53 protein-coding genes and 1 pseudogene (1 of these 54 running past the window's edge) are annotated in these 57,671 nt (G+C 35.6%); 7 read left to right on the top strand and 47 right to left on the bottom strand.

Going from position 1 to position 57,671, the window contains the following annotated elements:
• Nucleotides 1-489: 489 nt before the first annotated feature.
• From RRY75_RS02560 to RRY75_RS02590, 7 genes are all read right to left on the bottom strand, one after another.
• Nucleotides 490-1,503 (bottom strand): ABC transporter substrate-binding protein, encoded by a 1,014-nt coding sequence (locus RRY75_RS02560; protein WP_332491359.1) that lies wholly within the window; start codon nucleotides 1,501-1,503, stop codon nucleotides 490-492.
• Between the two features lie 74 nt (nucleotides 1,504-1,577).
• Nucleotides 1,578-2,393, bottom strand: a complete 816-nt coding sequence (locus RRY75_RS02565; RefSeq protein ID WP_332491361.1) for an ABC transporter permease — start codon at nucleotides 2,391-2,393, stop codon at nucleotides 1,578-1,580.
• On the bottom strand, nucleotides 2,380-3,132 hold the full coding sequence (locus tag RRY75_RS02570) for an ABC transporter ATP-binding protein (protein WP_332491362.1): 753 nt from the start codon (nucleotides 3,130-3,132) through the stop codon (nucleotides 2,380-2,382). Before RRY75_RS02570 ends, RRY75_RS02565 begins: the two co-directional genes overlap by 14 nt.
• 148 nt (nucleotides 3,133-3,280) lie before the next feature.
• Nucleotides 3,281-3,961 carry a CvpA family protein gene (locus RRY75_RS02575; protein WP_332491363.1) on the bottom strand — a complete coding sequence of 227 codons (681 nt, stop codon included), beginning with the start codon at nucleotides 3,959-3,961 and terminating at the stop codon, nucleotides 3,281-3,283.
• Nucleotides 3,961-5,133: a DUF5711 family protein gene (locus RRY75_RS02580; RefSeq protein WP_332491365.1), complete on the bottom strand. Its 1,173-nt coding sequence runs from the start codon at nucleotides 5,131-5,133 to the stop codon at nucleotides 3,961-3,963. The genes RRY75_RS02575 and RRY75_RS02580 overlap by 1 nt, the downstream gene beginning before the upstream one ends.
• A gap of 105 nt (nucleotides 5,134-5,238) precedes the next feature.
• The gene (glgA, locus tag RRY75_RS02585) at nucleotides 5,239-6,705 is read right to left on the bottom strand and encodes a glycogen synthase GlgA (protein ID WP_332491366.1); all 1,467 of its coding nucleotides are present in this window, start codon (nucleotides 6,703-6,705) and stop codon (nucleotides 5,239-5,241) included.
• A gap of 66 nt (nucleotides 6,706-6,771) precedes the next feature.
• On the bottom strand, nucleotides 6,772-8,199 hold the full coding sequence (locus RRY75_RS02590; protein WP_332527382.1) for a LysM peptidoglycan-binding domain-containing protein: 1,428 nt from the start codon (nucleotides 8,197-8,199) through the stop codon (nucleotides 6,772-6,774).
• A gap of 228 nt (nucleotides 8,200-8,427) precedes the next feature.
• Here RRY75_RS02590 and yyaC point away from each other — a divergent pair, with 228 nt between their 5' ends.
• Nucleotides 8,428-9,006 (top strand): spore protease YyaC, encoded by a 579-nt coding sequence (gene yyaC / locus RRY75_RS02595; protein WP_332527381.1) that lies wholly within the window; start codon nucleotides 8,428-8,430, stop codon nucleotides 9,004-9,006.
• A gap of 44 nt (nucleotides 9,007-9,050) precedes the next feature.
• Here the strand turns inward: yyaC and RRY75_RS02600 are convergent, their stop codons facing one another.
• The 21 genes and pseudogenes from RRY75_RS02600 to RRY75_RS02705 all read right to left on the bottom strand — a co-directional run bounded on the left by RRY75_RS02600 (nucleotide 9,051) and on the right by RRY75_RS02705 (nucleotide 30,090).
• Complete coding sequence (locus RRY75_RS02600; RefSeq protein WP_332491372.1) at nucleotides 9,051-9,689, bottom strand: hypothetical protein; 639 nt, start codon at nucleotides 9,687-9,689, stop codon at nucleotides 9,051-9,053.
• Nucleotides 9,690-9,818: 129 nt separating this feature from the next.
• A complete protein-coding gene (locus tag RRY75_RS02605) occupies nucleotides 9,819-10,877 on the bottom strand; it encodes a PTS transporter subunit IIC (RefSeq protein ID WP_332491374.1) in 1,059 nt (352 codons plus the stop codon).
• Nucleotides 10,878-10,937: 60 nt separating this feature from the next.
• Nucleotides 10,938-11,450 (bottom strand): transcription repressor NadR, encoded by a 513-nt coding sequence (locus tag RRY75_RS02610; protein WP_332491376.1) that lies wholly within the window; start codon nucleotides 11,448-11,450, stop codon nucleotides 10,938-10,940.
• A gap of 772 nt (nucleotides 11,451-12,222) precedes the next feature.
• Nucleotides 12,223-13,569, bottom strand: a complete 1,347-nt coding sequence (locus tag RRY75_RS02615) for a glucose-6-phosphate isomerase (RefSeq protein ID WP_332491378.1) — start codon at nucleotides 13,567-13,569, stop codon at nucleotides 12,223-12,225.
• A 187-nt stretch (nucleotides 13,570-13,756) separates the two neighbouring features.
• Nucleotides 13,757-16,003, bottom strand: a complete 2,247-nt coding sequence (locus tag RRY75_RS02620; protein WP_332527380.1) for a thiamine pyrophosphate-dependent enzyme — start codon at nucleotides 16,001-16,003, stop codon at nucleotides 13,757-13,759.
• Between the two features lies 1 nt (nucleotide 16,004).
• Nucleotides 16,005-17,102, bottom strand: a complete 1,098-nt coding sequence (locus RRY75_RS02625; protein ID WP_332491382.1) for a 2-oxoacid:acceptor oxidoreductase family protein — start codon at nucleotides 17,100-17,102, stop codon at nucleotides 16,005-16,007.
• Between the two features lie 113 nt (nucleotides 17,103-17,215).
• Entirely contained in the window at nucleotides 17,216-17,899 is a 684-nt protein-coding gene (locus RRY75_RS02630; protein WP_332491384.1) for a hypothetical protein, read from the bottom strand.
• A 77-nt stretch (nucleotides 17,900-17,976) separates the two neighbouring features.
• Entirely contained in the window at nucleotides 17,977-18,678 is a 702-nt protein-coding gene (locus RRY75_RS02635; RefSeq protein ID WP_332491386.1) for a 5'-methylthioadenosine/adenosylhomocysteine nucleosidase, read from the bottom strand.
• A 157-nt stretch (nucleotides 18,679-18,835) separates the two neighbouring features.
• The gene (locus RRY75_RS02640; protein ID WP_332491388.1) at nucleotides 18,836-19,207 is read right to left on the bottom strand and encodes a hypothetical protein; all 372 of its coding nucleotides are present in this window, start codon (nucleotides 19,205-19,207) and stop codon (nucleotides 18,836-18,838) included.
• Nucleotides 19,208-19,240: 33 nt separating this feature from the next.
• A complete protein-coding gene (locus RRY75_RS02645; RefSeq protein WP_332491390.1) occupies nucleotides 19,241-20,182 on the bottom strand; it encodes a tocopherol cyclase family protein in 942 nt (313 codons plus the stop codon).
• Nucleotides 20,183-20,321: 139 nt separating this feature from the next.
• Nucleotides 20,322-22,110 (bottom strand): annotated as a pseudogene (locus RRY75_RS14190) (acetyl-CoA carboxylase carboxyltransferase subunit alpha).
• Nucleotides 22,111-22,114: 4 nt separating this feature from the next.
• Complete coding sequence (locus RRY75_RS02660; protein ID WP_332491396.1) at nucleotides 22,115-23,473, bottom strand: acetyl-CoA carboxylase biotin carboxylase subunit; 1,359 nt, start codon at nucleotides 23,471-23,473, stop codon at nucleotides 22,115-22,117.
• Between the two features lie 12 nt (nucleotides 23,474-23,485).
• Nucleotides 23,486-23,908 carry a 3-hydroxyacyl-ACP dehydratase FabZ gene (gene fabZ, locus RRY75_RS02665; RefSeq protein ID WP_332491398.1) on the bottom strand — a complete coding sequence of 141 codons (423 nt, stop codon included), beginning with the start codon at nucleotides 23,906-23,908 and terminating at the stop codon, nucleotides 23,486-23,488.
• Between the two features lie 11 nt (nucleotides 23,909-23,919).
• The gene (accB, locus tag RRY75_RS02670; protein ID WP_332491400.1) at nucleotides 23,920-24,360 is read right to left on the bottom strand and encodes an acetyl-CoA carboxylase biotin carboxyl carrier protein; all 441 of its coding nucleotides are present in this window, start codon (nucleotides 24,358-24,360) and stop codon (nucleotides 23,920-23,922) included.
• Nucleotides 24,360-25,604 (bottom strand): beta-ketoacyl-ACP synthase II, encoded by a 1,245-nt coding sequence (gene fabF, locus RRY75_RS02675; protein WP_332491402.1) that lies wholly within the window; start codon nucleotides 25,602-25,604, stop codon nucleotides 24,360-24,362. Before fabF ends, accB begins: the two co-directional genes overlap by 1 nt.
• A gap of 20 nt (nucleotides 25,605-25,624) precedes the next feature.
• Nucleotides 25,625-26,368, bottom strand: coding sequence for a 3-oxoacyl-[acyl-carrier-protein] reductase (fabG, locus tag RRY75_RS02680; protein WP_332491404.1), 744 nt, complete (start codon nucleotides 26,366-26,368; stop codon nucleotides 25,625-25,627).
• Nucleotides 26,362-27,303 (bottom strand): ACP S-malonyltransferase, encoded by a 942-nt coding sequence (gene fabD / locus RRY75_RS02685; protein ID WP_332491406.1) that lies wholly within the window; start codon nucleotides 27,301-27,303, stop codon nucleotides 26,362-26,364. Before fabD ends, fabG begins: the two co-directional genes overlap by 7 nt.
• Before the next feature lie 79 nt (nucleotides 27,304-27,382).
• Nucleotides 27,383-28,312: an enoyl-[acyl-carrier-protein] reductase FabK gene (gene fabK, locus RRY75_RS02690; protein ID WP_332491408.1), complete on the bottom strand. Its 930-nt coding sequence runs from the start codon at nucleotides 28,310-28,312 to the stop codon at nucleotides 27,383-27,385.
• A 45-nt stretch (nucleotides 28,313-28,357) separates the two neighbouring features.
• The gene (gene acpP / locus RRY75_RS02695; RefSeq protein WP_334309699.1) at nucleotides 28,358-28,582 is read right to left on the bottom strand and encodes an acyl carrier protein; all 225 of its coding nucleotides are present in this window, start codon (nucleotides 28,580-28,582) and stop codon (nucleotides 28,358-28,360) included.
• A gap of 74 nt (nucleotides 28,583-28,656) precedes the next feature.
• On the bottom strand, nucleotides 28,657-29,622 hold the full coding sequence (locus RRY75_RS02700; protein ID WP_332491410.1) for a beta-ketoacyl-ACP synthase III: 966 nt from the start codon (nucleotides 29,620-29,622) through the stop codon (nucleotides 28,657-28,659).
• 15 nt (nucleotides 29,623-29,637) lie between these two features.
• Entirely contained in the window at nucleotides 29,638-30,090 is a 453-nt protein-coding gene (locus RRY75_RS02705) for a MarR family winged helix-turn-helix transcriptional regulator (protein ID WP_332491411.1), read from the bottom strand.
• A 150-nt stretch (nucleotides 30,091-30,240) separates the two neighbouring features.
• On the opposite strand from RRY75_RS02705, the gene RRY75_RS02710 reads away from it, so the two are divergent.
• Nucleotides 30,241-30,591, top strand: a complete 351-nt coding sequence (locus RRY75_RS02710) for a DUF5658 family protein (protein WP_332491413.1) — start codon at nucleotides 30,241-30,243, stop codon at nucleotides 30,589-30,591.
• 80 nt (nucleotides 30,592-30,671) lie between these two features.
• Nucleotides 30,672-32,228: an ABC-F family ATP-binding cassette domain-containing protein gene (locus RRY75_RS02715; protein ID WP_332491415.1), complete on the top strand. Its 1,557-nt coding sequence runs from the start codon at nucleotides 30,672-30,674 to the stop codon at nucleotides 32,226-32,228.
• A 63-nt stretch (nucleotides 32,229-32,291) separates the two neighbouring features.
• Here RRY75_RS02715 and RRY75_RS02720 read toward each other — a convergent pair whose 3' ends face one another.
• The 3 genes from RRY75_RS02720 to RRY75_RS02730 all read right to left on the bottom strand — a co-directional run bounded on the left by RRY75_RS02720 (nucleotide 32,292) and on the right by RRY75_RS02730 (nucleotide 37,655).
• Nucleotides 32,292-34,997 carry an EAL domain-containing protein gene (locus RRY75_RS02720; RefSeq protein ID WP_332491417.1) on the bottom strand — a complete coding sequence of 902 codons (2,706 nt, stop codon included), beginning with the start codon at nucleotides 34,995-34,997 and terminating at the stop codon, nucleotides 32,292-32,294.
• A gap of 431 nt (nucleotides 34,998-35,428) precedes the next feature.
• Nucleotides 35,429-36,487 carry an undecaprenyldiphospho-muramoylpentapeptide beta-N-acetylglucosaminyltransferase gene (locus RRY75_RS02725; RefSeq protein ID WP_332491419.1) on the bottom strand — a complete coding sequence of 353 codons (1,059 nt, stop codon included), beginning with the start codon at nucleotides 36,485-36,487 and terminating at the stop codon, nucleotides 35,429-35,431.
• Between the two features lie 4 nt (nucleotides 36,488-36,491).
• Nucleotides 36,492-37,655: an NAD(P)-dependent malic enzyme gene (locus tag RRY75_RS02730; protein WP_332491421.1), complete on the bottom strand. Its 1,164-nt coding sequence runs from the start codon at nucleotides 37,653-37,655 to the stop codon at nucleotides 36,492-36,494.
• A gap of 238 nt (nucleotides 37,656-37,893) precedes the next feature.
• On the opposite strand from RRY75_RS02730, the gene asnB reads away from it, so the two are divergent.
• Entirely contained in the window at nucleotides 37,894-39,729 is a 1,836-nt protein-coding gene (gene asnB / locus RRY75_RS02735; protein WP_332715596.1) for an asparagine synthase (glutamine-hydrolyzing), read from the top strand.
• A gap of 77 nt (nucleotides 39,730-39,806) precedes the next feature.
• Here the strand turns inward: asnB and RRY75_RS02740 are convergent, their stop codons facing one another.
• From RRY75_RS02740 to RRY75_RS02775, 8 genes are all read right to left on the bottom strand, one after another.
• Complete coding sequence (locus RRY75_RS02740; RefSeq protein ID WP_334309700.1) at nucleotides 39,807-40,223, bottom strand: HIT family protein; 417 nt, start codon at nucleotides 40,221-40,223, stop codon at nucleotides 39,807-39,809.
• Between the two features lie 34 nt (nucleotides 40,224-40,257).
• Nucleotides 40,258-40,683, bottom strand: a complete 426-nt coding sequence (locus RRY75_RS02745; protein ID WP_332491427.1) for a hypothetical protein — start codon at nucleotides 40,681-40,683, stop codon at nucleotides 40,258-40,260.
• A gap of 52 nt (nucleotides 40,684-40,735) precedes the next feature.
• Nucleotides 40,736-40,978, bottom strand: coding sequence for a hypothetical protein (locus tag RRY75_RS02750; RefSeq protein ID WP_332491428.1), 243 nt, complete (start codon nucleotides 40,976-40,978; stop codon nucleotides 40,736-40,738).
• A 153-nt stretch (nucleotides 40,979-41,131) separates the two neighbouring features.
• Nucleotides 41,132-41,821 carry a hypothetical protein gene (locus RRY75_RS02755; RefSeq protein WP_332491430.1) on the bottom strand — a complete coding sequence of 230 codons (690 nt, stop codon included), beginning with the start codon at nucleotides 41,819-41,821 and terminating at the stop codon, nucleotides 41,132-41,134.
• Between the two features lie 429 nt (nucleotides 41,822-42,250).
• On the bottom strand, nucleotides 42,251-43,180 hold the full coding sequence (locus tag RRY75_RS02760; protein ID WP_332491432.1) for a thiamine pyrophosphate-dependent enzyme: 930 nt from the start codon (nucleotides 43,178-43,180) through the stop codon (nucleotides 42,251-42,253).
• Between the two features lie 13 nt (nucleotides 43,181-43,193).
• Nucleotides 43,194-44,384 carry a hypothetical protein gene (gene porA / locus RRY75_RS02765; RefSeq protein WP_332527376.1) on the bottom strand — a complete coding sequence of 397 codons (1,191 nt, stop codon included), beginning with the start codon at nucleotides 44,382-44,384 and terminating at the stop codon, nucleotides 43,194-43,196.
• Nucleotides 44,385-44,400: 16 nt separating this feature from the next.
• Nucleotides 44,401-44,703 (bottom strand): 4Fe-4S binding protein, encoded by a 303-nt coding sequence (locus RRY75_RS02770; protein ID WP_332491436.1) that lies wholly within the window; start codon nucleotides 44,701-44,703, stop codon nucleotides 44,401-44,403.
• The gene (locus tag RRY75_RS02775) at nucleotides 44,703-45,278 is read right to left on the bottom strand and encodes a 2-oxoacid:acceptor oxidoreductase family protein (RefSeq protein WP_332491437.1); all 576 of its coding nucleotides are present in this window, start codon (nucleotides 45,276-45,278) and stop codon (nucleotides 44,703-44,705) included. The genes RRY75_RS02770 and RRY75_RS02775 overlap by 1 nt, the downstream gene beginning before the upstream one ends.
• Nucleotides 45,279-45,605: 327 nt before the next feature.
• On the opposite strand from RRY75_RS02775, the gene RRY75_RS02780 reads away from it, so the two are divergent.
• Nucleotides 45,606-46,220, top strand: a complete 615-nt coding sequence (locus tag RRY75_RS02780; RefSeq protein WP_332527375.1) for a hypothetical protein — start codon at nucleotides 45,606-45,608, stop codon at nucleotides 46,218-46,220.
• Nucleotides 46,221-46,266: 46 nt separating this feature from the next.
• Here RRY75_RS02780 and RRY75_RS02785 read toward each other — a convergent pair whose 3' ends face one another.
• Together RRY75_RS02785 and RRY75_RS02790 are read right to left on the bottom strand one after the other, a co-directional pair.
• Nucleotides 46,267-46,527: a pro-sigmaK processing inhibitor BofA family protein gene (locus tag RRY75_RS02785; protein WP_332491441.1), complete on the bottom strand. Its 261-nt coding sequence runs from the start codon at nucleotides 46,525-46,527 to the stop codon at nucleotides 46,267-46,269.
• 48 nt (nucleotides 46,528-46,575) lie between these two features.
• A complete protein-coding gene (locus RRY75_RS02790; RefSeq protein WP_332491443.1) occupies nucleotides 46,576-46,836 on the bottom strand; it encodes a DUF2508 family protein in 261 nt (86 codons plus the stop codon).
• Nucleotides 46,837-47,315: 479 nt separating this feature from the next.
• On the opposite strand from RRY75_RS02790, the gene RRY75_RS02795 reads away from it, so the two are divergent.
• Nucleotides 47,316-48,605: an HlyC/CorC family transporter gene (locus RRY75_RS02795; protein WP_332491445.1), complete on the top strand. Its 1,290-nt coding sequence runs from the start codon at nucleotides 47,316-47,318 to the stop codon at nucleotides 48,603-48,605.
• Nucleotides 48,606-48,673: 68 nt separating this feature from the next.
• Here RRY75_RS02795 and RRY75_RS02800 read toward each other — a convergent pair whose 3' ends face one another.
• The 3 genes from RRY75_RS02800 to RRY75_RS02810 all read right to left on the bottom strand — a co-directional run bounded on the left by RRY75_RS02800 (nucleotide 48,674) and on the right by RRY75_RS02810 (nucleotide 52,735).
• Nucleotides 48,674-49,066 (bottom strand): DUF3892 domain-containing protein, encoded by a 393-nt coding sequence (locus RRY75_RS02800; protein ID WP_332491446.1) that lies wholly within the window; start codon nucleotides 49,064-49,066, stop codon nucleotides 48,674-48,676.
• Nucleotides 49,067-49,111: 45 nt separating this feature from the next.
• Nucleotides 49,112-50,407: a Na+/H+ antiporter NhaC family protein gene (locus tag RRY75_RS02805; RefSeq protein WP_332491448.1), complete on the bottom strand. Its 1,296-nt coding sequence runs from the start codon at nucleotides 50,405-50,407 to the stop codon at nucleotides 49,112-49,114.
• 228 nt (nucleotides 50,408-50,635) lie between these two features.
• Nucleotides 50,636-52,735, bottom strand: coding sequence for a sodium-translocating pyrophosphatase (locus RRY75_RS02810; RefSeq protein WP_332491450.1), 2,100 nt, complete (start codon nucleotides 52,733-52,735; stop codon nucleotides 50,636-50,638).
• A gap of 193 nt (nucleotides 52,736-52,928) precedes the next feature.
• Between RRY75_RS02810 and mprF the strand changes: the two genes are divergently transcribed.
• Entirely contained in the window at nucleotides 52,929-55,292 is a 2,364-nt protein-coding gene (mprF, locus tag RRY75_RS02815; protein WP_332491452.1) for a bifunctional lysylphosphatidylglycerol flippase/synthetase MprF, read from the top strand.
• A 105-nt stretch (nucleotides 55,293-55,397) separates the two neighbouring features.
• Here the strand turns inward: mprF and RRY75_RS02820 are convergent, their stop codons facing one another.
• The 3 genes in view from RRY75_RS02820 to RRY75_RS02830 are tightly spaced (at most 59 nt apart) and all read right to left on the bottom strand, a layout consistent with a single transcriptional unit that may run on beyond the window.
• Nucleotides 55,398-55,919 (bottom strand): gamma carbonic anhydrase family protein, encoded by a 522-nt coding sequence (locus RRY75_RS02820; RefSeq protein ID WP_332491454.1) that lies wholly within the window; start codon nucleotides 55,917-55,919, stop codon nucleotides 55,398-55,400.
• Between the two features lie 59 nt (nucleotides 55,920-55,978).
• Nucleotides 55,979-56,677, bottom strand: coding sequence for a response regulator transcription factor (locus tag RRY75_RS02825; RefSeq protein WP_332491456.1), 699 nt, complete (start codon nucleotides 56,675-56,677; stop codon nucleotides 55,979-55,981).
• Between the two features lie 10 nt (nucleotides 56,678-56,687).
• Nucleotides 56,688-57,671, bottom strand: partial view of a HAMP domain-containing sensor histidine kinase gene (locus RRY75_RS02830; protein WP_332491458.1) — the 3' portion only. 894 nt of this gene lie beyond the right edge of the window; the window shows 984 of its 1,878 coding nt (coding positions 895-1,878); the start codon falls outside the window, past its right edge; the stop codon is at nucleotides 56,688-56,690.

Raw genomic sequence — 57,671 nt, forward strand, 5'->3', positions numbered from 1 at the left:
CATCTGACAATTTGTACTGTTAAGTAGTACTGACTTTGTCACTTAAAGTGACTTTCCCCTAAAGGGGTTAACTCATCTAAAATTTAACTTTGAAACAAGTTCTTGTTAAATTAAGATTCGTTCTATGAATCGACTGGTTTAATGGTTACTATTTTATTTTCAATGTTCAAGCTTTATTTTATTTCTTATCTGCTGTGGTGTTTCCCCCTCAGCGACATTGACTATGTTATCATACCACTTAACCATTGTCAACCAGTTTTATTCTTTTTTCCTCATTTTTTCTTATTTTATTGTAAACCTCTATTTTATATGCTCTACTTCTACCTATTATCCCTTATTTTATTTAGATTATACGCCTCTCCCTACTCAAATGATTAGCACTATGTTTTTCGATTTAAAGAAGTTCTGCTTTCTTCTTAACTCAGAAGAAAGCTACCCTATCCTCCATGAGAATAAGATAGCTTTTATTCATTAGATTTTTTCTTTTAACTATTTCATAACATTCTCTGCATATTGTGTTGTCACAATCTTTTCGTATGGTGCCCTTGTCTCAAGTTCTCCTGCAAGTTCCATAACATCCATCAATCTACTTAAACTTTCTTCTTTAAGTATTGGATTTTCACACCATGCGTCTATTTCTTGGTATCTATTAACAACTGTTGTTAAATCTTCAAGTGAGAGTTCTGTAAAATGTGGGGATATAATTTTCGCAATTTCTTCAGCCTCATGTGTCTGTACAAACTGTTGTCCTTTGTAGATAGCTCTTGTAAACCTTTCAATAATATCTTGGTTTTTTTCCATATATGATGAAAGTGCACTGTAGGCTGTATAAGGAATTTCTCCTGTTTCTTCTCCTACAGATGCCATAATATAACCTTGATTTTCTTTTTCCAATGCTGTTGCTAGTGGCTCAAACAAAGTTACATAATCGCCTTCACCACCAGTGAATGCTCCTGCCATAACTGCAAATTGAATATCTGTCCTTACATTAACTTCTCCACCTGCTGTATCTTCACCTATGGTCAGTCCACTATTTTTAATGCCGTATTCCAAAGTCATTTCTGGCACTCCACCTTTTCTTCCACCAAGAATTTCTTTTCCTGCTAAATCATTAAAGGCAAAGTTTTCGTTAGCTTCTCTTCCTACTATAAAGCTACCATCTCTTTTGGTAAGTTGTGCAAAGCAAACTGAATAATCTTTGCTCCCTTGGTTATACACATATATAGAAGCTTCTGGCCCCATAAGCCCTACTTGAACTTCTCCTGATAGCAATGCTGCCATTGTCTTATCTGCACCTTGTGCACCTAAGAGTTCTACTTCAATGCCTTCTTCTTCAAAGAACCCATGCTCCATTGCTACATATTGGGGTGCATAGAATACAGAATGCGTTACCTCTGCTACTTTAATTTTTTCCAATCCACCTTGCTGTTTGTTACATCCTACACCAATCATAGCTAGTGCTAAAACAAGTACTATGCCTACTAACGATTTCATACGTTTCATGCTTTATTCACCTCATACTAATTGGGATATTTTTACATTGCATACTATAGCATAAGCACAATACTTGGCCAGTGTTACCTTTTTGACCAATATAATTTTTCAATTAGGCTAATTCCTTCATACATAATCCATGCACATAAAGCTAGTACAACTACACCCATCATAACCAAGTCTAATCTAAACACCTGCCCTCCATATACAATAAGATAACCTATACCATTACGTGAAACTAAGAATTCACCTACAATAACACCTACCCAAGATAGACCTATGTTAATCTTAATGATATTAATAATGTTTCCTACATTAGCTGGCAAAATAAGCTTTGTAAGTATCTGCCACTTATTTGCTCCAAAGCTTTTTAACATTTGTATTTTTTCTTCCTCTACATTAATAAAGTAGTTATACCCTGCCAAAATTGTACTTACAATAGAAATCGTAATAGCAATGACGACTATGCCTCTAATGCCTGCACCTGCCCATACAATAATAATAGGTGCCAGTGCCGTTTTAGGCAGCGCATTTAATACGACTAGAAATGGATCAGATATTTTGGACAAAGTGGGTGACCACCATAAAATGATTGCAACAAGTAGACCCAATACTGTGCCTATAACAAATCCCAGTATGGTTTCCCAGACAGACACAGCGATATGGGTAAAAATCGTTCCATTAGAAAGGTAATCCATAAATAGCTTTACAATTGCAGATGGACTACTTAATAAAAATGTATTAATAACACCTATTCGAGCTAAGATTTCCCATAATGCAACAAAGACTATAATCGTCAGGATTTGTACGCCTATAATCGTTCTTTTTTTCTTCTTTTTTTCTCTAATATAATTATTGTAACCCGGACTTAGTTGTTGCTCTTCTTTATTTACTTTCATAGACGTCTAGCTCCTTCCACAACACATCGAAATAATCTTTAAACTCTGGTGCCTTTCTAGACACTAAAGGGGTTCTTTCTTTATCTACAGTTAATTCAATGTCATAAATATGTTTAATCGTTGCTGGTCTTTTTGAAAGCACGGCAATCTGGTCGCACATAGCGATAGCTTCTGATATATCATGGGTTACCAAAATAGCATCTTTATGCTCTTTTCTTATAATCTTGTAGATATCATCACTTACCATAAGCCTTGTTTGATAGTCCAGTGCTGAAAATGGCTCATCTAGCACTAAAACATCCGGGTCTGTTGCTAAGGTTCTAATTAATGCAACCCTTTGCCTCATTCCGCCTGATAGTTCTTTTGGATATCTATTTCTAAACTCCCATAATCCATAAATTTCAAGTAAATATTCTATTCTTTTTATTGCTTCTTCATTAACTTTTTTTTGTATCTCTAATCCTATCGTAATATTATCCATAATGGTACGCCATTCCAATAGATGATCTTTTTGAAACATATACCCTACTTTGCCTTCTATTTGAACTTCTCCACTTGTAGGTGTGAGCAAATGCGTTAATATATTAAGAAGTGTAGACTTTCCACTTCCTGATGGCCCTAAAATACCTAAAATTTTCCCTCTTTCAAGTACAAAATTAACATCTTGTAAAACAACTATTTCGCCTTCATCTGTATAGAAATTCTTATAAATATTTTTCATTTCGATAATATTTGTCACTTTATTCCCTCCCCTGGTATAAATTGTATCTAATTCATAATATTAGTCGTCGGATACTAAAGTGCTTGGCTACTAAAAGATAAAAGCGCAGGACAACACATCCTGCGCTTTTATCTTCTTTATTCATTTTATTATATAACTCTGTTTATCAAAGCTTTAAATTGACTAGTGCTTCTAAAAGAATATTGTGGTTATAAAAGAGCGTCATTAAGTAAGACTCTTCTACTAACATTTCAAGTCCTGCAAATTGTGGAATCATAATCAGAAAAGGGATGACAAGACATATAATCCATATAATAAGCATGCCTTTAATAATGCCTACTATAAATCCGCCCCATGTATTAGCTGTTTTTAAAATAGGTAGCTTTGCCACTAAATCCAGTACACCTACTGCTAGAGTAAGCCCCACTTTAATGACTATAAAACATATAACAACTGCTATTGCCATCATACATGTATTCGCAACAAATGTCACAATGTACTCAACCAGTGTAGAAACTCCCAACAAATTATAAATCTCTGGATTATTATTCTCTATGAGCTGATTAGTCATAAATTCTGGCATCCACTTAAAGTTTTCTCTTATAAGTTGGGCCTGAGCTTGTAACCCTACATTCCCCATCTCCGGCAATAAGTTTTTTACCCCTTCTTGAATGGTTGTATACAAAGGGGTTAGCTTAAGTATTGTTTCTATAATCGGATAGACAAAAAAAGCAAGTACAAGTGCAAGTATAGATGAAAAAACTTGATACAGAGTTCTTATCAATCCTACTTTAGCTGCTATTAACGCCGTTATAAGGATAATTACTATAATGACTAAATCTAACATTACTTTGTCCCCCTTTGGTTCATCGGATTAAGTACTTTGACCTCATTCTTAGTTACAGCAATAAGCTTATTACCTACATATAAGACTTTGCTTACATCTTGAGTTGCTTCAAAAGTAAACTTAACCTCACCCTTTTTGTTATAACCTATAAATTGCTGACCTTGTCCTAAAATAACCCCTTTTTCTGTAGCATTAAAATAGGTTATAGATCGGTCAAATTCCAGGCTACTTATCTCTTCCCCTACTGTATTAAATAGACTCAATTTATCTTTTGATGAAGAACTCGTTCCTCCACCTGTACTAACAACTGGAAGATATTGGCTTCCCTTAATATCTCCATCTACATAAGGCGTATATTTTAAATAAAGATTAGGAATCTCCTTTATTTTTTCTCCTTGCATATTATAGAAGGTAATTCTACTATCTCCTATTGCTACCCATGTGTTTTGATTGATAAACTCAATCTCATAAATAATATTGTCTTTTTCATCTATACCATACTTGGCGTTGAAAACCTCTTCTGTCCCAGTCTTATTAATAATAATAGCATTTAATACAGAACTTACTACAGGATTGTATAGATCGACATAGCTTACGAGTAGGAGTTGCCTATCTGGTGATACTTCCGCACTAATAGGAAAACCCGCATCCTTAATATAAGATACGCCTTTTACCCCTAGCAACTCACCACTGCTACTATACGCTGATGTAATATGCCCATCTTCTGTCTTCTCAATTGTTGCTACATCTCCATTAGTATTTACTGAAAAATAAATAATCGGCTCTGTAGTCTGTACTTCTCCGCGTTTTCCTTTTTCATTAAAAATATATACTTTCTTACCATCTTTGTTGGCAATCGCAAAATAATTCCCTTTATGTTTGACTATTGGTTTGTCTAAAGTAAGGGCATTATTCCACATTTCATTCCCTTTTAAATCGTATGCCGTTATTCCATCTTGGGTTAATCGAATAACTTGATTTGCATTTACATCTATGTATTCATTTTTTTGTTCTGAATGAGAAAACAAAGTATTCCCCATCTCGTACTGTACCATTTCTTCATTAACCTTTGCCCATTGCAGTATGCCAATCCCTGTAATACAAATAAATAGTACACCTAAAAGGATCCAGGTTGTTTGTTTACCCGTAAGAAGCTTCTTCTCCTTCTGCACCCTCATTCCTCCTATGCATTAACTTTTTATTTTTATCATACACTATTCATCTTACAATTTCAAAGTCCCTTTACCATATTTGGTAAAGGGACTTTGTATGTAGGACTATGCCATAATGCGTTTATACATTGCTTCATATACTTGTGCTGAATGATTCCATGAAAAACAAGTATTCATTGCATTCAATTGAACTTGTTTAAAATCACTTGGTTTATTTTTATAACATTCATAAGCTTCTTCTATTTTCTTGTACAACCAATAACCACAGTAATCTACAAACTCAAATCCTGTTCCTTCTTTTGTGAGGTCATTGTAATGAATAACAGTATCCTTTAATCCGCCTGTTTGTCTTACAACAGGTACACTACCATATCTCATTGCCATCATTTGACCAAGTCCGCAAGGTTCAAATGCAGATGGCATAAGGAATATATCCGTAGAAGCATAGATTTTCTGTGCAAGTGCTTCATCAAATTTAAGATGAATACTTACACGTTTATTATACTTAGCCTCTAAGTATTTAAACATCTCTTCATATTCATACTCTCCGGTTCCCAGCAGTACAAACTGAATATCCATTTCCATAATTTTATCCATAATCCACTGATTATCTAAACTTTGCTTCATTAGATCAAATCCTTTTTGATCTGTAATACGTGAAATGACCCCAATCATCATTGAGTCAGTTTGCTCTAACCCATATTCATTTTGGAAAGCACGTTTATTCAGTTTGCGTCTTTCTATATGTTCTACATCATAACGTTCATAAATATATGTATCTGTTTCCGGATTGTAGCGCTCATAGTCAATACCATTTAAAATGCCACATACTTTATTGTAGAGTTTTTTCTCTAGAAGTTCATTAAGTCCACACCCATACTCCCATGTTTTGATTTCTTCTGCATAAGTTGGACTTACTGTTGTAATTTGGTCACTATAAAGTAACCCAGCCTTCATAAAACTCATCCCACCGTTAAATTCTAAGGCTTCTGATGAAGCATATCCTTCATCTAATTCAAGTACATCTAGTACTTGTTCTTTCCCAAAAATACCTTGATATTTCATATTATGAATAGTAAATACTGATTTTATCTTTTCATAAAAAGGATCCACGCGATATTTCTGATTTAACATCAAACAAATAGGACCTGTTTGCCAGTCATTGCAATGAATAATGTCTGGTTGGAAATCAATATGCTTCAACAATTCTAATACACTTTTGCAAAAGTATGCAAAACGTTCATAATCATCATGTTGACCATAAAATTCATCCCTTTGGAAGTAATGCTCACTTCTTATGAAGTAAGTAGGTACAATCGTATCATCATAATATACACCTACTCCTTCTTTTCTCCAATTTACCCAAACATCAAAACTTGTTACATAGTGTGTCTCATGCTCAAAAAACTTATTTTCCATTTGCTTATAATATGGCATGACTACACGAATATCTACTCCATTTTCCTTTAACTTTTTAGGCAACGCCCCTGCTACATCTGCTAAACCTCCTGTCTTTGCATATGGTGCAACTTCTGATGCAACAAAAAGACATTTTAACGGTTGTTTTTTCATAATATATTCCCCCTTTAAAGAAATTAATTTAATTATACAAAAATTTCAATAAAATTACCAACAGAATTATTCTGTTGGTATCTTTATTGTTTGTCCTACATAGATATTATCGCCATTTTCCAAGTCATTCATCGCAATAATTTCTTTTGTCCTAAGCTCGGTTTTGTAATGATCATAACTAATTTTTCTTAAAGAGTCCCCTTCTTGCACAACATATTCCATATAGTCTTCACTACTTGCAGTTGTTGATTCTTCATCCTTTGTAGCAGGTACCGTGGCCTCATCCACTTTATTTTCTTCTACTTTATTTTCTTCTACTTTACTTTCTTCTTCATTCGCTATTTGGTCACCCTCAGACGCTTCCTCTTCTACTTCAGTAGGTTCGGTTGTTGCAACTTCATCTACATCTGTTGTTTCATCTTCTTCAGCCGGTGCATCTACTTCCTCTGTTGTATCATCAGATGGTTTTGCACTAGAGTTGTCAATAATAGTAACTTGTGAAGTTGCAGCATCTATAGCTTCTTCGGGACTAATTACAAATTGTGCTTCTTCATCCACATTTATAGTCGCATCCCCTATATTTCCTTGCGTATTTTGTGTAACTTGAGTTAATTCATTTTGTAAAGTTTGAATTTTAGCATTTTGATCATTCATTTTTAAAACAACTGCTGAGAGTGCAAGTAAAGCAATACTTGCAGCAATAACTGTTAAGTTCATTTTTTTCTTTTGTTCATACTCTTTCTTGCGAATCTTTCCTATTTCTCTAAATTGATTCACAACATTATCATCTACCTCTTCTTTTTCTACACTTATAAAAGGTCTATCTAGCATATACTGTTGCATGCAAGGATTCTTATCATAGTACAAATAATAACCACTTTGCTCTTTTAATGTATCATCTTCATAAACGTAAAATGTCTCAATCTTATTAATAGGATCTACTAATAAGAGTAATGTTCCTTCTTTTTCAAAGACCTCTCGATGTGCCTTTACTTCTTTCATTGTAAGCATTGTGCCATATCCAGGTTGCATATGTAGCCACCCAATAAGATTTGCACCTGGGAAGTACTTTTCTTGTTCTTCCCTAAGACTTGCCACCACATCCTCGTTAATCCACTCCTCATCTTGAGAAAGTAGTTCTTTTGCTACGGGCATAATTCCACAAATAATAGTCTCTTTACTATCTGGATAGTACTCACCCACTATAACTGCAGCATGTTCACTGGCCAAATCTGTATTTGCATACTGATAAATATATGTATAAACATAGTCTTCAAGATAAATAACGTGGTCACAATCTGTGTCACCCATTGGTCTTACAGAATCAATATTTTCGATTAATGCATTATATCTTTCTTCTGCTTGTCCACTTGCCTCTTGTAGATTTGCTTGTGCTGTCATTTCCTCTACAGCAATTACTTTAGCTTGATTTTCTTGCGTTTTTTCAGCCTCCTTATTACGCTTTTTATTTGGGTCATAGATAATTGTTCCCATAGTACACCCTCTTCCATTTTTATCCATTTTGTACTTTATAAGCATACTATATGCTTCAAAAATAATTTAACCTTTCGTGTCGAGGGTACCTAAATTTTTATCTTTCTTTTTTTACAGAAGAAGACAGGTTATTTTTTACCAAAAATTGTTATAGGATTTCGTGTAAAAACATAAATAAATAGTCCATTATTTGGTAAACTATAATACTAATGAAAGTGGTGATATGTAGTGGATTCTACCTTACTTAAAAGAAACAAACCTCATTATATTAGTATTGATGACTCAAATCATTTTACAATGTTTTGTGATGCATTGTACAACTTGTTAGCAGCATTGCTTCCTCAATATAATGACGAACTGGTTATTATATGTATAGGCACTGATCGTGCAACGGGTGATAGCTTAGGCCCTTTAATTGGATATAAATTACTTGATTTAGAATTTGAAAAAGTTCATATTTATGGAAATCTAGATACTCCTGTTCATGCAAAAAATTTAGAAGATATAACAGTCACTGTCCAAAACAAACATCCTCATGCACTTGTCATAGCTATTGATGCTTGCCTAGGTACTATGCAAAATGTAGGCTCTATCTCAATTGGAGAAGGCTCTATCAAACCTGGTGCTGGCGTTCAGAAAGAATTAACACCTATTGGTAATCTGCATATTACAGGTATTGTTAATTTCAGTAGCTTTATGAATATGGTTGTTTTACAAAATACTAGGCTTTCCATTGTCATGCGTATGGCCGACATTATTTCAGGTGGCATTAGACACTGTATTTTTAAGTACTATGAACACAAATAAAAAGAGAGACAAGCTTATATAAATACACTCTTGTCCCTCTTTTACTATTTCTCTTCTAAAAACAACTTCATTCGCTTAATGACGTGATAGAATATCCCTAATGCTGCACTAAAGCATACAATACTTAAAATTGTAGATGCTACCATTTCTTGCTTCACAATAGAAGTAATGCCTACGAAAAGTAATGGGGATAAAAAATAGAGTGCTATAAATGCTGTTACAAACCATAATACACCAAGCAAAGTCAATGCTTTTGCTGAAGGAATTGTTTTTCTTGCAATACACACGATAAGAAGCCCCACCATAAGTGCTAAGATTGGCAAACTCATATCAAGTCCCATTCTTCCACCTGCTATTAACATAAGCATTGTAATCGGAAACATATTAATCATGAATAACATAACAAAGAATACAAACTTAATAAGCAGATGTCTTACTATATTTCCTTCAACAATCTTGTCCTTCATAAGAATTTTTGAAAATTCATATACAACATAAGTAGCTGCAACTAAAATATTTATCAATATCCATCCAAACATAATGACATTACCTAATATAGTAGTAGCTAATACAGGTATCTTATCACCTAACATTAAAAATACAATAAATCCTATCATAGATAAGACTTCAAATATATATACTTTTTTGCCATGGCTTAACTCATTTTTTACTTGTTCAAACATTTCTATCTCCTTCTATCCTATTCGTCCTATACTTATTTATTCTATCACTATATTAACATAACAAAAACGCTATGACTACCTCTCTCATATAACAAAAGGGACTGTCTAAAATTAACAGTCCCTCTCACTCTATAGTTCTAATTGTAAATCGCCTAGCTTAATCCACTCTCTTTTTCTCATAAGTTCACAAACTAGCAAACTTATAGTAGCTGGAAGCACAAAATGTACAAGTAAAATGGCTATTGCTACTTGTAATGGTGCAGTATGCTCGATCATTGTCTGCCATGTAAAAATAGGTCCAACCAAACCTGATGTTCCCATTCCTGCGCCTGCCGCTACGTTCTCCATTCTGAATACTACAGTAGCTATAGGTCCTGTAATGGCACTGGCTATAATAGGTGGTAGCCATATTCTCGGATTACGCACGATATTAGGCACTTGAAGCATTGAAGTTCCTAGCCCCTGTGCTAGAAGCCCTCCTACTTTGTTTTCACGGTAACTAATGACTGCAAAACCTATCATTTGTGCTGTACATCCAGCTGTAGCCGCACCTGCTGCAAGCCCAGACAATCCAAGCATCATAGCAATCGCCGCTGAACTAATAGGAAGTGTTAAGAATATACCCATCAATACAGAGATGACCATTCCCATGAGAAAAGGTTGAAGTTCTGTCGCATAGCCTATAATATTTCCAAGTCCAGCCATAAAACTAGAAATAGGTGGTCCTATTAAAAGCGCTGTCAAACTCCCTGTAAGAATAGTGACTGCTGGTGTGACTAAAATATCTATCTTAGTTTTTCCTGCTACAAGTTTGCCTATCTCAAGACCAATTACAGTCGCTAAAAATGCTCCTACAGGGTCTCCAGGTCCAGATAATATAACCTTTCCCTCTACAATTAAACTCTCGTTTAAAAACCCTGTTGCATAGGCACCAATAAGACCATTAATTGCACTTGCATAAAGCACTAGCTTAGAAGCTTCTAATTGATGTGCCGTTCCAATCCCAATACCTACACCTGTAAGTACAGTTGCTAAGCTAGCAATACCTAACAACGTATGACCAATTGTTGTATCTGGCAAAAACAGACCTATTTGCTTAATAATAAGTCCTATAATAAGTGTACAAAATAATCCTGAGGCCATTCCTCCTAGGCCTTTAATCAGATATCTGTCTATAAATTTTTTCATATAAATCCCCCATTACTATTGTAATGAGGTCATCATATCATGTGACAAGACAGTTGTCAATTATTGTACAAGATATCCTTTTTCTTTGAGTTCTTCTTCTATAATATCTAGTTCTTCTTCTGTAGTGGCTTCTATCGTATGCATATGCATGCCTGCTGTGAGAATTGAGAGTAGTGCTGCTTCATTGTGACGAACTTTTTCTACAAAACCTTTCACATCTCTTCTTGTTTTAAGCATTAAGTCTCCTGTTAAGTCTCCATAGACACTATGACTAACAATAACATTACGCACTCTTCCTCCATTATCTACAATGGTATTGAGCTCATCTTCTATTTGATCTGCTGTGTGCTTCACAAGTACCACACGGCTTACCATTTGATCTGCATCTTGATTTAAGATGTAACCTCTAGCAGTAGCAAGTAGGTCATATCCTTCTGCTCTAAGAAGTGCTACATCTTGGACAACAACTTGTCTACTAATACCAAAGGTATTAGCCAATTTTGTACCACTAAGAGGTTTTGTAGCTTCTTGCAACATACGTATCATTTCTTTTCTTCTTGTTTGTCCATCCATGTTACCACCTACTTTTCTTCTTTTTTCAAGTATAGCAAATATTTATGTTATGGGATACTCCCCTTAGCTCTCTTTTCACTTAACTTAAGTAAAGTCTTCGTTTTTTCTTCTTAAAACTTAATCACTTATTTTCAAAGAATAACCCCCTCTACACGCTCCAATTAACTATCAAAATGCACAACTTATGCTTCTTCACTTTATAAATATTATACAAACCTTAATTTTCCCATAAGTTTTTTAAAGAATTTCGCCTACTCATCCGTATATATATAAGTGTAAAGGTTAAGATGAATACAAATCCTAGGTCGTATTCATCTTACTCTTTCCCCTAAGAAACTGTTTGAAACGCTTTAGGTCTCCCCCCTACCTTTAACGAAACAAGCCTTTTCTTAGGCAACTGAACCTACTTTGAGTGGTGGCAACTCAAGTAGAACTTCGGGGCAATATCTGTTCATAGCTTGTCCAAGATATAAGTGCTCACCTATACATCTTCGTCCTATGGCCTTCGTCTGTCGTGACACTATTGTATATCCAACTTACTCAGATTCTTGCGGTGATATCTGCAACGGCAGCTCTTTCACAAAATAGACACTGAAGCAGTTAGGATATAAATAGTTACACACTAGACTTCAGTCGGAAGACGCATGTTCAAGTGAAAAGTAGTATCTTCCGAGCGTGAGCCTTGCCACAAAAACAAAAAGCTAACCTTATTCTGTCCATGCAACACGGGGGGACGACAGATTTAGGTTAGCTTTTTGTTTTATTTTATATACTATCCGTTGATTCTTTGTACAAGTACTTCTCTTAACTCTTCATACCCTTTTTTACCAAGTAGTGCAAACATATTTTTCTTATATTCTTCTACACCTGGTTGGTCAAATGGGTTAACCCCAAGTAGGTATCCACTTATGCCACATGCTTTTTCGAAGAAGTAAATCAATTTACCTACTGTGAAAGCGTCTAACTCTGGCACGTTGATAATAAGGTTAGGTACACCACCATCTACGTGAGCAAGAAGTGTGCCCTCAAAAGCTTTTTTATTCACGAAGTCCATTGTTTGACCTGCTAAGTAGTTAAGACCATCTAAGTCTACAGGCTCTTCTTCTAAAGTTACATCTAATTTAGGACTTTGTACATTTAACACGGTCTCAAATAAGAATCTTTGACCATCTTGTACGTATTGACCCAAAGAATGAAGGTCTGTTGAAAAGTTTAATGAAGATGGGAAAATGCCTTTTTGGTCTTTTCCTTCACTCTCTGCGTAGAGTTGTTTCCACCATTCACCAAAGTATTGAAGACATGGTTCATAATTAACAAGAATTTCTACACCTTTTCCTTTTCTAAGAAGTGCATTTCTTACTGCTGCATATTGGTAGCATGCATTATCTTCAAGATTTTCACTTGAATATTCACTTCTACCTTCTGCTGCACCTTGCATTAAGGCTTCAATATCAATCCCTGCTACTGCAATTGGAAGAAGACCTACTGCTGTGAGGACTGAGAATCTTCCACCTACATCATCAGGAATGACAAACGTTTCATAACCTTCCTCCTGTGCTAATGTCAGGAGTGCGCCACGCGCTGCATCTGTTGTAGCATAAATACGGTTTTTAGCTTCTTCTTTTCCATATCTTTGTTCCATGTATTTTTTGAACACTCTAAAAGCAATCGCAGGCTCTGTTGTTGTCCCTGATTTAGAAATGACATTAACACTTACTTCTTTACCTTCACATACATCTAGTAAATTTTTAAGGTATGTACCAGAAATGTTATTTCCTACAAAGTAAACCGCTGGTGTTTTTCTTTGTTCTTGAGATAAACTATTATAAAATGTATGAGATAGTGCTTCGATACAGGCTCTTGCACCTAAGTATGAACCACCTATACCTATAACAATTAATACCTCTGTATCTGATTTTATCTTTGCAGCAGCTTGTTGAATCTTTGCAAACTCAGCTTTATCGTAATCTACAGGAAGGTCAATCCACCCTAAGAAATCATTACCTGCTCCCGTTTTATTGTGTAGCATCTCATGTGCTAACTTTACTTGGTTACCAAAATACTCCACTTCATGCTGACTCACGCCAGTTTTAGAATAGTCTAAAGTAATTTTACTCATGTTTATCCTCCTTGATTAAGGCTCTATTTATGTACTAACTTTCAAGCTTGTCCTTTTATAAACCTCATTATACTCCATAAATCAAAACTTTCCAATAAATGTAATAAATTTTTATCAAAAAAAGACTACTGTATATGATATACTTTTTCAGTGATTTATAAAATACAATAGCCTTTTTTTATTTATATTAAAGAAGTGGATGCGCAGCTCTTGCTTTAATACGTTCCCATCTACGATCTACTTCTACTTGAGTTGCATCTAAAATCTCTGCATACCCAGCATTTGTAGCAATATGCTTAGTTCTTGCCATTAACTTATAGAACTCACTAATAGGTACCTTTTTATTTGCTTTTTCCGGATTATAGGTGAGTGTAGTGATTCCCTGTTCAATTTCAAAAAGTGGATGATAGCAACTATTTACTGCTGCTTCCATAATTTTGAGTCCCATACGTGGTTGATGTCCCCAGTTGAGTGGACACACTGACACACACTTAAGAAAAGCCATCCCATAGTTATCTGCATAGTATTGTGCTTTAGCTGCCTTTTTCATAAAGTCTGTTGGATTCATCTCTGCTACTGTAGCAACATAAGGAATATTGGTTGCTGCAAAAAGTTGAGGTGTATCTTTGGTAAAGGTATCTTTTCCTTTTTGTGCTGGTCCTACATGAGAAGTAGAAGACTTGGCCCCTTTGGGTGTCTGATAAGAAAGCTGATATCCTGTATTCATATAGCCTGCATTGTCGTACTCAAATAAAATCATACGATGGTTACGAAGCGCTGTACCAATGGCTGGTCCCATACCAATATCTAATCCACCATCTCCTGTTACCATAATAAAGGTAATCTTCTCATCTTGTGGAATCTCTCCACGTCTCTGCTTTTCATGATACATTTCCACTATACCCGATAAGGTAGGCGCTCCATTTTGGAATAAGTTGTGTACATAGGTTGTTCTAAAGGCAGTCTTCGGATAGCAAGTACTCGTTACCATACCACACCCAGTATGGAACAAAAGGACAACATGTCCTTCAATCCCTTTTAATAGTAAATTTAAGTTAGTATAAATCCCACACCCAGGGCAAGCACCATGTCCACCTACAATACGTTTTGGCATTTTTGTAGACTGAATTGGGATACCACCTTTTGCAGTGACTTTACCTGTTGCTTCATCTTCTACCACTTGAGTTATACCGGGAGATTGTTGTTCTTTTGTAAGTGGTTTGAAATAAGGTTGTGGATGATAATCTGCCTTTCCAGGATATTGCCCAAAGTAATCAAACCTCGCAACTTCCTCATTTTGAGTCATTTTAAAGGCTTCTTCTAAGAGATCAACTGCATCTTTAACATAAAAATCCTTGCCAGATAAGCCATAAACTCTACTGGCTGTTTCTATCCCTAACTTATAATCTTGCAAAGTCGCTTTAATTTCAAGAGACATATTTCCGCCACCTGCACCATAGCTATCTTGTCTATCTGCAATCATTAATGCCTTAATGTTTTTTACCACTTCATAGATAGCTTCTCTTGGCCATGGTCTAATGGCATTTAGAGTAAATACCCCTACTTTCTTACCTGCTTGCCTGAGTTGGTCTACTGCCACTTTGGCCGTTCCAAAGGAGGAACCTAGAACAAAAAGAGCAGCTTCTGCATCTTCCATTTCATAGGCTTCTACTGTAGTATAGTATCGCCCTGTTAAATTCCCAAACTCTTTAAAAACTTCTTCTATGATATCTCTAGACTCTTCCATAGCTAAATGTAATTGGTATTTGTTATTAATCAAGTCTGGTTCATTCATATAAGAGCCAAAAGTTGCTGGGTGCTCCATGTCTAAGGCATTATAGAGTGGCTTATATTCCCCTACAAAGTTTTGTACTTCTTGATCATCTGCAATCACATAAGTACGTCTCTTTTGATGGCTTGTAAAGAATCCATCAAAACCAATAATAATAGGTAGCATAGCACGTTCAGCTATTTTGAGCCCTACAATATTCATATCATATACAGCTTGAGGGGTTTGGGCATAGAGAGTGAGCCATCCTGTATTTAAAGTATACATGATGTCACTGTGGTCACCTTTTATAGAAAGTGGCCCTGATACTGTACGACATGCCAAGTTAAGTACCATAGGCAAGCGTGTCCCTGATTGTACAGGAAACTGTTCTAAAGCATAAAGTAATCCATTAGCCGATGTCGCATTAAATACACGTCCACCGCCTACTGTTCCACCATAACAAATTCCCGCTGCGCCATGTTCTCCGTCTCCAGGAATCAATTTTACATCATGCAAGCCTTCTGCCTTTAATAAGTCAAGGTGCTCAGCAATCTGGGTAGATGGGGTAATTGGGAAGTATCCCATCATATGATAGTTAATTTGCTTTGCCGCATAAGCTGCAAGTTCGTTACCACTGTCGTATACTATACTTTGCTCTACCATGTTATTCTTCCCCTTCTATCGTTATTGTAGCATTTGTTACACCCGATTCTGCATCAACTATAGAGTTAGAACCCATATCTTCAAATTCTACGTGCTGCTGTATAAAATCTTTATAAGGTACATGCATTGCCCATACATCTAAATTTCTTTCATTAGCCTCAGTTAAGGCATCTGTTGGACATATCTCAACACATCTTAAGCATCCCTTACAGTAATGATAGTTCACGCCTTCATTGACCATCTGTTGCTTACCTTTATACTCACCTTCTCCAAATACTAGCGCCATTTCTGGGCATGTGATATCACAAAGGCCACAATTAATACATTTGTCCTTATGAAACACAGGCACTTTACCTTCACGACTAGCTGTCATATCATTATTAGCCATACTTGCAAAGAGAGGGTTAACCCCTCCAAGTGGTGCATTTTTCCAACCCCAGTCATACTGTACATCTTTATACTCTACATAAGGGTATTCATCACTATGTTCAAATTGTTTAATAGTAATTTCTTCGTAGCCTCTTTCAATACCTTTTAAATTTCCTTCAAGTGCACTTGGGTATTTTTTTCCCACTGTATCTTTTACGACTTGTTTCACTGCGTCTAAAGGAATGAAACCTGATGCCTTAGCAATAGTTCCTAATATAACCATGTTAATACGTGTCTTTTCTTCCATTGCTATTTTGAGTGCATCCACGCAGTAAATCATACCGCCACAAAGCTGCAAGTGTTCTCTCACTTCATCAGGTGTTTTATCTGTGTTTACAATCACAACTGTATTTTCATCTACTCCTGCTGTCACTGCCATCTTACCTGCCAACGCTTCATGAAAGATGGCTAAAATATGTGGTTTTTCAACGGGTGTAATGACACCAATGGTTTGGTTTTTGTCACACCATCTAATAAAAGATTTAATAGGCGTCCCTTTCTTTTCCGACCCATAACTTGCAAAGCTAGAGCTATTAAGTCCAAGTGCAAGCGCTCCAATTTCTCCAAGTATTTTGCCAGTTAAATTTGCTCCTAGACCTCCTATACTCTCTAACCGCATCTCATAAAATCCATACTCATTGGTCTTAGGTAAATCTATCTTATGTCCCACTGTCTATTTACCTCCTTTTAGACGTCCAAAATAAATGGCCGTGAATTCTTTCTTATTTTATGGAAATAATACTTTTTCATACAAAAAAAGCACATTCCGTAAAGAAACGTGCTTTAAAGATCTATTTGACTAAGTAATATCTTAATATCGTTTTCTTTAATATGAGGGTCCTGTTGTATCTTTTGATCCCCTATATGATACGCTTCTAGTTCTGTCTCTAGCTCCTCTATTCGAGCAAGTAAAGCTTTAATATCCTTTTGCTTGTCCTTCCACTTTAATTCAGTAGGATACGTATTAACAATAAAGTCTTGAACCTTTATAAAAAGTTGTTCACGCTCTTCAATAATATTACGAAAAACCCCCATTAAAGCTACAATCAAACAGAGCACTGTACTTGCTATAATCAATATAAAATTACTAATAGAACGTCCTGGTGCCTTACTTAAAATCTCTATACATACTTGTACAAACAGTATAGTCCACATTATGAGTTTACATCTAAGTGCTATGTTTTGAATCGTTATATAAGAAAATCTTCCTATTCTTGTCTCATAAAATGCAGTTTGTATCATTGTCTCAACTTCTATATTCTCTCCATCTTGAGCTTCATAAATACGTTGGTACTTTTCGATTAATTTTCGTATGAAAGTGATATCACTTTCAGTCTTATAGGCCTTAGGATTTAGATAAACCTGGATACTTTTATTGATTTTTTCAAAATGGTTTTGAAGCATACGTGTTGTAAATGCAACAATTAAAGCTAATACTGTATTTATCCCAAACAATACCCCTATCATATATACCCCCATTTGTGTGTACAACTCTTATTATAACACCTTATTAAAGTAATACAAGTTTAATTGTATACACTATTCTATTTGATATTTGTTACAATACTTTCTATCATTTTACTTGCATTGCGTGCAGCTAAATTCACAAATTCATCAAAATTTATTTCAGCACCATTATCTGCTTTATCTGAAATAGCACGAATTACAACAAAGGGAATTTGATTTAAATAACATGTGTGAGCAATAGCCGCACCTTCCATCTCTGCACAATATGCTGTAAATGTTGTATAAATATCTTGTTTAACTTTGATACTTGCTACAAATTGGTCTCCACTTGCAATGCGTCCAACCCACACGTTATGCTCTGTGAGCACTTCTTGTGCAGCAGCTTTTGCATACTCTACTAATTGATTGTCTGCTTCAAAGAAAGAATTGTCCATTCTAGGAATAACCCCTTTAGGATCACCAAAAGCAGTTGTATCCATATCATGTTCTACTGTATCACTTGAAATGACTACATCTCCAATGTTAACGTCCGGATGTAAACCTCCCGCAACACCTGTGTTGATGATGTAAGTTGGATTAAATCTATCTATTAAAATTTGTGTACATACTGCAGCATTTACTTTGCCAATACCACATCTTACAACGATAACTTGTACATCTTTCATTGTACCTTCATAAAAGTCCATACCCGCTATTTGATGAACTTCTTTAAGTTCCATTTTTCTACGAAGTGAAATAACTTCTTCTTCCATTGCACCAATAATACCTACTATTTTCATTTGTGTTCTCCTTCTACGTATATTGATTTTATTATACTATAAAATGTCTTTGTTCTTAAAGCCTTTATTAAAACTTTCCCTATATAAAGAAAATAAGTTATAACAAAGTCTACACTTATCTCTGTCGTAACCTATTTTCTCTCTTTTTATTCTTGATTTACTGAAATAGTTTGCCTATTAAGATACGCCTTAATATATTGATTACTTCTTCTTGATTAGTCTCCCACTTAGCTGAAATCATGTCCATTTGGTCTATCGCCACATCTATGACCGTATTAATCCACGCAATAATCTCTTGTGGTTGCATCGAGGTACTGTAAGAAATGGTCACTATTCCTGTTTCAAAATCTGGTTGTATATCTTGAATGCCATCTTTCATCTTCATGAATTCATACACATAGGGTGCAAATTCTAGGTACTGAGGTCCTAATTTGGTCAAATTATTTATCTTTATTTTTAATTCGCCAGGCATATTACTTATAAATTGCATCTTAAGATAATTTTTAATGAGTTGTTTCTTGAGACTCATCGAAATCCCTCCTACTACACTAAATATTACTTTTCATCTATTAATATGCTTAGCATAGCCCATTTTATGAGTTGTCTCTTCTACTTTTCCTACGCACTCAAATGCCACCCTATCCCCAACCTGATCCACCTTTAATACTTCATGATGATAGATTTGAATTTTCATTGTACCTTCTAATGTCTCATATACCGTTTCTCTCATTGCACCTTTATTAGGTGCCTTTAACATATGGCCTTTATCATATTTTGTCTTAATTCTAATAATTTCTTGACCCTGCTTAATTTGAACAACTGCTGATTGGTCTTCTATTTTAATCTCTTCAATCTGTGCACCTGTATAAGTTGCAAAAATTCTAGTTTGATTTTCAATACTTATAACACACAAAAAACCTCTAAAGTTACAGCCTAGAAATGGAATATCTGCAACTGCCAGCATGACAGATAGGGAGCCTTGCTTAAAATGATTGCATTGCATCCATAGGTAGCTCTTAGGAAAACTATTTCCCCAATCACTTTCAACATAGCCCTTTCCTCCAGCAAAATTCATAGGCGTACTATTAAGCCTTAACTGCCCCCATAAAGTATGTCCCATAGATAGTACGTCATGATAACACTCCATAAAAGGAAGATAACCAAAAGGTCCCATCAATCCTTTTTGTAAAAATTGTTGTGGTAACTTCGTAAAGGTATCAAAGTAGAGTGCTCCTTTAAGTGTTATAGATGGACTCTCTATATCAAGTTGCATGTACTCTTCTTTAAAAATACTCTTGCCGATTTGGAGTGTAAAAGGCTCTTGCGTATATTTAAAACAATCTAAACTATAAGGAATGTAGTAACTTCTGTTATCTCCAGACCTAATAATTTGAATAAATGCTTCTTCTACTCTTTCTCTTGCTCTGCCTACGATAATAACAATTGTATCTTCCTCCGTACTGCACTTAAAGTACCAACCTTCAAAGTAAAATGCCCTGCTCACATGTATTACCCCTATTCCTCTTTTTTAATAGAGTCTTGTCCATTTTAGCAAGGATTATGCTGATGTCATAAAAAATAGAGATCCCTCCAGTTGGCATGCCTGTCGGTAATCTCTTCGTAAGTGATCTTCTTAACTTCTTTTATTCAAAAAATGCGCCATATTTTCTAAAACGATTATAACGCTGGTCTACAAGTTCATCTTCGCCTATCCCTTTTAACTCATTTAATTGAGTAATAAGATAGCTCTCTAGCAACTGTGCAGCTTCTTCTGGCGCTCTATGAGCCCCACCTAAAGGTTCTACAACAATATCATCTATAATATGATTTGCCAACAAGTCTGTCGCTGTGATTTTCATAATCTCAGCTGCTTCTTGCGCCTTTGTGCTATCTTTCCATAGAATACTTGCAAATCCTTCTGGAGATAAAATAGAGTAAGTTGTATTCTCTTGCATAAAGACTCTATCCGCTACGCCTAATGCAAGGGCACCTCCACTGCCACCTTCTCCAATAACGCCTGCAATGATAGGTGTTTTAAGCCTTGCCATTTCCATTAGGTTTCTAGCGATTGCTTCACCTTGACCTCTTTCTTCTGCACCCAATCCACAGTAAGCACCTGGTGTATCAATTAAACAAACTACTGGTCTGTGGAACTTCTCAGCTTGCTTCATTAAACGTAACGCTTTTCTATATCCTTCTGGATGAGGCATTCCAAAGTTACGTTCTACATTTTCTTTAGCAGTCTTACCTTTATTTTGGGCAATAATTGTAACAACATGCTCACCTATCTTACCAATACCGCCAATAATAGCTTGATCATCTTTAAAGCTTCTATCTCCATGGAGTTCTACAAAACCTGTAACGATTTGGTTGATATAGAACAAGCTTCTTGGCCTATCAATCATTCTCGCAATTTGTACTTTATCCCATGCTGTATAGTTGTCTATAATATCTCTTTCAATCTTTGTAGCAAGTTCTTCTAGACGTGTAATCTCTTGTACAACATCTACATCTTCACCTACTGACTTTAATTCTTCTATCATTTTTTTAAGGTGTTCTAGCTTTTTAATAGCCTCCATCATTTACCTCCTTCGTATGCAGTTTAAGGAGTGTATAGAGTTCTTCTCTCATATTTTTACGCTCTATAATGCAGTCTATCATTCCGTGTTCTAATAAAAACTCTGCACGTTGAAATCCTGAAGGCAGCTTTTGTTTAATGGTTTGTTCTATTACCCTTGGCCCTGCAAATCCAATCAATGCATGAGGCTCTGCAATAATAATATCTCCAAGCATTGCAAAACTAGCTGTGACGCCACCTGTTGTTGGATTCGTGAGCACACTGATAAACAACAATCCTGCATCATCATGTCTTGCAAGGGCTGCACTTGTTTTAGCCATCTGCATGAGAGAATAGATGCCTTCTTGCATCCTTGCGCCTCCAGAAGCTGAAAAAATTATAATCGGTAATCTATTCTCTGTTGCATACTCTATAGCGCGGGTAATTTTCTCCCCTACTACTGAGCCCATGCTTCCCATAATAAACCTTGGATCCATTACTGCAAGAACTGTTTCGATCCCTTTTATCTTACCTTTTCCTGTGATAACTGCCTCATTTTGTTCAACTTTCTTCATAGTAACCTGAATCTTTTCCTCATACCCTTCAAATTCTAAAGGATTAGCACTTAACATATCTTTATCAAACTCTTCAAAGCTCTCTAAATCTACCAATTTACTAATTCTTCCATTAGGAGAAATAGGTAAATGTCCACTACAGCTCGGACATACACCTATGCTTGAGAGAAGGTCAATTACATAGATATTCTTCTTGCAATGAGGGCACTTCGTATACATACCCTTTGGGACCTCTACCTTAGCTTGAGTAGTTTTAGCTTGAGCATACTTTTTTTGTCTACCAATGAGTGCACTTAACATTTAACTACTCCTTCCCTAAAATAGTATCTAGATTCTTTTCTATATATGAGGTGTCAAAACTTCCCTCATCAAATGCTTCTGTATGAATAAGGTCATATTGGAAATCTATATTTGTATCAATTCCCTCTACTACAATTTCTGATAATGCACGTCGCATAATACTTAAAGCTTCTTGTCTGTTATCACCATAGGCAATCACTTTAGCTAACATAGAGTCATAAGTTGGTGGTACATTATAGCCTGGATAAATGGCTGTATCAATACGTATCCCTCTTCCTCCTGGTAAATGTAGCTCTGCAATTTTACCTGCACACGGTCTAAAATTCAATTTTGGATTTTCCGCATTGATACGACACTCTATGGCATGACCTTTGATTTGAATTTCTTCATTAGTAAAGCTTAATTTTTTACCAGAGGCAATACGTATTTGTTCCTTAATCAAATCAATTCCTGTAATCATCTCTGTTACAGGATGCTCTACCTGAATTCTTGTATTCATTTCAATGAAGAAAAACTGTTTATGTTTATCTAAAATAAACTCAATGGTTCCTGCATTTTCGTATTCTGCTGCACGTGCCGCCTTAATAGCAGCTTCACCCATTTGTGTTCTAAGTTCCTCAGATATACAAGGTGACGGTGCTTCTTCTATTACTTTTTGGTGACGCCTTTGCATAGAACAGTCTCTTTCTCCTAGATGAACTACATTACCATAAGCGTCTCCTAGTATTTGAAACTCGATATGTCTTGGTTCTACAATATACTTTTCTAAGTACATACTACCATCACCAAAAGCTGAAAGTGCTTCATTACTTGCTGTATTAAAAGCTTTTTCTAAATCTTCTTCATGCCATACAATACGCATACCACGTCCACCACCACCTGCAACCGCTTTTAGAATAACTGGATATCCAATTTCTAACGCAAGTAGTTTGGCATCAGATGCCGTTTCTATAACTCCATCTGAGCCTGGTACAACAGGTACACCTGCCTCAATCATCATCTGACGTGCACGTGCTTTATCACCCATTGCATCGATCATTTCCGGTGAAGGTCCAATAAATTTGATATTACACTCACGACATATACGTGCAAACTTAGCATTTTCAGATAAGAATCCAAATCCAGGATGAATAGCATCTGCACCTGTCAAAACAGCTGCTGTAATAATACTTTCTATATTTAAGTAGCTCTCTTTAGGTTGTGCTTTGCCAATGCATACTACTTCATCTGCTAATTTAACATGTAGAGCATCTTTATCTGCGACAGAATATACCGCAACAGTATCAATGCCCATTTCACGACAAGCACGCATAATTCGTACAGCAATCTCTCCTCTATTAGCAACCAATACTTTACTAATCATTGTTTCACCTCCTTAGCCAATAGCAAATGTAAGTTCCGCTTTAGCTACCACTTTGCCTTCTACTGTAGCTACTGCTTCCCCAATTCCAATAGGACCTCTTTGTTTTACAAGACGACATTCTAATTTTAGAGTGTCACCTGGTACTACCTTATCTTTAAACCTAGCTTCTTTGATACCACCAAAGAAAGCAACTTTTCCTTTAAATTCTTCTTGTGAAAGAATAGCTATTGCTCCAACTTGAGCTAATGCTTCAATAATAAGGACACCTGGCATCACAGGAAGCCCTGGAAAATGTCCTTGGAAGTAAGGCTCATTCATCGTTACATTTTTGTACCCTACAGCACCTTTTCCATCTTCATCAATCTCAGCTTTATCCACTAATAAGAAAGGATAACGATGAGGAATAATCTCCATAATTTCTTGTGTGTTTAGCATGCTATCTCTCCTTATCTAATACGAAACATTGGTTGATCAAATTCAACCATATCTTCATTTTCCACTAAAATTTCAACAATCTCACCATCTTGATCTGCTTCTACTTCATTCATCAATTTCATTGCTTCAATGATACATATAATCTCACCCTTTTTAACTCTAGAACCTACTTCTACAAAAGAGGGTTGATCTGGAGAACTGGCACGGTAGAAAGTTCCGACCATAGGTGACTTAATTGCATGACCTTCTACTTTTACACGTTCTTGTGGCTGTGGATTAATATTAATCTCAGCAGTAGCTACTTGTGGTGCTGTCATTATTGGGGCTGAAGCTACTTGTATAGGTATAGAACGCTCAAGTTCAAGTTCAAACTCATCACTTTTAAGTTTAATACGAGTCAAGTCACAATCTTTAAATTCGTTCATAAGCTCTTTTACAAGTTCAATATTCATTATACTTCTCCCTTCCATTTTTTAAGTAAAATGGTACCATTATGACCACCAAATCCTAATGAATTACTTAATGCATACTCTATATCCACTTTTCTACCTTCATTTGGCACATAATCAAGGTCACATGCTTCATCAGCTACTTGATACCCAATTGTTGCTGGAATAAAGCCTTCTTGCAACGCTTTAGTTACTGCAATAACTTCAATAGCACCTGCTGCACCAAGTAGATGTCCTGTCATAGATTTAGTTGAGCTAACTGGTACTTTGGTATCTGCACCAAATACTTTTTTAATGGCAAGTGTTTCAAACTTATCGTTATACTCTGTACTTGTTCCATGTGCATTAATATAGTCTACTTGACTAGGTTCAATACCTGCTTCATGAATAGCATCAGCCATAGCACGTGCTGCACCTTCTCCTTCTGGATCTGGAGATGTAATATGATAAGCATCACCTGTTGCACCGTATCCTACTACCTCTGCAAGGATTGTAGCTCCCCTTTTAGTTGCATGTTCTAATGTTTCCATGACAACAATACCAGCACCTTCACCCATAACAAATCCATTTCTTTCTTTATCAAATGGAATAGATGCACGTTTTGGATCTTGTGACTTAGACAACGCAGTAAGTGATTGGAATGAAGCTATGCCAAGAGGGGTAATTGCAGCTTCAGCTCCTCCTGCAAGAATAACATCATTCGCACCTTTTTGAAGTGCTCTATAGGCTTCCCCTATACTATGTGTACCTGATGCACATGCTGTTACTATACTTGTGCAGATTCCCTTTGCCCCTGTATAGATAGCAACATTACCTGCACCCATATTCCCAATAACCATTGGAATAAAGAGTGGTGATACTCTTTTAGGTCCTTTTTCTATAAGTGTTCTCATACCTGTTTCAATAGTTCCTAGTCCACCGATCCCTGAACCTACAATAACACCTACTTTACTTGCATCTTCGTCGTCCATATTAAGTTTTGCATTTATTAAAGCTTCTTTTGCTGCATAGATTGCATATTGTGAGAAAAGATCTAGTCTTCTTACTTCCCTTTTTTCAACGTACTTACTTGCTTCAAAGTCTTTAACCTCTGCCGCTAATGTAACATCATATCCATCTACTAACTCAAACTTAGTGATACGGTCAATGCCACATACACCTTCTTTAAGATTATTCCAAAACGCTTCCTCTGTATTTCCAAGTGGTGATACCACTCCAACACCTGTAATAACAACTCTATTTTGCATGGTTTTCCTCCTTTATTTAATTACATCGCCATGCCGCCATCAACTTTGATGACTTCACCTGTTACATAGCTTGATAAATCACTTGCTAAGAATAATGCTACATTTGCTACTTCTTCTACATTTCCAAAACGATTGATCGGAATACCTTTAAGTGTATTTTCTTTAATTGCCTCTGGAAGCTTATCTGTCATATTAGAAACAATAAATCCCGGTGCAATCGCATTAATACGTAAATTTTTTGACGCAAATTCACGAGCTGCTGACTTAGTCATTCCTATAACACCTGCTTTTGAAGCAGCATAATTACATTGACCAATATTACCATGTAAACCAACTACTGAAGACATATTAATGATGCTTCCACCCTTTTTCATCATGATACGAGAACCATGTTTCATACAGTTAAATACACCTTTTAAGTTGATATTAATAACGCGATCAAACTCTTCTTCTGTCATTCTAAGGAGTAGCATATCTCTTGTAATCCCTGCATTATTTACTAAGATATCTAAGCTACCAAATGTATCTACAGCTACTTTCATAAGCGCTTGCGCTTGCTCAAACTGAGATACATCAGCCATAACCGCTATAGCTTCTCCGCCTGCTTCTTGAATTTGTGCTACAACTTTTTCTGCTTCACTTTTTGAACCTTCAAAAGGATAGTTTATAACTACTTTAGCACCATTTTTTACAAAATTAAGTGCAATCTCTTTGCCAATTCCACTACTACTTCCTGTAATAACTGCAACTTTATTTCTTAACATTGTTTTCCTCCTAAAACACTCATTGTATTTTGTAATGAGGTCTCATCTTCTATATTTAACACTGTAACATCTGATGAAATTTTACTCACAAAATTACAAAGGGTTTTCTTAACGCCAATTTCAATAAAGGTATCAAAGCCTTCATTAATAAGTTTTTCTATACTTTCTCTAAAACGTACACCTGTTACAATTTGAAGCGGAATATTACAAATGGCCTCTTCTGTATTCATATAGTCTGCTGTGACATTACTCACAATAGGTGTCGTTACTTCTTTAAAGTTAAAAGATTTAAGCTCTTCTTTTAAGTTATCTGCCGCTTTGTCCATAAGTGGACTATGAAAAGCACCACTTACATTTAAAGGCATAACACGTCTAGCGCCCTTTTCTTTAAGAAGAGGAGTAGCCTTCTCAATTGCTGCTTTTTCGCCTGATATAACAACTTGCCCTGGGCAGTTATCATTTGCGACTACGAGTTCCAATCCTTCAGCGCATATAAGTTCACATACTTCTTCTATTAATGCTAACTGAAGTCCAATAACAGCAGCCATGCCTCCATCTTTTTCTTTAGCACATTCATCCATATAGTGTGCTCTCTTATCAACAAGCTTGAGTGCTTCTTCAAAACTCAGCACACCACTTGCAACAAGTGCACTATACTCTCCTAAACTAAAACCAAGTACTGCGTCAGGCACAATACCTTGTGCCTTTGCAGCATTAAAGGCAGCAATACTTGTGGTAAAAAGTGCAGCTTGCGTATAACGTGTTTGATTAATAAGTCCGTTTGTATCTTCAAAACATACTTCTTTTACATCCCAGTCGAGTACGTTTGAAGCTTTATCGAAAGTCTCTTGACTCTCAGAATAATTTTCATATAAGTTCTTACCCATTCCTGCAAATTGGGCACCTTGCCCAGAAAATAAAAATGCAATTTTCACTTTTTCCACCCTACCTCTAGTTTGATTTTAAAACTTTGTCTTTCAAAGTTTGATTTACAAAGTATTTGTTTAGTCTTATTTATTCGACAATGTGAGAAAGTCTTTTGTTTTGTTCTGTCATAATATCATCGATAATTTCTTTAGCTGTTTGTTCTTCTTTAACCATACCAGCGATTTGTCCTGACATCACAGTACCATTTACAACATCTCCATCAACAACTGCTGCTCTTAAACCACCTGCACCAAGTACTTCGAGTTCTTCCACACTAGCACCTTGCTTTTCGAGTTTGCTAAATTCTCTTGAAAGTTTATTTCTAAGTGCGCGTACTGGATGTCCTGTACTTCTGCCTGTTACAACCGTATCAATATCACTTGCTTTAATTACGCGTTGTTTGTAGTTCTCATGTACGGTACATTCTTTTGCGACTAAAAATCTTGTTCCTATTTGTACAGCGTCTGCACCTAACATCATCGTTGCTGCAAATCCTCTGTGATCCGCAATACCTCCTGCTGCAATAACAGGAATATTTACTGCATCTACAATTTGTGGAATAAGTACCATTGTTGTAAGTTCACCAATATGTCCACCTGCTTCACAGCCTTCTGCAATCACTGCATCAGCGCCCTGTTTTTCCATTCTTCTTGCAAGTGCTACAGACGGTACAACCGGAATAACTTTAATACCCGCTTCTTTCCACATGTTGATGTATTTACCTGGATCTCCAGCGCCTGTTGTTACAATACTTGCACCTTCTTCAACAACTATATTAGCTACTTCTTCTGCATATGGACTAAGTAACATAATATTGACACCAAATGGTTTGTCCGTCATTACTTTGAGTGCACGAATTTCTTTTCTAAGCCATTCACCCGGTGCATTACCAGCAGCAATAATTCCTAATCCCCCAGCCTCTGATACAGCGGCAGCTATAGCGTGGTCAGCAATCCACGCCATGGCCCCTTGGAAAATAGGATATTGAATATTTAACATTTCACATACTCTGTTCATTGTTCAATCTCCTCATCTCGCCTGATTGTTGCAAGCTTTAATTAATTATTGTCTATCTGTGATATATTTAACTGCATCACCAACTGTTTTGATTCCTTCAACATCTTCATTTGAAATAGCTACACCGAATTCATCTTCAAGTGCCATAACTACTTCGAATAAATCTAATGAATCTGCTTCTAAATCTTCTTTGAAACGAGCTGTTTCAATAACCTCTGATGCATCTACACCTAATTTGTCTGCTACGATTTCTTGTAATTTTTCTAATATCATTTTAATTTCCTCCTAGTTTTTGATTAATTTATTTAGTTATTTATCCTTAAAGGTCTTAGACCTAGTTGGAACTATTCCCACACAAGGAGCATACTGCCCCAAGTAACACCGCCACCAAAACCACATAAAACAATAGGGTCTCCTGGCTTTAATTCTTCTTGTAAATCATAGAGTGCCATTGGAATACTAGCAGAAGAAGTATTTCCATACTCATGTAAATTCTTAAAGAACTTATCGGTAGGAACTTCTAATTTTTTTGCTACACTGTCCATAATCCTTGCATTCGCCTGATGTAAAATAAAATACTTAATATCATCCAAAGTATATGATGTACCCTCTAGCACCCTTTGAATACTCATAGGTACTACAGTCGTTGCAAACTTATAGACTGCTCGTCCATCCATAAACATATACGGGCTTCTAGTTTCTTGCTCTACGCAACAATTCTTAAGTGGTATACTTGGCAAGGTTAAACACTCGCTAAGACCGCCATTACTCTGAGTATATATATTAATTATGTTATTTTTATGATGTTTTTGGAAAATTGCTGCCCCTGCGCCATCTCCGAAAAGTACACAGGTGCTCCTATCTTCCCAATCCACTGTTTTGCTAAGCACCTCTGCACCGATCACAAGCGCATATTCGCAAGAACCTACTCGAACAGCATCCGTTGCAAGCTTAGCACCATATAGAAATCCACTACAAGCTGCTGCAATATCAAAGGCTGTAGCATTCTCTGCACCAATAGCTGCTTGCACTTGACACGCTGTACTTGGCATAATGTAATCCCCTGTTATAGTTGCTACTACAATGAGTCCAATTTGTCTAGGGTCTATACCTGATCGTTCAAGTGCCTCTTTTGCTGCATTAATAGCTAAATCTGTAGTTGTTTCTCCTGTAGAAATATGCCTCTTTTCTATTCCAGTACGAGACTTAATCCATTCATCTGAAGTATCTACAAACTGTGTTAATTCATCATTAGTCATATGACGTACGGGTACTGCCTTTCCCATTGATAAAAGTTTTACACCATACATGCGTATCACTCCTTTCTATTTTTTTACAAGGTGATACTTTTCTCGAAAAAAGTCTGAAAGCCTTGTAAGTGACTTAATAAGTACTTCATTGTCTTCATTAGATAAGCCTTCAATCATATTTTGTACCATGATCTGATGGAATGCCTCGTGAACCCTATAGGCTAACTTTCCTTTTTGTGTAATTTCAATTTCTACATATCTTCTATCTTCTTCTGACCTACGTCTTGATACATATTCTTTTTTAACAAGTCTATTAATAGATGTTGTAAGGGTTCCTACTGTAATACCTAACTGGTCTGCAACATCTGTCATTGTTCTAGACCCAAGCCCTATTGCTTCTATAACATGCATTTCTGTAATAGATAAATCTTTGAAAGGTGAATCTTGTAATGCCACTTTTTCAATTGTTAAAATTTCATTAAACAACTGAACCAGTAACTCATTTACTACCTTTGCAGTACTCTGCAAATCTCTCGCCTCCACTCATGTTGTACTATACTTTGCCAATCAAATTATTTTATAATCAAAGTATAAGGAATAGTTTTATAGTTGTCAAGTATTCTTAAGTTTAAAGACTAGGTTTTCTTGGCAATACTTCTCTTCATAGGAGGACTGCATATGCTAAAATTACTTACTCAAAATACTTTTCTCGATTTAAGGAAAAGGTTAACTCTACTCTATATTCTTAACGCTTCTGATATCGTCTTCACCTTCGGTCTGTTAAAGACCGGAATGTTTGAAGAAATTAATTCTCTTATGGTTGGTATTGTTCAAGACCCCTTGTTGAGCATTGCGATAAAGCTCATTACCCCAGCGCTTCTCATCATCTATATTTTATTAAAATTAGAGGATTTACCTGATATCAACCTCAAGCTTTGCAACTGCTTTGTCAATACTGTGCTCATTATTTATATTATTATTAACGTGATGCACCTGACTTATTTCGGCTTATTTTTATATACACTCTAACTCCCATTTAATTCATTTTACTTTTTGTGACTTTTTTATTATCATATAGAAGTAAATCAACTAATCAAAGGAGACAAAATATGAGTGTTTTAGCCGTAAAAAATGTAACCCATGGTTTTGGTTCTCGTAGTATTTTAGAAAATGTTTCTTTCAGACTTTTAAAAGGCGAACACGTCGCCCTTGTAGGAGCTAACGGAGAAGGTAAATCTACTTTCTTAAATATTATTACGAGTAAACTTATGCCCGATGAAGGAAGCGTAGAATGGTCAAATCGTGTATCTGTTGGTTATTTAGACCAGCATTCTGCCCTTACACCAGGTACAACCATTAGAGATAACTTACGATTGGCTTTCGATAACCTATTTGCACTTGAACAAGAGATGCTTAGTCACTACGAAAAAATGGGCGATTGCTCCGATGAAGAAATGACTAAACTCATGGAAGATGCAGCAGAAATCCAAAACATCTTAGATACAAGTGGTTTCTATATTATTGATTCAAAAATTGAAGAAGTTGCAGCGGGTCTCGGCCTTGGAGATATTGGCCTTGATAAAAAGGTTGATGAACTTAGTGGTGGTCAACGTACGAAAGTACTTTTGACTAAATTACTTCTTCAAAACCCAACAATTCTTATCCTAGATGAGCCTACTAACTATTTAGACGTTAACCATATTGAGTGGTTAAAACGTTACCTTCAAAATTATGAAAATGCTTTTATCCTTGTATCTCACGATATTCCTTTCTTAAATGATGTATGTAACCTTATCTATCATATTGAAGATTGTGAACTTACACGTTATGTAGGAAACTATGACGAGTTCCTAAGACTTTATGAGCTTAAGAAACGTCAACAAGAAAAAGCCTATGAACGTCAACAAAAGGAAATCGACAAACTTGAAGATTTCATTGCACGTAATAAAGCACGTGTTGCTACAACAGGTATGGCAAAAAGCCGTATGAAACAGCTTGATAAGATGGAGATTATTGACAAGCCAAAAGAGAAAATTAAACCTATATTTAACTTCAAATTTTCCAAAGCACCAAGTCGTTTCTTAATCGAAGCACGTGACTTAGTCATTGGTTATGATGAGCCATTAACACGCCCACTTAACTTCAATATTGAACGTGGCAAGAAAATTGCTATTTGTGGCGTTAATGGTCTAGGTAAATCTACCCTTCTTAAAACCTTACTGGGTATCCTTAAACCTATTGATGGTGAAGTTGAATTTGGTGAAAACTTAGATATCGGTTACTTTGCTCAAGAAGATTCTCGCAACAATAACAACACTGCTTTAGATGAGCTTTGGAATGATTATCCTTCTCTTACCAATCATGAAGCACGCTCTGAACTAGCTAAATGTGGTCTTACTACAGACCATATTACAAGTCCAATGAAAGTTCTATCTGGTGGTGAAAATGCCAAAGTACGTCTTTGTAAGATTCTTATGCAAGAACTTAACTTACTTGTACTAGACGAACCAACTAACCACTTAGATGTAGATGCAAAAGACGAACTTGAACGTGCCCTTAAAGAATTTAAAGGTACCGTTGTACTTGTATGCCATGAACCTTACTTCTATGAAAGCTTTATTACTGATGTATGGAATGTAGAAGATTGGACAACTAAAATCATTTAATCTTTATGCTATAAAAGAAGCCGCCAAAGTACTATGCCTTGGCGGCTTCTTTTATTATGTAAATTAAATTATATTTTTACCGCTTCGACCAATATTATAATACTGTATACATTCACCAAATATTTTTTCTTCTACAGGCTGACTAATAAAGTATCCTTGTATCATATCACAATCTATCGCCTTAAGTACTTGCATTTGCTTTGCATCCTCTACCCCTTCACAGATTACTTCTAGGTTAAGAGTATGTGCTAGATTAATAAGTGACTCTACGATAGCTCGGGTCTTTGTGTCTTCTCCTACTTCAAGTAAAATTGACCTATCAATCTTCAAAATATCAATGGGTAGCATTTTAATATGATTAAATAAAGAATAGCCCACTCCAAAATCATCTAATGCCACTTTTATTCCTAATAGCTTAATCTCGTTTAAAACTTTAATAATATATTGAGGATACTCTAACACGTCATCTTCTGTTATTTCAAGTTTTAATAAATCGGGTTTAAGATTATAGCGACTTAGCAACTCTTTTATTGTTTCCACACAATTTGATTTCTTAAGAGACCTATAAGACAGATTCACTGAAATTGTGAAATCGTCAACCCCCTTTTCATTCCACTGCTTGCAAAATTCACATGCTCTTTCTAAGATCATATAATCTATGTCTACAATATATCCGGTATTCTTAGCTACAGGAATAAATTTATCTGGTTGAATAATCTCTCCATCTTTCTTCCATCTTGCCAATGCTTCAGCACCTACTATTTTTTCATTTTTTATATCAAGAATAGGTTGATAATAAGGTACAATTTCATTATTATCTATAGCATCCTTCAATCTTGCTTCTATCTCAAGATCTTCCATCATTGCATCTGCAAAAATATAAGTACTATTTCCTCCATTTTTTTTGCTCCTATACATAGCAATATCACCATATTTAAGGAGCGTATTGACATCTACAGCTTGGTGCGGGTATATACTCACACCAATACTTACTTTGATTTCAAAATTATATAGCGCATATTCAAAACGCTGATTCACTACCCTAATAATTTCTTCACCATAATCTAAGATTTCTTGATTGGTGTACAGTCCTTCCTTTATAAGAACGAATTCATCTCCCCCTACTCTACCAATGCACACACTACTATCTGAAAGTTTCATAAGCCCATTGGCTACATGACAAAGTACTTTATCACCTTCTACATGACCAACTGTATCATTAAGTGTTTTAAAATTATCTAAATCCATAAAATAAATTACAAAGGGCTTATTCACACGTCTCATTGCATTTAAATGTCGATATAAACTATGCCTATTCTTCAAGTTTGTCAAAGAATCATACTCTGCTAAATACTTCATTTCAGTTAAATATTGTTTCAACTTTGTAACATCATTTACAATAAGGGTAAAATAACCTTCTTGCGTTACATAAATGCTTAGGTCCACCCACTTATTCTCTCTAATCCTAATTTGATTCACTATAAAGGGCTGATTAGTACTACTTACTTGCTCAAATACTTCTTGCAACTTAATCGCACCCATATAAGTATTATCTAGAAATTCGGTAAAGTACTTACCTATCATATCTTCTTTATTAACTTCCACCAGCTTAGCTAATGCATCATTAAACACTTCACAAATACCATCTATATACCGACCTTTTTCATCTTGCTTAATGCGATAATAGGCAAAGCCATTTGTCATGGTTGCAAGTACATCACTATACTGACTCTCCTTAATGCTTATACTTTCATTGGCATCTTCTAAAGCCTCAAACATTTCATTAATATCATTTTCTAAACTTCCTATTTCATCCTTTGTAGAGTCTACAACAATACGCTCAGATAAGTTTGTTGAATTTTTAATTTCATTAACGCCTCTATTAATTTTAACAATGCGTTTCACTACAAGCTTTTCAATAAGAATCGCTAGAATTAAGTTAATGATAATGCAAAGTCCAATCAGAATAGTTGTAAATAAATCTATATTTTTTTTAGTACTTTGTTTAACAACAAGTGGCTCCATTATCTTGATATAGTAGTCTTCTTCACTATGTTTCCCCTTCAACTCAAAGTAACTTGAAATATGATCCTCATTATAAACTATCATTATTTCTTGCTCTTGTGATTGCTGTGTATTCACGCCTCTAGACTGCTCTATCTCAGTTACTAAACTTATGTCTTTACCCATAGACTCTGCAATGCTTGCTAGCATCTCTTGATCAATTGCTTTTATTCCTATTAAATAGCCTAAATGTTGACTACTTTTTTCACTTTTAAGTGTATCTATTGCTACCCAATAGGGTCTATCTTGTGTATTGATAATGTCTTGTGTAAAAGGTTTCTTTTCATCTATTAACCCGATAATAACCTCTTGAAGATACGTGCACTCTGTATCAGATATAGCAAGTTTCTCTTTAGCCCCATAAATTTCTTGAACTTCTAGGCTCGGGGAAAGTAACATCTTATATTCAATGCCGTCCTCCTTAAATTTATCATACAGTCCAAGTTTCTCTCTAAAATCCAACTCTCTTTCTTCCTCAATGTCTGCAATGGTTTCTAATGTTACAGCATAGTCTTTAACTTTTCCAATAAACTTCTCCTCTTCTCCCTCAACTCTATTAATAACACCTCCGCTAATGCCACTAATACGACTCATCTCTCCTTGATACAGATAATCTACCATTACATTAGATGATACCAAATATAACAATATAGTTATTGCCGTCATCATTGTAAAAATACTAGCAATCTTAAGTGATAGCTTCATATTTTGTCCCCCTTAAAATGCTTACTATTGTTTTTTTCTTTCATTATACTAAAACTTTAGAATAATAAAAGGATTTATTAATGAAAATTTGTTTGAAAATCTACTTTTTTAGTAGTTTCTTTCACAAATTGTAGAAATAAAGGATGTGGTCTCCTTGTATTTTCATTAACATTCTTTCAAATACATCCCCCTCACACTTCAGACCTAACACTTCTGTTACACCCAGTAATTCATTACGAAGTTCCTTAGCGATTACCTAGACAGCACTTTCACCTGCAAACATAGTCCAGCTTAGCTAGACGCACAGCATAATAAAAGCGCCCACTATAAAGGGCGCTACATACTCTTCATTGCTTATGATATTTTCTAGCTGACCACCATTGCTTTCAAGTTCTTTACCAATAGATACTACCAAACGATTGACATTCTATTTATTTGTATCTTCTTATTTCTTCCATTACTTTACTAGTGCCACTTGTATCCATAGATTTTTTCATAGCACCTTTATAAACATCCACATTTTTATATAACTCATAAATATTACTTACAAGAGTATCTTTGTTTAAGGCTTCTTCTTGCAGTACAAGTGAGTACCCTTGCTTTTGCATAGAATCTGCATTAAGAATCTGGTCACCTCTACTTGCATTTTGTGAAAGTGGAATAAGTAAATTAGGAATCTTAAGTGCTACAATTTCTGCTAAAGCATTAGCACCTGCTCTAGATAACATCATATCTGCCATTGCAAATAGATGAGGAAGTTCATCTCCCACATATTCAAATTGATAGTACCCATCTCTACCTTGTAGTTTCTCATCTACATTATTCTTACCACATATGTGTACAATATTAAACTCTGAATTAAGCTCCTCTAAAGCTTCTCTTAAGCACTGGTTAATTTTTACAGAGCCTAAACTTCCCCCCATCATTAATAAAACTGGCTTATGCGCCTTAAATCCACAAACTTTATAACCTTGTTCTGCTTTACCTTTAAAAAGTGCCTCACGAATAGGGGTACCCGTCATAATACCTTTTGCACCTACATATTGAAGCGTCTCCGGGAAATTAACACAGATGACTTTAGCACCCTTAGATGCAATCTTATTAGCTAGACCTGGTGTAATATCTGATTCATGAATAATAACCGGAATACCTAATAACTTAGCAGCTAATACTACTGGAACCGTAACAAATCCACCTTTTGAAAATACTACATTAGGTTTAATCTTTTTGAGTAGGCTATATGCATCAAATAAACCTTTAATAACTTTAAATGGATCTTTTAGATTTTCTACAGATGCATATCTTCTTAACTTACCTGAAGATATCCCATGATACGGAATGTTTTCCTTTTCTATTAAATCTTTTTCTATCCCGTTTTTGCTTCCTATATATTGAATATTCCATCCTTCCTTTTGCAACTGTGGAATAAGTGCAATATTAGGTGTTACGTGTCCCGCTGTTCCACCGCCAGTTAATACTATCGTCTTCAATCTATTATGCCTCCTTATTTGCTATACACTTGACAGCTTCTGCTACGCAATCTGCTACGCCCTCTCTAAAAGCTGCTGGCAAAATAGACTCTGGACCTAGCTCATCTTCTTTCACCATACTTGCAATCGCATAAGCTGCTGCTAATTTCATATCTTCTGTAATTTGGCTCACTCTTGCTAAAAGTGCTCCCTTAAATATACCTGGGAATACTAGTACATTATTCACCTGATTTGGAAAATCTGATCTACCTGTTCCAACCACAAGTGCACCTGCTTCTTTTGCTAAGTCAGGCATAATTTCTGGGGTAGGATTAGCCATAGCAAAAATAATAGCATCTTTATTCATAGAACTCACCATATCTTGTGAAACAATATTTGGTGCAGATACGCCAATAAATATATCGGCATCTATTAAAGCATCTTTTAAGCTTCCTTTAAGTTGGTTCTTATTTGTCACTTTTGAAAGCTCTTGTTGTGCCCAGTTCATCCATTCTTCGCCTTCACATAAGATGCCAAGTTTATCAACTACTATTATATTATTAAAGTCTGCCTTTAATAACAGCTTTGTAATTGCAATCCCTGCTGAGCCTGCTCCATTTACAACAACTTTCACATTTTCCTTTTGTTTATGTGCTACTTTAAGTGCATTAGTAACACCCGCTAGAACGACAATAGCTGTACCATGTTGGTCATCATGGAATACTGGAATATCAAGTTCTTCTTTAAGCCTAGCTTCTATTTCAAAGCAACGGGGTGCTGCAATATCTTCTAAGTTAATACCTCCAAAAGTAGGAGCAATTTGCTTAACAAACTTAATAATTTCTTCTGTATCTTTTGTATCTATACAGATAGGTACTGCATTAATCCCTGCAAATTCTTTAAAAAGGACAGCTTTGCCTTCCATAACAGGCATAGCTGCCTCTGGTCCTATATCCCCTAAACCAAGTACGGCTGTACCATCTGAAATAACAGCTACAGTATTGCCTTTCATAGTATATTTATAGACATCTTCTTTATTTTCTTTAATTTTTCTACAAGGTTCTGCTACCCCTGGTGTATAAGCAATTGCTAAGTCTTCTTTATTACTTACACAAGCTTTAGCTACTATCTCTAGTTTTCCCTGCCATTTCTCATGCATCTCCAATGCCTTACTGTTAATATCTGTCATATTTTCTCCTTCGTATAATTCTCTTATTCCTATTTTTTTAATAGCTTAATACTTTAATCATACTCTTTTTTTAAATGCTTCGCAACTTAGTGCTTTTCCTTTTTTAAGTTCTATCATTTTTATAAAAAGTTGGTTTATAATAGGATTTTAGGGCAATACTTTATTCAGAGTTCATTGCTTTTACGCGTAATGTATGGTAAAGTTTTTATGTATTATTTTAAGAAAGGAGCCCTTACATATGTGTGGTTTTTGTGGCTTTGTAGATACAGAACTTGAAGATAAAAAATCAGTACTCACAGGTATGATGAATAAGATTATACATCGTGGTCCTGATAGCGATGGGCAGTTTATTGATGAGTCAGCTGCTTTAGGGTTTAGACGTTTAAGTATCATCGATTTAGAAGAAGGTTCTCAACCTTTATACAATACAAATAAAACTTTAGTACTTACTTTTAATGGTGAAATTTACAACTATCAATCTATTCGTGAAACGCTTATTCAAAAAGGTTATGAGTTCAAAACTCATACCGATTCAGAAGTACTTGTTCATGGTTATGATGAGTATGGTACAGACTTACTTTCTCATTTACGTGGTATGTTTGCCTTCGTTATTTGGGATCGTGAAAAACAAATGCTCTTTGGTGCACGTGACTTCTTTGGTATCAAACCATTTTACTATTATAAAGAAGATAATCGTTTCGTTTATGGCTCTGAAATCAAATCACTTTTAGAGCACCCTGCAGTTCATAAAGAACTTAATGAAGAAGCACTTGAAAACTATTTAACATTCCAATATTCCGCTACACCAGAAACATTCTTTAAAGGTATTTTCAAATTACCTCCAGCACACTTCTTTACTTACAAAGATGGTGCATTAGATATAAAAAGATATTGGGAACCTACTTTCATTGAAACAGAAGGATCTTTAGAAGACTATGTTGATATGATTGACCAAACTATGAAAGAATCTATTCAAACACATAAAATTAGTGATGTTGAAGTTGGTTGTTTCCTATCAAGTGGTGTTGACTCTAGTTATGTAGCAAGTTGTTTCAAAGGGGATAAGACCTTTACCGTAGGTTTCGACAACGAACAATATAATGAAATTAGTTATGCCAAAGAACTCTCTAAAGAAATTGGTATTGAAAACTTCCACAAAGTAATCACCCCTGAAGAATATTGGTCTTCTCTTACAAAAGTTCAATATCACATGGATGAGCCTTTAGCTGACCCTGCTGCAGTTGCACTTTACTTTGTAAGTGAACTTGCAAGCAAACATGTTAAAGTTGTTCTTTCAGGTGAAGGTGCAGATGAACTCTTTGGCGGTTACAACATTTACAAAGAACCTGTTGATAATGCAAAATATCATACTCTCCCTCAAGGTCTTAGAACTTTCCTTGCTAAATTAGCAAAAGCACTACCATTTAGCTTCAAAGGCAAAAACTACCTTATTCGTGGGGCTCAAACGATTGAAGAGCGTTTCATTGGAAATGCTTATATGTTTTCTGTAGATGAGCGCAAGAAACTTCTGAAGGTTTCTACACCTGCTAAAGACCCAAAAGCACTTACAGCACCTTTCTATGCTAAAGTGAAGGATAAATCCGATGTTACTAAAATGCAATATTTAGATATGCATATGTGGTTAGCTGGAGATATCTTACTTAAAGCAGATAAAATGAGTATGGCACATTCTCTTGAACTACGTGTACCATTCTTAGACAAAGAAGTTTGTCTCCTTGCTACTAAGATTCCACTTCATTATCGTGTAAACAAAGAAAATACTAAATACGCAATGCGTTTAGCTGCTAAACGTAATATGTCAGCTGCTACTGCTAACAAGAAAAAACTTGGCTTCCCTGTACCCATTCGTGTATGGCTTAAAGAAGACAAGTATTACAACATCGTGAAAGAAGCTTTCACAAGTGCTACTGCAAATAAATATTTCAACGAAGATATGCTTATGAATATCTTAGATGAACACAAAAAAGGTCATAAAGATAATAGCCGTAAAATCTGGACTATCTTTATGTTCCTTGTGTGGTACAAACAATACTTCCAAGAAGCAACTGCTTAAGCGCATTTAAGGGCTGAAGAGATTAATCTCTTCAGCCCTTTTAATTATGTGTACGCTTGAATCACTTAAAGTCTACTCTATAAATAACTTTTTATAAGCTCTGCTGTTTTAGCAAGCTCCTCAAGTGTTATTTCCATATTTGAAGTTTTGTTCAGCACAACTTGATCATTTTTAAATCTAGGTATTAAATGCATATGGAAATGGAAAACAGACTGTCCTGCTGCCTCACCATTATTTTGAATCACATTAATCCCCTCTGCTTGAACGGCCTCTTTAATACCTTTAGCAATATGATTTGCAAGTGGATAGAGCCTAGCACTTATTTCCACTGGTAGTTCGAACATATCTTGATAGTGTGCCTTTGGCAAAATGAGTACATGCCCACGTGATGCTGGAAAACGGTCTAAAATCACTTTAAAATATTCATCCTCATAAACTACAAATGATGGGATATCTCCCTTTAAAATTTTGCAAAAAATACAATCACTATGCATCTTCATTACCTTCCTTCTTTTGTATTATTTTATTCTATTTTTCTGTTAACATTTTTACCAATCTAGTTTGATAAATATACTCATCACTTAACATGTTGTTAATCATCTTATATAGTTTAAAGTCTTCAATAGGCTGACTAATGTGAGCCATTAACTGAATATTTCTAGCTACTGCCTCTAACCTATTGTTAAGTTCTTGTTGTGCCGAATGACTTATTGTAATATTATGTTTGAACGGATCTATTTTAATCTCTTCGTGCAAATATTCCTTTGTTATGTCTTGTATCATACGCTCATGCTTGTACTGATCTTGAACACGTTCATGCATCCATTTTCTTTGCACAGGACTTGCTAAGATTTGTAGTAATCGTTCTTCTATCATACGTTGCTTTCTCTTGGTGATAACAAGTTCTTCAAATAAACTATGTATTTGTTGGTGACTAAGTGCTTGTGAATCCATATACCCATCCTCCCTAAATAACATCTATTGTCATTTATATGAGATGTCCTACTTATTTATACCTTTCACTACTCATGATACAACTACGCCTCTGCCTCATAATGCGGTAAAAAGCTTCTGAATTTTCTTCCCACTCCATTAGATGGTCAAAAAAGTTTTGCATAACACTATGCATTCCTGCAATATGTACATTAGAAATAGCTACTACGCCATTACTTTCACTAATAGCCTTTGCAACCCTCTCAAACTGCCAACTTTTTTGCCCATTATAATCATTAAACTTCTCAAGTTCCATTACTTCTATCTTTAACTTCAAGTTCACCAAACACATTTATTGCTATTTGTTTAATCTTTTGCAGTGTAAGGCTTGTACAATTGGCAAGTAAAAGGATAATTTTCATATTTCTCCTTATTCTATTATAACCAATGTACCCCTTAAATTAAAGTCTTAAAGGTACTGTGCTGCTTTGCTTGGATAATAGGCCTTAAGTTCTTCAATTTCCCAGTAGACAAAGAATATTTTGCGTTTTAAAGTGACATGTAGAATATCATTAACTTTAAAATTATACATCCAGTCTCTACGAATTAAAACCTTACAATATTTGTTATTATTGAGCTTGCTTAAAGCAATATAGCCTTCGTCGTTAATCTCATCTACACTAAAAAGTCCTTGTTCATACATAGCCATATTATCTTTACGTTGCTGTTTTTCTTTGTACTCTTTATAACTTTCTAAGTCTATGATTGTAGGCACCATACTAATAATAGGATCTCCAATCATCCTTCTAACAATTTCATTGACTTTATAAACGCGTAAATATTCTTCTCCATAATAATCTAGTATAAGTGGTGTATTATCTTCGCTATTATACTTTCTATGAATGAAAGTAAGTAAATCTTGAACGCTATAGACAATATTAAATGCATCTTCTACCTTTAAATACTTCTTATGTCTAGGTACCCATACAGCTAAAAAGTAATCTAATGCATCCATATAACCATTAGAGATAGTATTGGTATGCTTAAATTCTTCAATAAAGCTAAGAAGCAACTCTAATCCTTGTTTTTGCAAAGTAAATATATAGGCATTGGGTTTAATATATTCAATATAATCTCTGACTTCGTTGAGTAAATTCATGTTTGCCTCCAAACTCAAAAGAATTTCCTAAAAATGGTTTCTTTTTAGTTTATACAAGACAAACTAAGTTTATACATGTTTGTACACAAAAAAAATGACCACATCTAAGTGGCCAAAAGTCAGGATTGATTTAAGTTTGTTCGAATTATACACAGAGATGTGAACAACTAATCCACAACTCTATCCACAACAAATTATAGCATCTCCCTATATATATGTCAATATTTTATCTCAATTTACTACATTTAGCAGTATTAGTCGTGTATTTTTGACTCTATTTCTACTTTATTCACAATATGTTGATAATCTTATCCACCTAGATATACCCTCACTTTTAATATTACTGATATATTTTTATTGCAAAAAAAGTAAACAAGAGAGTCATTTTAGCGACTCTTGTCTGCTTTTAAACTAAATTATACTAGGTTTTTACACTTCGCCACATAAGGCAAGAAGTTTTGTCCATCTTGCATCCACTTCAGCTTGGAGTTCTGCTACCTTTTCCACATCTTTAATAATATGGCGGAAGCGACCTTGTGCCTCTAACCAATCTAAAATTGGACGTTTATTCTTAGGTTTATAAGTTAATTTATATACTCCATTTTCTACTTCATAAAGTGGCCAGAAGCAAGTATCTACTGCAAGTTGTGCCATTTCAATAAGTTTTGGTGTATCATAACGCCATCCTCTTGGACATGGTGCAAGTACATTCATAAATGCTGGTCCTTCTGTATAAATAGCTTTTTCTGATTTTTCATAGAGATCTTTGAAATTTCCAATTGGTGCAGTTTGAGCTACATATGGAATGCCATGTGCTACCATAACAGCTGTAAGGTCTTTTCTGTATTGTTGTTTGCCTGGTACTACTTTCCCTGCTGGTGAAGTTGTTGTATCTGCATACTTAGGTGTTGCAGAAGAACGTTGAATTCCAGTATTCATGTAAGCACCATTGTCATAACAAACATAAACCATATCATGACCTCTTTCCATTGCACCTGAAAGAGATTGTATACCAATATCATATGTACCACCATCACCACCAAATGCAATGAATTTATAAGTATCATCTAATTGGCCTGTTTTTTTCATATTCACGTAAGCAGCTTCTGCTCCTGCACAAGTTACTGCGGAATTTTCAAATGCTGAATGGATAAAAGAATCTTTCCACGCTGTATATGGATAAATAAATGTAGAAACTTCTAAACATCCTGTTGCAGATGTAATCACTGCTTTATCTTCTGGTTTTAATGCACGAAGCACACTACGTACTACTACTGGTGCACCACAACCAGCACACATACGATGTCCCCCAGTTAATCTTTCTGGTTTGAGACTTGTTTCTTTTAAATTGTATGCCATCAGTTTCCCCTCCTTAACAATTTGCATCTACTACGCCTAAGTAACGATATGGATCGTCAACCTTGCCGCAAGATACAATTTCTGTAAGATCATTGTATACTTTTTCAATATCATCAACACGCACGTCACGTCCGCCTAATCCATAAATGTAATTTACAACAAATGGTTTGTTTTCATCAAAGTACATTGCACTACATACTTCATTGAAGAGTGGCGCACCTTTTCCGTTGAATCCATCACATTTATCCATGATTGCAACTACTTTACAATTTGCTAAAGCAGCAGCCATCTCTTCTGCTGGGAATGGACGGAACACTCTTACTTTAATTAAACCTACTTTTTCACCTTTTGCACGAAGCTCATCTACTACGGCTTTTGCTGTACCTGCAGTTGAACCAATGAGAACAATTGCTCTTTCAGCATCGTCCATCATGTATTCTTCAAACAAGCCATATTTACGACCTGTTACTTTTTCAAATTCAGCTGAGACTTCTAAGATGACTTGTTTCGCTTTTCTCATGCCTTCTACTTGATTACGTTTATGTTCAAAGTAGTAATTAGGAAGGTCCAGAGGGCCTACTGCAATAGCTTGTTTCGGATTCAGAAGATAATGTTCTGCTTTATAATTTCCTACAAAGTTTTTAACAATATCATCTTCAATAAGATTAATATTTTCAATAGCATGTGATGTAATAAAACCATCGTAGCAGTTCATAACCGGGAGTAGTACATCTTGGTGTTCTCCTATTTTAACTGCCATAATTTCATTATCATAAGCTTCTTGATTATTTTCTCCATAAATTTGAATCCATCCAGAATCACGTGCCCCCATGGAGTCAGCATGATCATTATGTATATTGATAGGACCTGAAAGTGCACGGTTTACTGTAGCCATAACGATTGGTAATCTACTTGAGGCCGCAATATAAAGCATTTCCCACATAAGTGCTAAACCATTTGCAGAAGTTGCTGTCATTGCACGTACACCTGCAGCACTTGCACCAATACAAGCTGACATTGCTGAATGCTCGGACTCAACAGGTACAAACTCTGTATCCACTTGCCCATTATTTACAAAACTTGAGAAGTATTGAGGTACTTCTGTGGAAGGTGTAATAGGGAATGCTGCTACAACTCCTGGATTGATTTGTCGCATTGCAACGGCAACGGCTTCGTTACCAGATAATTTTTCACGAATTGCCATAACTTTTTTCCTCCCCTTATGCTCTAACCATATTGATTGCTTTGAATGGGCAAACATTTGCACATACTCCGCAACCTTTACAGTGGTCGTAGTCAATACCAATCATTTTTTTGTCCTCAGTTAAAATAGAACTATCTGGACAAACTGGGAAGCACATTAAACATTGCTTACATTTTTCTGTGTCCCATTCAGGTTTATCAGCTCTCCAACCACCTGTTTGGTAGTAATGAGCATTTCCTGAAGATGTAACAACACCACCCTTGGTGGTCTCTTGCCAAGATGTAAATGGTTCAATGATACATTTATCTTTATCTGCCATTATCCTCTAACCTCCTCTAAAGCTCTTTTAACAGCAGCCATGTTAGGTTCAATAACTTGTGGCTTAGTTGCAAATTTATGCTTGAATGATCTTTCCATTGATTCAATGAAAGTATTTTCATCCATAATTTTAGCAATCCTTACAATAGCTCCAAGCATTGGTGTGTTAGGAAAATATTTTCCTAATGTTTCCATAGAAATTTTACGTGCATCAATTGTACATACACGGCCTTCATACCCCTTTAATTTAGGTGCTAACTCTTCTGGAGTCTTCTCAGTATTAATAAGAAGTGCACCTTCTTTTTTTAGTCCTGCTGTTACATCTACTACATCAAGTAAAGTTTCATCTACAACAATAACATAATCTGGGTCATAAATATTTGAGTGCACGGTTACTCTTTCATCACTGATACGATTATAAGCGGTGATCGGTGCCCCCATACGTTCTGGACCATACTCTGGGAATCCTTGAATATACTTTCCTGTATCAAATGCAGCTTCCGCTAATAATAATGAAGCCGTTTTTGCGCCTTGACCACCACGGCCATGCCAACGAATTTCAACTACATTGTTCATAATCGATCCCTCCTTGCATTACTCCTATGAATTATAATTTATCAAATAAATTATAAGACAATTTTATCATTTTTATAAATTTATATCAAATATAATGTGTATTGTATACAATATAAATTAATTATACTTCTCTTCCTTCATATATTTTGTCTAAATCCTATGTTTTTTTGTCATTTTTTAACTCATTCTTTTCTATTAATAATATTCTAGTTCTAACAACTATTTTTTTAAACTTTTTGTATTGTCAAGAATTTAATTATCTCTCTTTCCAAATTTATAAATTCAGTTATACTATATTTACATGATTAAAGGACTAAGGAGAACAACATGGCAAAACCTAAAAAGATATCTACTCATTTATTAGCACTGGAAAACTTACTAAGTTACAAATACATTACAAATAGTTATAAGCTTTTTTGGTATAAAAGTCTTATTACTCAAATCCATTACAAAAAACAAAAATGTAGTCTAGAAGATTTAAGTTTTGAAATGGTGATTCATGCATGGGAGCTTGTTGCTAAAAAGGGTATTACCTTTGGACGTTTAGATAAGCTTCATCGCGTTATTCACCTCATCATTGAACACTATAACTTGTCAGAAGATAGTACTGTAGAAGCATTAAGAAATTTTCTTCCTACTATTAAAGACAAAGAAATCCTTGAATTACTTGACGAAGTGGTACAAGAAGTCTGCTTTGAATTCATCGCACCACTCTATGATCAAAAACTGAAGAAAGTATCTTTCAACAAACGCTATATGACTATAGAAATCATGAGTCAAGAAAATGCTACAGCACCTTATGTAGTTAAAGACAATGCTCAGTATATCCTTTTCAATTCTGATTGGATGACCTATTTTACAAAGAATACAAGAGAAGCAGAAAATCTATTCCATGATTCACTGGCCTTTTTCTTAGATAGGCATGCTATGAGTCATAAATAATGCAAATAAAGAAGAGCTAGACTTTACATCAAGTCTAGCTCTTTTTTCAGTTGAAGTACTTCATAATATTAAACAAATACATGAGGATGACCCCTGGAATGCCCAATAATGCTGCTACCACTACTGTGAGCAGATTAATTCCTACACGCCACATAACAGGGATAAACAAATCACATACACAAATACAACAAACTCCTAAAAGCCCATTTTTAATCCACTTTACTACGTACTGGTCAAAAACGATACCTATTAAGAGCACTGTACACATCAAAAGGCTCATCATAATGACTGGATGCACACCTTGCATGTTTTCCACCTCTATATAATCCATATATTACATAGATATGGACATCCTTTACATTACATTCCTATTTTCTCCTATTTCATAATAAAGCTTTTTTAGTTTTTTTAATAAATAACTATGCTTAATCTGACTGGCTTTATAATAGTAAGTATAGTACTCAAGTAGTTCTGGCTCTATTGTATCTGAGAAGTTTGCAAGTGTAGCCGCCATTTCCTCATGGAGTGCAGTAATCTCATCAGCTAATACTTCTCTCTCCTCTTCTCTTTCTTCCATTTCTTGCTGTGCTCTACGTCTTTTTTCTTTCTTTGTCATGTGTTTTTCCTCCTTTGTTAGGAGTATGACCTAAGCCTATAAAAACTATTCACCCTATCTTTGAAGAAGTTGCATCACTTATTGAGGACGCTGATTAGCCTATGCAAGCATAGCAGTTGCTGCTTATGAAAAGAGTAATTCCTCTTGTTTTGTATCTTTTAACATATCCCTAAGTTCTTGTGTATTAGTATAAGAAGTTATAACATCAATCATTTTCTCATCTCAATTTTCCTACTATATATGTCGGTTAAATGTTTCCCTGGCTTTAACCCTTTAAATAAGCATAAGAATTTTACTTTTTGTATATATTATTAGCAGGTTAATAATGGGCATCTTAGTTGCAAAATAAAATGATTTATCTTATAATGTGTCTATTAAATTTTGCTAACTTTTATAAATAATTCATCTTTTTTAATTAAACTATGAGGGTAAGCAGATTTACACATTATTTTTTATGAATTTAGGAGAGTGATTTAAAATTGGATTCGGTACTGTTGGTACAACTTGTAGTTCTTGTCATTTTACTAGTAGGCTCAGCCTTTTTCTCAGCATCTGAGACTGCCCTTATGGCTATTAGTAAAATCGATGCTCGCCATATGGTGGATCAAAACATTAAAAATGCAAAACTCGTAAGCAAGCTCGTAGAAGATCCTAATAAGTTATTAGGCGCTATCTTAGTAGGAAACAACATAGTTAATATCGGCGCTTCTTCCCTAGCAACTGTTATTGCAACAGATTTATTTAAAAGTGCTGGTGCTGGAATTGCAACAGGCGTAATGACTATCTTAGTCCTTATCTTCGGTGAGATTACACCAAAGTCTTTATCTACACAAAAGACTCAAGAAGTAGCTTGCTTTGTAGCAAGACCTATCTCTATATTAGTTGTAACCTTTAATCCTATTGTTAAAGTCCTTATGTTTATTTCCAACCTGATTATCAGAATTTTTGGTGGTAAAATTGATACGAGCAAGCCTTTCATTACAACAGATGAGCTTAAAACCATTGTTACCGTAAGTCATGAGGAAGGCGTCCTTGAACAGGAAGAAAAAGAAATGATTTACAACGTATTTGGTTTTGGTGATTCTTATACAAAAGATGTTATGATTCCCAGAACTGATATGATAGCGGTTGATGCAAATGCTACATATGAGGAGATTATCGATTTATATAAACAAGAACAGTTTTCACGTATGCCTGTTTATCAAGAATCTCACGATAACATTATCGGTGTTATTTACATGAAAGACCTTCTTTTAAAACAATTTAATAAAGAAGATTTTATAATGGCTGATTTTTTAAGAGATGTTTACTTTGTTCATGAATTCAAACGTATTGATGAACTGTTCAAAGAAATGCGTTCTAAGAAAATTGGTATGGCAATCGTTGTGGACGAATACGGCGGTACTTCTGGTATTGTAACTCTAGAAGACTTGATTGAAGAAATCGTGGGCGACATTGATGATGAGTACGATATGACTGAAGATAGTTTTGTAAAAGTTAATGATAGAGAATGTCTTGTAGACGGTTCCTTTAGAATTAGCGACTTTAACGATGAATTAGGCCTTAACATCTCATCTAACGAGTTTGACTCTATAGGTGGTTTCATCATTGGTCTTCTTGACCGCTTCCCTGACGAAGGTGAAGTCGTAACTTTTGAAGAACTTACTTTCAAAGTAGAAGAAACGATGAATAATCGTATTAATAAATTAAGAGTAACCTTATCAGATACAATAGATGAACAATTACTAGATGAACAAAAAGAAGATTAAGCCCTCAGGCTTAATCTTCTTTTTGTTTTAATCCATTTATTACTCACTGCATAGATTATAAGTCTATATTAAACTGTTTCTGCAGGGAGATTCCCTAAGTTATTGGATTCGTCTCCATCTGCTAATGAACGTAAGTAAGGTGTGCCTGCTTTAGAAGTAGATACCCCTACATGTTGCAACTCATTATTCATAGCCATTTGAATAGCTTGCTCGCAAGAGACTCTGTTCCCATTTGAAAGCTCATAGCCGACTACATCTCCACCCTGTTTGAGAAGTTTTGTAATGCTTTTGGCATCTGCTCCACCTTCTGAAACAATACGATTTGTATTTTGTGCTAAAAACTCTGTATTGCTTTCTGTTGCTGCTTCCACAGTATGTGGATGCCCTTCTACAAGTTGACCATTAATAATTTGGTTGTCATGTGGCTCGTTTGCACTATTGTATTGTGTAGTATCGTTCATACCAATCACCTCAATATTAGTATGGATGACTATTTAACTTTTATACTACTTTCTTTTGAAGTTAGGGAAACCAAACGCAATGGCTAATAATCCACAGATTCCCATAAGCATCGGATAGTAAATATATGGTAAAAGTTCCATTGGCGAAACAGCTGCAAGTCCTGCTGCTGCTAAGATTTGTGCACCATAAGGAATCATTCCTTGCCAGCAAGATGAGAAAATATCTAGCAAACTTGCTGTACGCTTTGGATCAATATCATACTCATCCGCTATATCTTTAGCTAATGGTCCTGCCATTACAATGGCTATCGTATTGTTAGCTGTACAAAGGTCTACAAGACTTACCAATGCAGCGATTCCAAATTCTGCACCTTTCTTACTTCTAATGCACTTCTTGATCGTATTAAGTAAGAAGTCGATTCCACCATTATGTTTGATTAGAGCAAGCGTTCCCCCTATGACAATAGAAAGCATTGCTAAGTCTTCCATTCCCATCATACCGTTTCCTGCCGCTTGCATAAATCCAAAGAAATCAAATGAACCATTCAGCATCCCAATAATACCTGCAAAAACAGTCCCACCTGCTAATAATATAAATACATTGACGCCTAAAAGTGCACCTACTAGTACTCCAATGTAAGGTATAACTTGTATGAAGCTATATTGGTATACACCTTGCATACTTCCTTGATACCCTTTTGTTAAAATAATTAATATAATAATGGTAATAATCGCTGCTGGTAGTACAATGAAGAAGTTCGTTTTGAACTTATCCTTCAATTCACACCCTTGTGTTCTAACAGCTGCAATAGTTGTATCTGAAATCATAGAGAGGTTATCTCCAAACATCCCTCCACCTATAATTGCACCAATAATAAGTGCTACCGGCATACCTGTTTCTTGTGCAATTCCCAGACCAATAGGTGTAAGTGCTGTAATTGTGCCTACAGAAGTCCCCATTGAAATAGAAATAAAACATGCAATGACAAATAGTCCTGCTACTAATAAATGTGTAGGTAATATAGATAAGCTAAGTTGTACAGTAGACTCTACCGCCCCCATAGACTTTGCTACATTACTAAAAGCTCCAGCTAACAGGAAAATCATACACATTAAAATAATGTTGCTTTCCCCAGCACCTTTACAAAAAATCTCTATCTTTGTTTGCATACTTTCTTTACGATTTAATAGAAGTGCTACTGTCGCGGCAATTAAAAATGCTACAAGTACTGGCATTCTATAAAAATCTTGTGTTGCTATCCCTGTCCCAAGAAAAAGTATTAAGAAAATCCCTATTGGCAAAAGGGCAAGGGCATTGCTTTTTTTTGGCTCCTTTGTCATCTTCAGTCTCCTTTGATTATGTAAATTTACTCACCATTATACATTACTATACAATCACCTTATATTTCAATATATAATTTTTGCAAGTGATACTTTAATAAAGTAAGCAAATAGAACAATTTTCTCTCTATAACTGTATAAACTATGAAAACAACAAATATTTCAACAACAAAAAAGCAACTATTTAGTAAGCCTTCTCTCCTAAATAGTTGCTTCTTCTGCCTTTACTTAGAATAAATGCCACGTTAAAATAAGCATACCAAATACAATAGAAACCATAGCCATAAGCTTAATAATAATATTGATAGCCGGCCCTGCCGTATCTTTAAAGGGGTCACCTACCGTATCCCCTACAACTGCTGCCCTATGACTATCCGAACCCTTTCCACCTAAGTTGCCTTCTTCAATATATTTCTTCGCATTGTCCCAAGCACCACCAGAGTTTGCCATCATCACAGCCAAAATAAATCCTGTTGTCGTGGCCCCTGCTAACAATCCCGCTACACCATTAGGTCCTAGTAAAAATCCAACAACTAAAGGTGTCCCTATTCCTATGAGCGCTACCTTAATCAATTCCTTTTGCGCTGCCTTTGTACAAATATCTACACATGATGCATAGTCTGGGTCAACCATGCCTTCCATCAGACCTGGAATTTCCTTAAATTGTCTCCTTACTTCTACAACTATTTTACTAGCTGCATTGCCTACTGCATTCATCGTAAAAGCTGCAAAGACAAAAGTCGCCATACCTCCTACAAACAATCCAATAAGTACTTGAGGATTAAGTAAGGATAAGTTAAATGCAAAGTCTATGCCATTTTCTTGTATCAATAATTCTATAGAATCTTTATAGGCTGCAATAAAAGCCAAGGCTGTAAGTGCAGCTGAACCAATTGCAAACCCTTTCCCTGTAGCTGCTGTTGTATTGCCCAATGAATCAAGTGCATCTGTTCGCCTACGTACTTCTGGATCAAGGCCTGCCATCTCCGCAATGCCTCCAGCATTATCTGCCACAGGCCCATAGGCATCTGTTGCAAGTGTAATACCTAATGTAGACAACATCCCTACTGCTGAAATAGCAATTCCATATAACCCTAAACTAAAGTTTTGCATCCCACCTGCTAGAAGAAAACTTGCAATGACTGAAATACCTACAATAATAACCGGTACTGCTGTAGATAACATGCCTACTGCTAATCCAGTAATAATAACCGTTGCAGAACCAGTAGCAGAAGACTCTGCAATATGCTTAGTAGGTTTATAACTAGAATTAGTATAATACTCTGCAAAAAAACCAATTCCTATTCCTGCTACAAGACCACTAATAATAGAGAAGTAAATCCCTATATACGCCTTACCTAATACGCCTGTTACAATGAAATAAGATACAGCTACAATAATAACTGCAGCTACATACACACCACGTCTTAAAGCGCTTAAAAGTTTCTTCTGAGAAACTTCTTCTCCTGTTTTCACAAAGCAACTTCCAATAATAGAAGCAATGACCCCTGTAGATGCCACTACTAGTGGAATCATAACACCACTTACAGAGAGCCCTGCTGATACTGCTAATACACAAGAAGATAGCACTGCCCCTACATAAGATTCATATAAATCTGCGCCCATACCAGCTACGTCACCTACATTATCGCCTACATTATCTGCAATAACAGCCGGATTACGTGGGTCATCTTCTGGGATACCTATTTCTACCTTTCCTACTAAGTCAGCGCCCACATCTGCTGCCTTAGTAAAAATTCCACCACCTACTCTTGCAAAAAGGGCCATAGTTGAGGCACCCATACCAAAGGTTAACATGGTAGAAGTAATGTGTACGATTCTCTCGGCTACAGGCAATGCCTTATAATACCAATCCAATATATAATACCAAATACTTAAGTCCAAAAGACCAAACCCAACAACAACAAATCCCATAACAGCTCCACTTGAAAATGCCACTTTAAGTCCCTTATTTAAGCTCTTCGTACACGCTGTAGCCGTACGGCTATTAGCCAACGTAGCAATTTTCATTCCAATGAAACCACTTAACCCTGAGAACATTCCACCTGTAATAAAAGCAAATGGTACAAAAATAGAAACAAAACCTAGGTATCCTAATATAAGTAGTAGTACAAACATACCTATAAAGAATATGGATACGCCTTTGTACTGTCTCCGTAAATAAGCATTAGCACCGATGCGTATTTTCTTTGCAATTTCCTTAACTTCTTCCGTTCCCTCTTCCATCTTATAGACTTTAAATCCTTTGTAAAAAGCAAATACCAATGCCAATACTGCACCAATAGGTGCTAGTACCATTAAATCCATATCAACCCCTCCTATTAATTTACAATAATATGGATATCTCTACTCTATTTTTATGCTGAGTTTTTATAAATATATCTATTTCTAATACCAAGAATTAAATCTTTACTTAAGGATTTACTCTACAAACTTCTTCTAATAGTTTATAATAATAACGGTTAAACTAGATTTATATAGACACATTGGAGGAATGACCGTGTTCAAAAACAAATTCAACCTAGCTAAATATAGTATATGGTTTCTGTTGTTCTGCTTAGGTTTTTTCATTCTATACAAACCATTAAGTACCGTGCAGTTAACTCCTATTTTAGATACTTTAAGACATACTAACTTCTTACATATGTGCATTCTTTTTGTAGGTGGACTTCTCGTCGTGTCCTTTTCTACACTCTACGACCTTATTGTGTGCCGTGCTTTTAAGCTTAACTTAAAAACCTTAGACATCTTTAAAATCTCTTGGATTGCTTCGGTTGCCCTAGACTTTGCTTCATATAAAGATAGAAGAAAAGGAAGCTTGCGCTATCAACTTTATTGCAGTGAAGGCGTGGATGCTCAGAAAGCTCGCTTCTTAGATTCTTTAAAAAATATGCTACTTTTCAATGCAGAAGGTGCACTCCCTATTACCTTTAAATTAAACTTCATCACACGTGCTAAACTAATGTTCGGCATTACAGCCAGATGGACGGTTACAGGATTGTTCTTCTGTTTAATCTTTACACTCTTTGGAGTTCCCTTTGAAACACTCCAAGTACTGTTTGTGTTTGGATTTTCTATTTTTCTTTCTACAGTAAGCCTGATTCCCTATGGCCTTGGCATTTTTGAATTAATTAGCTTAATTCTGCTTTTAAGTCTAGGTTATGAAGCACAAGACATTACATTAGTCCTTATTACCTTTAGGATTTTCTACTCGCTTATTCCTTGGGTATTAACCTGTTTTATCTTGGCACTTGGCCCAAGTGAAAATCAAAAAAGCAAGTTAACAAAAGGTCAAAAACAACTGGTAAACTTACTTAGTGTAAAATCCTTTGCAACCCTTATTTTCTTTGCAGGTAGTTTACTCGTTCTTTCTGCTTCTTTGCCTGAGGAGAATGTGCGCATAAGTCTCGTTCATCTCTTGTTTTCTTTAGATTTTATGAAGGTATTTCGCTTAAGTACTATGGGCGTAGGCTTGGTCCTACTCATCTTATCTAAAGGGATTTGGGATAAAGTACGTTTTGCTTACAGTATTACGCTATTTACTCTAGTAAGTGGCAGTTTGCTAGCACTTTTAAAAGGGCTTAATATAGAAATAGCTTGCTTACTCATCTTAATTGCCTTTTTACTCGCTCCTGCTCAGCATATCTTTTATAGAAAAGGTTCCCCTCTTGGCTTTAAGAAAGTAAGTTTGTACTTTGTTGCAACCACTTTAGTAAGCTTTATATATATCTTAGTGTACAATGGCCTTACTCATTCTAAACCTAGCCTAGTCTTAGAGTCTCTAACCGACTTCTACTTATTAGATACTGTTATATTCGTCCTCTTTATGTTGATTAGTGCACTCCTTCTGAATGCACTCTCCATTAAGCGTACAGACTTCCAGTACCCTACAGATGAAGACCTTATAGAACTTGAAACTTTCTTAAAGCAATACGAAGGCAATGCCATGACTCATCTTTTATTCTTAAAAGATAAGTGCTTCTTCTATACTTGCGACCACCAAGTTCTTATAGCCTATCGCCCTTACAAAGATAAGCTAATGGTACTAGGTGACCCTATAGGAAATCCAAAATGTTTCAAAGAAGCGGTCAATCACTTTAGGCTATTTGCTGACCAATACGATATGATTCCTATCTTCTATGAGATTAATGAAGATAATTTACCTATTTACCATGAGAATGGTTGCAAGTTCTTAAAGCTTGGAGAAGAAGCAGTTGTAGACCTAAAGACATTTACTTTAGCAGGGAAAAAAGGTGCACCTCTACGTACTATTAAAAACAAAATGAGCCGTGGTGAACTTACCTTTGAGCTTCTCCAGCCTCCACTCTCACCAGATATGATGACTAAACTTCATGCCATCTCAGAACTCTGGCTTGAGGGGCGTTCTGAAAAAGAGTTCTCACTAGGTGCATTTGAGGAAGACTATATCAACCGTGCACCTATTGGTATCATCAGTGTAGGTGATGATCTTGTAGGCTTTGCAACTATTATGCCTCTTTATACTACACATACTATTTCTCTAGACCTCATGCGCCTTATTCCAAATCCTCCTAATGGTTCTATGGATGCGCTCTTTATAGGCCTTTTAGAGTGGGCTATTGAAGAAGGCTATGACTCCTTTATTCTTGGTAAAGCTCCTCTTTCTAATGTAGGCATTAACCAATTTGCAACAGCTAAAGAAAAAATGGCTAAATACATCTATGAATATGGAAACAAGATTTATAGTTTCAAGGGCCTTCGTAAGTATAAGGAAAAATTCTATCCTGAATGGAAGAGCACTTATCTTGCTTATCCTAAAGGCACTCACTTACCAAGTGCACTTCTACAACTTACAAAAATGATTAGTGGCACAAAAGACCATTAAAAAGAGCACACTTATGACCGTTATTCTCTTATGAGAACAACGGTCTAAGTGTGCTCTTTTTAATGATTGTATACTTTATTGTTTGCTTAATCTATTCATCTATTTTTACTCACCTTGTTGACATTCTTGACGATAGACTTTGCTTAGTTCTATATAGTGTTCTGCAGATTCATAAAGCCCTTGTATTTGTGCTTCACTCAAAGTTTTAATTACCTTTGCTGGTGACCCTAATACAAGCATTCCATCTTCTATAATAGTACCACCTGTTACCAGTGCACCTGCACCAATAATGCAATGTTTCCCGATTTGGGCACCATCTAAAATAATGCTGCCCATACCCACTAGGGTATAGTCACCTATCGTAGCAGCATGTACGATGGCATTATGTCCTACTGTTACACCTTTTCCTACTCTGGTCCCTTGACTATGAGAAACATGTATGACTGCTCCATCTTGTACATTGGAGCCTTCTTGAATGACCACAGGCCCTACATCTGCCCTGATGACAGCATTATACCAAACACTGCTATGGGCTTCTATCTGAACATCACCTATAATGCTACTGCCTTCTGCTACAAATACTTGTTCATGAATTTGTGGCACCTTACCCAGTATGCTTTGTATCATTTTATCACCTATCTTCTTGCTATTTCTTGTTATAACTTTCTAGTGTCTTGACCTATTCCTTAGTCTATACCAAACTTATAGCCTACCCCCCATACTGTAAATACATACAGTGGGTCACGAGGATTTTCCTCTATCTTCTCACGTAACTTTCTGATGTGTACCATAACCGTATTAGTATTTTCAAAATAAGGCTGCCCCCATACACGTTCATATATGGTTTCTGTCTTAAAGGTAATACCCTTGTTAACCCAGAGCAACTTCAAAATCCCATATTCTGTAGGTGTAAGTGGAATCTCTATATTATTTTTATAGACCTTACCTGCTTCTAAGTCCATCATAAGTTCATCCTCTTCTAGAATGTTCTCCTTATTCTTAGAAAAAGCATTGAGCTTTGTTGCACGTCTTAGCTGTGCTTTCACTCTTGCCAATAACTCCAACGGATTAAAAGGTTTAGCCAAATAGTCATCTGCACCTACAGATAGTCCCATAATTTTATCAATATCCTCTGTCTTAGCTGATAACATAATAATGGGTACATTAGAAGTTTGACGGATTTGCATACAGGCATCAATACCATTTACCTCTGGCATCATCACATCCAAAATGATTAAATCCATTTCTACTTCTTTCACTACTTTTAAAGCAGCAAGTCCAGTCCCTGCTAAAACCACTTCATATCCTTCATTTCTTAAGTAAATGCCAACTAAGTCGCGAATTTCTTTCTCATCATCTACAACTAAAATTCTTGCTGTTTCCATTTTCTTCACCTCACTCTACAGCCTTGTGTAGTTTCACATTGAAACTAATCATATCTTGGTCTAACTGTGCCCATATTTTACCCTCATGCATGTCGACTATGTTCTTGGCAATGGCAAGGCCTAGTCCACTACCACCTGCCGTACTATTTCTAGAGCTGTCACTACGATAGAATCTATCAAAGAGTTTCTCTATATCTCCCTCTTTGATTTGATGACTTCTGTTTCGTACCGTTACATAGATGTACGCTTTTGTCTCTTGGATAATGACTTGTATCCTATTTCCTTCATCAGAATACTTAATGGCATTTTCGATTAAGTTCTCAAATACACGAGTCATCTTAAGTACATCTATTTGAGCATTCGTCTCTTTAGCTGCTACATGGTAGCTAATAGTAATAGACTTATCTTCTGCAAGTGGCATTAATTCCTCTGTTAACTGACTCACCAGTGTAGCTACAGACAGTGTTTCTTTTTTCAATTTAACTGACCTGTTACTCAGTTTGGTGTATTCAAATAAATCTTCAATGAGTATTTTTAAGCGTTCAGCCTTATTATAAGCAATTTCTAAGTACTTTGCACTCTCTTCTTCACTGGCTGCTTTATGCTCTTTTACGAGTCCTATATAGCCTATAACAGAAGTTAAAGGCGTTCTTAAGTCATGCGCAACATTGGTGATAAGTTCACTCTTTGTCTTTTCAGATTGTGCACGTTCTTTCATTTGTTCCTTTAACTCATACTCCATCTTTGTCATAGCACTTGCTACACGTGCAAGCTCATCTTCACCTCGTTTTTCAACCTCAAAATCTAAGTTTCCTTTAGAGATTTCTCCTAGGCAATATCCTAAGTATTCTACATATTTAATCTTAGTTTTAGTCCCTCTTAAGATAATATAGATAAAGATTATGGCACCTACTAAAAAGCTTAATACATCTGAACTATTAGAATAGCTTCCTTTTTCGATACCTGTAAGTACCGTGTTATTCATGACGTAGTA

This window comes from Niameybacter sp., from assembly GCF_036655075.1.
Taxonomy (GTDB): Bacteria; Bacillota; Clostridia; order Lachnospirales; family Cellulosilyticaceae; genus Holtiella.

Bases quoted from the DNA above. Each gene is read 5' to 3' on its own strand.
- porA (WP_332527376.1), bottom strand. From the start codon at position 44,384: ATGGCAATTCGTGAAAAATTATCTGGTAACGAAGCCGTTGCCGTTGCA.
- glgA (WP_332491366.1), bottom strand. From the start codon at position 6,705: ATGAAAAAACAACCGTTAAAATGTCTTTTTGTTGCATCAGAAGTTGCA.
- RRY75_RS02750 (WP_332491428.1), bottom strand. From the start codon at position 40,978: ATGGAACTTGAGAAGTTTAATGATTATAATGGGCAAAAAAGTTGGCAG.
- RRY75_RS02615 (WP_332491378.1), bottom strand. From the start codon at position 13,569: ATGAGTAAAATTACTTTAGACTATTCTAAAACTGGCGTGAGTCAGCAT.
- RRY75_RS02590 (WP_332527382.1), bottom strand. From the start codon at position 8,199: ATGGGAACAATTATCTATGACCCAAATAAAAAGCGTAATAAGGAGGCT.
- RRY75_RS02600 (WP_332491372.1), bottom strand. From the start codon at position 9,689: ATGTTTGAACAAGTAAAAAATGAGTTAAGCCATGGCAAAAAAGTATAT.
- RRY75_RS02640 (WP_332491388.1), bottom strand. From the start codon at position 19,207: ATGAGTCTCAAGAAACAACTCATTAAAAATTATCTTAAGATGCAATTT.
- RRY75_RS02745 (WP_332491427.1), bottom strand. From the start codon at position 40,683: ATGGATTCACAAGCACTTAGTCACCAACAAATACATAGTTTATTTGAA.
- RRY75_RS02820 (WP_332491454.1), bottom strand. From the start codon at position 55,919: ATGATACAAAGCATACTGGGTAAGGTGCCACAAATTCATGAACAAGTA.
- RRY75_RS02565 (WP_332491361.1), bottom strand. From the start codon at position 2,393: ATGAAAGTAAATAAAGAAGAGCAACAACTAAGTCCGGGTTACAATAAT.
- RRY75_RS02635 (WP_332491386.1), bottom strand. From the start codon at position 18,678: ATGAAAATAGTAGGTATTATTGGTGCAATGGAAGAAGAAGTTATTTCA.
- RRY75_RS02605 (WP_332491374.1), bottom strand. From the start codon at position 10,877: ATGAAAAAATTTATAGACAGATATCTGATTAAAGGCCTAGGAGGAATG.
- RRY75_RS02720 (WP_332491417.1), bottom strand. From the start codon at position 34,997: ATGAAGCTATCACTTAAGATTGCTAGTATTTTTACAATGATGACGGCA.
- RRY75_RS02760 (WP_332491432.1), bottom strand. From the start codon at position 43,180: ATGGCATACAATTTAAAAGAAACAAGTCTCAAACCAGAAAGATTAACT.
- RRY75_RS02805 (WP_332491448.1), bottom strand. From the start codon at position 50,407: ATGACAAAGGAGCCAAAAAAAAGCAATGCCCTTGCCCTTTTGCCAATA.
- asnB (WP_332715596.1), top strand. From the start codon at position 37,894: ATGTGTGGTTTTTGTGGCTTTGTAGATACAGAACTTGAAGATAAAAAA.
- RRY75_RS02610 (WP_332491376.1), bottom strand. From the start codon at position 11,450: ATGGATGGACAAACAAGAAGAAAAGAAATGATACGTATGTTGCAAGAA.
- RRY75_RS02660 (WP_332491396.1), bottom strand. From the start codon at position 23,473: ATGATTAGTAAAGTATTGGTTGCTAATAGAGGAGAGATTGCTGTACGA.
- fabF (WP_332491402.1), bottom strand. From the start codon at position 25,604: ATGCAAAATAGAGTTGTTATTACAGGTGTTGGAGTGGTATCACCACTT.
- fabG (WP_332491404.1), bottom strand. From the start codon at position 26,368: ATGTTAAGAAATAAAGTTGCAGTTATTACAGGAAGTAGTAGTGGAATT.
- RRY75_RS02800 (WP_332491446.1), bottom strand. From the start codon at position 49,066: ATGAACGATACTACACAATACAATAGTGCAAACGAGCCACATGACAAC.
- RRY75_RS02790 (WP_332491443.1), bottom strand. From the start codon at position 46,836: ATGACAAAGAAAGAAAAAAGACGTAGAGCACAGCAAGAAATGGAAGAA.
- RRY75_RS02755 (WP_332491430.1), bottom strand. From the start codon at position 41,821: ATGAATTTACTCAACGAAGTCAGAGATTATATTGAATATATTAAACCC.
- fabZ (WP_332491398.1), bottom strand. From the start codon at position 23,908: ATGCTAAACACACAAGAAATTATGGAGATTATTCCTCATCGTTATCCT.
- RRY75_RS02700 (WP_332491410.1), bottom strand. From the start codon at position 29,622: ATGTATGGTGTAAAACTTTTATCAATGGGAAAGGCAGTACCCGTACGT.
- RRY75_RS02770 (WP_332491436.1), bottom strand. From the start codon at position 44,703: ATGGCAGATAAAGATAAATGTATCATTGAACCATTTACATCTTGGCAA.
- RRY75_RS02825 (WP_332491456.1), bottom strand. From the start codon at position 56,677: ATGGAAACAGCAAGAATTTTAGTTGTAGATGATGAGAAAGAAATTCGC.
- RRY75_RS02810 (WP_332491450.1), bottom strand. From the start codon at position 52,735: ATGGATTTAATGGTACTAGCACCTATTGGTGCAGTATTGGCATTGGTA.
- fabK (WP_332491408.1), bottom strand. From the start codon at position 28,312: ATGAACAGAGTATGTGAAATGTTAAATATTCAATATCCTATTTTCCAA.
- RRY75_RS02560 (WP_332491359.1), bottom strand. From the start codon at position 1,503: ATGAAACGTATGAAATCGTTAGTAGGCATAGTACTTGTTTTAGCACTA.
- accB (WP_332491400.1), bottom strand. From the start codon at position 24,360: ATGAATATTGAACTTGTAAAAGAGCTTATGAACGAATTTAAAGATTGT.
- RRY75_RS02775 (WP_332491437.1), bottom strand. From the start codon at position 45,278: ATGAACAATGTAGTTGAAATTCGTTGGCATGGCCGTGGTGGTCAAGGC.
- RRY75_RS02730 (WP_332491421.1), bottom strand. From the start codon at position 37,655: ATGACAGATATTAACAGTAAGGCATTGGAGATGCATGAGAAATGGCAG.
- RRY75_RS02740 (WP_334309700.1), bottom strand. From the start codon at position 40,223: ATGCATAGTGATTGTATTTTTTGCAAAATTTTAAAGGGAGATATCCCA.
- RRY75_RS02630 (WP_332491384.1), bottom strand. From the start codon at position 17,899: ATGATAGGGGTATTGTTTGGGATAAATACAGTATTAGCTTTAATTGTT.
- RRY75_RS02575 (WP_332491363.1), bottom strand. From the start codon at position 3,961: ATGTTAGATTTAGTCATTATAGTAATTATCCTTATAACGGCGTTAATA.
- RRY75_RS02715 (WP_332491415.1), top strand. From the start codon at position 30,672: ATGAGTGTTTTAGCCGTAAAAAATGTAACCCATGGTTTTGGTTCTCGT.
- RRY75_RS02785 (WP_332491441.1), bottom strand. From the start codon at position 46,527: ATGCAAGGTGTGCATCCAGTCATTATGATGAGCCTTTTGATGTGTACA.
- RRY75_RS02780 (WP_332527375.1), top strand. From the start codon at position 45,606: ATGGCAAAACCTAAAAAGATATCTACTCATTTATTAGCACTGGAAAAC.
- RRY75_RS02710 (WP_332491413.1), top strand. From the start codon at position 30,241: ATGCTAAAATTACTTACTCAAAATACTTTTCTCGATTTAAGGAAAAGG.
- RRY75_RS02620 (WP_332527380.1), bottom strand. From the start codon at position 16,003: ATGGTAGAGCAAAGTATAGTATACGACAGTGGTAACGAACTTGCAGCT.